The sequence below is a fragment of the Bradyrhizobium sp. BRP56 genome, assembly GCF_020194035.1.
Taxonomy (GTDB): domain Bacteria; phylum Pseudomonadota; class Alphaproteobacteria; order Rhizobiales; family Xanthobacteraceae; genus Bradyrhizobium; species Bradyrhizobium australafricanum.
The window spans coordinates 1-55,715 of record NZ_JADYVV010000020.1 but is presented as its reverse complement, the minus strand read 5'-3'; the positions used below and the strand labels follow the sequence as shown (position 1 = coordinate 55,715).

The 55,715-nt window shown below is 65.1% G+C and carries 54 protein-coding genes and 3 pseudogenes; 37 read left to right on the top strand and 20 right to left on the bottom strand.

Features of this window, described 5'->3' with window-relative positions:
• Positions 1-50: 50 nt before the first annotated feature.
• The 6 genes and pseudogenes from I6F38_RS16460 to I6F38_RS16435 form a co-directional block, all read left to right on the top strand.
• Positions 51-1,442: an amidase family protein gene (locus I6F38_RS16460; protein WP_225161067.1), complete on the top strand. Its 1,392-nt coding sequence runs from the start codon at positions 51-53 to the stop codon at positions 1,440-1,442.
• 1 nt (position 1,443) lies between these two features.
• A complete protein-coding gene (locus I6F38_RS16455; protein ID WP_168856944.1) occupies positions 1,444-1,920 on the top strand; it encodes a glutathione peroxidase in 477 nt (158 codons plus the stop codon).
• Entirely contained in the window at positions 1,917-2,183 is a 267-nt protein-coding gene (locus I6F38_RS16450) for a DUF3297 family protein (protein ID WP_225161066.1), read from the top strand. Before I6F38_RS16455 ends, I6F38_RS16450 begins: the two co-directional genes overlap by 4 nt.
• A 135-nt stretch (positions 2,184-2,318) precedes the next feature.
• A complete protein-coding gene (locus I6F38_RS16445) occupies positions 2,319-3,488 on the top strand; it encodes a mandelate racemase/muconate lactonizing enzyme family protein (protein ID WP_225161065.1) in 1,170 nt (389 codons plus the stop codon).
• A 183-nt stretch (positions 3,489-3,671) separates the two neighbouring features.
• Positions 3,672-4,733, top strand: a complete 1,062-nt coding sequence (locus tag I6F38_RS16440; RefSeq protein WP_225161064.1) for a hypothetical protein — start codon at positions 3,672-3,674, stop codon at positions 4,731-4,733.
• A 300-nt stretch (positions 4,734-5,033) separates the two neighbouring features.
• Positions 5,034-5,621, top strand: a pseudogene (locus tag I6F38_RS16435) (TonB-dependent receptor plug domain-containing protein); the annotation flags it as partial.
• 30 nt (positions 5,622-5,651) lie between these two features.
• Here the strand turns inward: I6F38_RS16435 and I6F38_RS16430 are convergent.
• Entirely contained in the window at positions 5,652-6,104 is a 453-nt protein-coding gene (locus I6F38_RS16430) for a hypothetical protein (protein WP_225161107.1), read from the bottom strand.
• Here I6F38_RS16430 and I6F38_RS16425 point away from each other — a divergent pair.
• Positions 5,986-7,398 carry a TonB-dependent receptor gene (locus I6F38_RS16425; protein ID WP_225161105.1) on the top strand — a complete coding sequence of 471 codons (1,413 nt, stop codon included), beginning with the start codon at positions 5,986-5,988 and terminating at the stop codon, positions 7,396-7,398. The genes I6F38_RS16430 and I6F38_RS16425 overlap by 119 nt on opposite strands.
• Before the next feature lie 140 nt (positions 7,399-7,538).
• On the opposite strand, the gene I6F38_RS16420 is transcribed toward I6F38_RS16425, so the two are convergent.
• On the bottom strand, positions 7,539-8,891 hold the full coding sequence (locus I6F38_RS16420) for a malonyl-CoA decarboxylase (protein ID WP_225161063.1): 1,353 nt from the start codon (positions 8,889-8,891) through the stop codon (positions 7,539-7,541).
• A gap of 158 nt (positions 8,892-9,049) precedes the next feature.
• On the bottom strand, positions 9,050-9,862 hold the full coding sequence (locus tag I6F38_RS16415) for a helix-turn-helix transcriptional regulator (protein WP_225161062.1): 813 nt from the start codon (positions 9,860-9,862) through the stop codon (positions 9,050-9,052).
• A gap of 74 nt (positions 9,863-9,936) precedes the next feature.
• Between I6F38_RS16415 and I6F38_RS16410 the strand changes: the two genes are divergently transcribed.
• The 6 genes from I6F38_RS16410 (at position 9,937) to I6F38_RS16385 (ending at position 17,290) form a co-directional block, all read left to right on the top strand.
• Positions 9,937-11,127, top strand: coding sequence for an MFS transporter (locus I6F38_RS16410; RefSeq protein ID WP_225161061.1), 1,191 nt, complete (start codon positions 9,937-9,939; stop codon positions 11,125-11,127).
• Positions 11,128-11,331: 204 nt separating this feature from the next.
• Positions 11,332-12,876: an SUMF1/EgtB/PvdO family nonheme iron enzyme gene (locus I6F38_RS16405; protein WP_225161060.1), complete on the top strand. Its 1,545-nt coding sequence runs from the start codon at positions 11,332-11,334 to the stop codon at positions 12,874-12,876.
• Positions 12,877-12,913: 37 nt separating this feature from the next.
• Positions 12,914-13,339, top strand: a complete 426-nt coding sequence (locus tag I6F38_RS16400; protein WP_225161059.1) for a DUF4399 domain-containing protein — start codon at positions 12,914-12,916, stop codon at positions 13,337-13,339.
• A gap of 157 nt (positions 13,340-13,496) precedes the next feature.
• Complete coding sequence (locus tag I6F38_RS16395) at positions 13,497-14,243, top strand: transporter substrate-binding domain-containing protein (RefSeq protein ID WP_225161058.1); 747 nt, start codon at positions 13,497-13,499, stop codon at positions 14,241-14,243.
• 431 nt (positions 14,244-14,674) lie between these two features.
• The gene (locus I6F38_RS16390) at positions 14,675-15,493 is read left to right on the top strand and encodes a formate/nitrite transporter family protein (RefSeq protein WP_137480433.1); all 819 of its coding nucleotides are present in this window, start codon (positions 14,675-14,677) and stop codon (positions 15,491-15,493) included.
• Between the two features lie 60 nt (positions 15,494-15,553).
• Entirely contained in the window at positions 15,554-17,290 is a 1,737-nt protein-coding gene (locus tag I6F38_RS16385) for a bifunctional protein-serine/threonine kinase/phosphatase (RefSeq protein ID WP_225161104.1), read from the top strand.
• Between the two features lie 179 nt (positions 17,291-17,469).
• Here I6F38_RS16385 and I6F38_RS16380 read toward each other — a convergent pair whose 3' ends face one another.
• Both I6F38_RS16380 and phaZ read right to left on the bottom strand, forming a co-directional pair.
• The gene (locus tag I6F38_RS16380; RefSeq protein ID WP_225161057.1) at positions 17,470-18,264 is read right to left on the bottom strand and encodes a substrate-binding domain-containing protein; all 795 of its coding nucleotides are present in this window, start codon (positions 18,262-18,264) and stop codon (positions 17,470-17,472) included.
• A 194-nt stretch (positions 18,265-18,458) separates the two neighbouring features.
• Positions 18,459-19,682, bottom strand: a complete 1,224-nt coding sequence (gene phaZ / locus I6F38_RS16375) for a polyhydroxyalkanoate depolymerase (protein WP_225161056.1) — start codon at positions 19,680-19,682, stop codon at positions 18,459-18,461.
• A gap of 171 nt (positions 19,683-19,853) precedes the next feature.
• Here phaZ and I6F38_RS16370 point away from each other — a divergent pair.
• The 3 genes and pseudogenes from I6F38_RS16370 (at position 19,854) to I6F38_RS16360 (ending at position 21,433) form a co-directional block, all read left to right on the top strand.
• Positions 19,854-20,510 (top strand): annotated as a pseudogene (locus tag I6F38_RS16370) (glutathione S-transferase).
• Between the two features lie 319 nt (positions 20,511-20,829).
• Complete coding sequence (locus I6F38_RS16365) at positions 20,830-21,264, top strand: cupin domain-containing protein (RefSeq protein ID WP_057014914.1); 435 nt, start codon at positions 20,830-20,832, stop codon at positions 21,262-21,264.
• 31 nt (positions 21,265-21,295) lie between these two features.
• Positions 21,296-21,433, top strand: coding sequence for a hypothetical protein (locus tag I6F38_RS16360; protein ID WP_016848367.1), 138 nt, complete (start codon positions 21,296-21,298; stop codon positions 21,431-21,433).
• Between the two features lie 90 nt (positions 21,434-21,523).
• On the opposite strand, the gene I6F38_RS16355 is transcribed toward I6F38_RS16360, so the two are convergent.
• Positions 21,524-21,748 (bottom strand): hypothetical protein, encoded by a 225-nt coding sequence (locus I6F38_RS16355; RefSeq protein WP_225161055.1) that lies wholly within the window; start codon positions 21,746-21,748, stop codon positions 21,524-21,526.
• 194 nt (positions 21,749-21,942) lie between these two features.
• Here I6F38_RS16355 and I6F38_RS16350 point away from each other — a divergent pair, with 194 nt between their 5' ends.
• Positions 21,943-22,314, top strand: coding sequence for a hypothetical protein (locus I6F38_RS16350; RefSeq protein WP_225161054.1), 372 nt, complete (start codon positions 21,943-21,945; stop codon positions 22,312-22,314).
• Between the two features lie 141 nt (positions 22,315-22,455).
• Here the strand turns inward: I6F38_RS16350 and I6F38_RS16345 are convergent, their stop codons facing one another.
• A complete protein-coding gene (locus I6F38_RS16345) occupies positions 22,456-23,559 on the bottom strand; it encodes a mandelate racemase/muconate lactonizing enzyme family protein (protein WP_092085751.1) in 1,104 nt (367 codons plus the stop codon).
• A 223-nt stretch (positions 23,560-23,782) separates the two neighbouring features.
• Positions 23,783-25,024, bottom strand: a complete 1,242-nt coding sequence (locus tag I6F38_RS16340) for an ABC transporter substrate-binding protein (RefSeq protein ID WP_225161053.1) — start codon at positions 25,022-25,024, stop codon at positions 23,783-23,785.
• A gap of 239 nt (positions 25,025-25,263) precedes the next feature.
• Between I6F38_RS16340 and I6F38_RS16335 the strand changes: the two genes are divergently transcribed.
• Positions 25,264-26,103 (top strand): AraC family transcriptional regulator, encoded by an 840-nt coding sequence (locus tag I6F38_RS16335; RefSeq protein ID WP_057014919.1) that lies wholly within the window; start codon positions 25,264-25,266, stop codon positions 26,101-26,103.
• 174 nt (positions 26,104-26,277) lie between these two features.
• Here I6F38_RS16335 and I6F38_RS16330 read toward each other — a convergent pair whose 3' ends face one another.
• Positions 26,278-27,288 (bottom strand): polyprenyl synthetase family protein, encoded by a 1,011-nt coding sequence (locus tag I6F38_RS16330; RefSeq protein WP_057015096.1) that lies wholly within the window; start codon positions 27,286-27,288, stop codon positions 26,278-26,280.
• Positions 27,289-27,423: 135 nt separating this feature from the next.
• Between I6F38_RS16330 and I6F38_RS16325 the strand changes: the two genes are divergently transcribed.
• From I6F38_RS16325 to I6F38_RS16285, 9 genes are all read left to right on the top strand, one after another.
• Positions 27,424-27,651, top strand: coding sequence for a DUF2007 domain-containing protein (locus I6F38_RS16325; RefSeq protein ID WP_026193157.1), 228 nt, complete (start codon positions 27,424-27,426; stop codon positions 27,649-27,651).
• A gap of 16 nt (positions 27,652-27,667) precedes the next feature.
• Complete coding sequence (locus I6F38_RS16320; protein WP_225161103.1) at positions 27,668-28,471, top strand: methyltransferase; 804 nt, start codon at positions 27,668-27,670, stop codon at positions 28,469-28,471.
• Positions 28,472-28,767: 296 nt separating this feature from the next.
• Entirely contained in the window at positions 28,768-29,679 is a 912-nt protein-coding gene (locus I6F38_RS16315) for a S49 family peptidase (protein WP_225161052.1), read from the top strand.
• A gap of 116 nt (positions 29,680-29,795) precedes the next feature.
• Positions 29,796-29,987, top strand: a complete 192-nt coding sequence (locus I6F38_RS16310; RefSeq protein WP_026193154.1) for a hypothetical protein — start codon at positions 29,796-29,798, stop codon at positions 29,985-29,987.
• A gap of 118 nt (positions 29,988-30,105) precedes the next feature.
• Positions 30,106-31,041 (top strand): glycine--tRNA ligase subunit alpha, encoded by a 936-nt coding sequence (locus I6F38_RS16305; protein ID WP_092085757.1) that lies wholly within the window; start codon positions 30,106-30,108, stop codon positions 31,039-31,041.
• Entirely contained in the window at positions 31,041-33,137 is a 2,097-nt protein-coding gene (gene glyS / locus I6F38_RS16300) for a glycine--tRNA ligase subunit beta (protein ID WP_225161051.1), read from the top strand. The genes I6F38_RS16305 and glyS overlap by 1 nt, the downstream gene beginning before the upstream one ends.
• A gap of 3 nt (positions 33,138-33,140) precedes the next feature.
• On the top strand, positions 33,141-33,737 hold the full coding sequence (locus I6F38_RS16295) for a class I SAM-dependent methyltransferase (protein ID WP_225161050.1): 597 nt from the start codon (positions 33,141-33,143) through the stop codon (positions 33,735-33,737).
• On the top strand, positions 33,734-34,108 hold the full coding sequence (locus tag I6F38_RS16290) for a GFA family protein (protein ID WP_346657113.1): 375 nt from the start codon (positions 33,734-33,736) through the stop codon (positions 34,106-34,108). The genes I6F38_RS16295 and I6F38_RS16290 overlap by 4 nt, the downstream gene beginning before the upstream one ends.
• A 138-nt stretch (positions 34,109-34,246) precedes the next feature.
• Positions 34,247-35,347 carry a hypothetical protein gene (locus I6F38_RS16285; protein ID WP_225161049.1) on the top strand — a complete coding sequence of 367 codons (1,101 nt, stop codon included), beginning with the start codon at positions 34,247-34,249 and terminating at the stop codon, positions 35,345-35,347.
• A 211-nt stretch (positions 35,348-35,558) separates the two neighbouring features.
• On the opposite strand, the gene I6F38_RS16280 is transcribed toward I6F38_RS16285, so the two are convergent.
• Entirely contained in the window at positions 35,559-35,918 is a 360-nt protein-coding gene (locus tag I6F38_RS16280; protein ID WP_225161048.1) for a DUF1236 domain-containing protein, read from the bottom strand.
• Between the two features lie 234 nt (positions 35,919-36,152).
• On the opposite strand from I6F38_RS16280, the gene I6F38_RS16275 reads away from it, so the two are divergent.
• From I6F38_RS16275 to I6F38_RS16240, 8 genes are all read left to right on the top strand, one after another.
• Positions 36,153-36,308, top strand: coding sequence for a DUF3096 domain-containing protein (locus tag I6F38_RS16275; protein ID WP_016844375.1), 156 nt, complete (start codon positions 36,153-36,155; stop codon positions 36,306-36,308).
• A 91-nt stretch (positions 36,309-36,399) separates the two neighbouring features.
• Positions 36,400-39,309: a pyruvate, phosphate dikinase gene (ppdK, locus tag I6F38_RS16270; protein WP_225161047.1), complete on the top strand. Its 2,910-nt coding sequence runs from the start codon at positions 36,400-36,402 to the stop codon at positions 39,307-39,309.
• A gap of 141 nt (positions 39,310-39,450) precedes the next feature.
• A complete protein-coding gene (locus tag I6F38_RS16265) occupies positions 39,451-39,663 on the top strand; it encodes a hypothetical protein (protein ID WP_225161046.1) in 213 nt (70 codons plus the stop codon).
• Positions 39,664-39,786: 123 nt separating this feature from the next.
• Complete coding sequence (locus I6F38_RS16260; RefSeq protein ID WP_225161045.1) at positions 39,787-41,265, top strand: cell wall hydrolase; 1,479 nt, start codon at positions 39,787-39,789, stop codon at positions 41,263-41,265.
• A gap of 396 nt (positions 41,266-41,661) precedes the next feature.
• Complete coding sequence (locus tag I6F38_RS16255) at positions 41,662-42,906, top strand: MFS transporter (RefSeq protein WP_225161044.1); 1,245 nt, start codon at positions 41,662-41,664, stop codon at positions 42,904-42,906.
• Between the two features lie 47 nt (positions 42,907-42,953).
• A complete protein-coding gene (locus I6F38_RS16250; RefSeq protein WP_026193152.1) occupies positions 42,954-43,940 on the top strand; it encodes an MDR family oxidoreductase in 987 nt (328 codons plus the stop codon).
• A 186-nt stretch (positions 43,941-44,126) separates the two neighbouring features.
• The gene (locus I6F38_RS16245) at positions 44,127-44,705 is read left to right on the top strand and encodes a hypothetical protein (protein ID WP_028332627.1); all 579 of its coding nucleotides are present in this window, start codon (positions 44,127-44,129) and stop codon (positions 44,703-44,705) included.
• A 139-nt stretch (positions 44,706-44,844) separates the two neighbouring features.
• Entirely contained in the window at positions 44,845-45,078 is a 234-nt protein-coding gene (locus tag I6F38_RS16240) for a hypothetical protein (protein ID WP_016844381.1), read from the top strand.
• 24 nt (positions 45,079-45,102) lie between these two features.
• Here the strand turns inward: I6F38_RS16240 and I6F38_RS16235 are convergent.
• The 5 genes and pseudogenes from I6F38_RS16235 to I6F38_RS16215 form a co-directional block, all read right to left on the bottom strand.
• A pseudogene (locus I6F38_RS16235) lies at positions 45,103-47,783 on the bottom strand (DUF2339 domain-containing protein).
• A gap of 108 nt (positions 47,784-47,891) precedes the next feature.
• Positions 47,892-48,398, bottom strand: coding sequence for a protein-tyrosine phosphatase family protein (locus I6F38_RS16230; RefSeq protein WP_028332625.1), 507 nt, complete (start codon positions 48,396-48,398; stop codon positions 47,892-47,894).
• A gap of 120 nt (positions 48,399-48,518) precedes the next feature.
• On the bottom strand, positions 48,519-49,130 hold the full coding sequence (locus I6F38_RS16225; protein ID WP_225161043.1) for an HD family hydrolase: 612 nt from the start codon (positions 49,128-49,130) through the stop codon (positions 48,519-48,521).
• Positions 49,127-49,753, bottom strand: a complete 627-nt coding sequence (locus I6F38_RS16220; protein WP_225161042.1) for a DNA-3-methyladenine glycosylase I — start codon at positions 49,751-49,753, stop codon at positions 49,127-49,129. The genes I6F38_RS16225 and I6F38_RS16220 overlap by 4 nt, the downstream gene beginning before the upstream one ends.
• The gene (locus I6F38_RS16215) at positions 49,750-50,631 is read right to left on the bottom strand and encodes a folate-binding protein (protein WP_225161041.1); all 882 of its coding nucleotides are present in this window, start codon (positions 50,629-50,631) and stop codon (positions 49,750-49,752) included. Before I6F38_RS16215 ends, I6F38_RS16220 begins: the two co-directional genes overlap by 4 nt.
• Positions 50,632-50,758: 127 nt before the next feature.
• Here I6F38_RS16215 and I6F38_RS16210 point away from each other — a divergent pair, with 127 nt between their 5' ends.
• A complete protein-coding gene (locus I6F38_RS16210) occupies positions 50,759-52,093 on the top strand; it encodes a dihydroorotase (protein ID WP_225161040.1) in 1,335 nt (444 codons plus the stop codon).
• Between the two features lie 65 nt (positions 52,094-52,158).
• Here the strand turns inward: I6F38_RS16210 and I6F38_RS16205 are convergent, their stop codons facing one another.
• The 5 genes from I6F38_RS16205 to I6F38_RS16185 all read right to left on the bottom strand — a co-directional run bounded on the left by I6F38_RS16205 (position 52,159) and on the right by I6F38_RS16185 (position 54,651).
• Positions 52,159-52,425: a hypothetical protein gene (locus I6F38_RS16205; RefSeq protein ID WP_028332620.1), complete on the bottom strand. Its 267-nt coding sequence runs from the start codon at positions 52,423-52,425 to the stop codon at positions 52,159-52,161.
• Positions 52,426-52,580: 155 nt separating this feature from the next.
• Positions 52,581-53,237 (bottom strand): HAD family hydrolase, encoded by a 657-nt coding sequence (locus I6F38_RS16200; protein WP_225161039.1) that lies wholly within the window; start codon positions 53,235-53,237, stop codon positions 52,581-52,583.
• Entirely contained in the window at positions 53,227-53,604 is a 378-nt protein-coding gene (locus I6F38_RS16195) for a TIGR02301 family protein (protein WP_076824032.1), read from the bottom strand. Before I6F38_RS16195 ends, I6F38_RS16200 begins: the two co-directional genes overlap by 11 nt.
• Positions 53,605-53,688: 84 nt before the next feature.
• On the bottom strand, positions 53,689-54,108 hold the full coding sequence (locus I6F38_RS16190; RefSeq protein ID WP_057014939.1) for an NUDIX hydrolase: 420 nt from the start codon (positions 54,106-54,108) through the stop codon (positions 53,689-53,691).
• Between the two features lie 42 nt (positions 54,109-54,150).
• The gene (locus I6F38_RS16185; RefSeq protein WP_092087731.1) at positions 54,151-54,651 is read right to left on the bottom strand and encodes a hypothetical protein; all 501 of its coding nucleotides are present in this window, start codon (positions 54,649-54,651) and stop codon (positions 54,151-54,153) included.
• 62 nt (positions 54,652-54,713) lie between these two features.
• Here I6F38_RS16185 and I6F38_RS16180 point away from each other — a divergent pair, with 62 nt between their 5' ends.
• Complete coding sequence (locus I6F38_RS16180; protein ID WP_225161038.1) at positions 54,714-55,475, top strand: SOS response-associated peptidase; 762 nt, start codon at positions 54,714-54,716, stop codon at positions 55,473-55,475.
• Positions 55,476-55,715: the final 240 nt, after the last annotated feature.

Sequence of the window (55,715 nt, the reverse complement as noted above, 5' to 3'; positions counted from 1 at the left end):
GGCCATGTTCTCCGCGCGGCGCTAAAACGCAGCGTCACACGGAGTTGCACATGCAGGATATTTGGCGTCTGTCGGCGGCCGAGCTCGCCAGCCTCATCAAATCGAAGAAGGTGTCGGCGAAGGAGGCGGCGGAGGCGGGGCTCGCCCGGCTCGACGCGGTCAACCCGAAGCTCAACGCGGTGGTCGATCACCGGCCGGACGACGTGCTGGCGCAGGCCGCCAAGGTCGATGCGGCCATTGCGCGCGGCGAGGCGGTCGGGCCGCTCGCCGGCGTGCCAATCACCATCAAGGTCAATGTCGACCAGGAGGGCTACGCCACCACCAACGGGCTGAAGGCGCAGCGCGACGTCATCGCCAGGGTCGACAACCCGGTGGTCGCCAATCTGCGCAAGGCCGGCGCGGTGCTGCTCGGCCGCACCAATTGTCCGGCGGTCTCCTATCGCTGGTTCACCACCAACCTCATTCACGGCGACACCAAGAACCCGCGCGATCCCGGCATCACCCCGGGCGGCTCGTCCGGCGGCGCGGGTTCGGCGGTCGCGGCCGGCATCGGCCACATCGCTCACGGCACCGATATCGCCGGCTCGGTGCGCTATCCGGCCTATGCCTGCGGCGTGCACGGCCTGCGGCCGAGCATGGGCCGCATCCCGGCCTTCAATTCGGCCTTGCCGGAGCGGCCGATCGGCCCGCAGATCAGCGCGGTGTCGGGCCCGCTGGCGCGCACCGTCAACGATCTGCGCATCTCGCTCGCGGCGATGTCGGCGCCGGACTATCGCGACCCCTGGTACGCGCCGGTGCCGCTCGAGGGGCCGCCGCGCGAGAAGCGCGTTGCGATGTGCCTCAATCCGGATGGTCTCGATCCGGTGCCCGAAGTGATCGCCGCGGTGGCCGATGCCGGCAAGCGCTTGCAGAAGGCCGGCTGGATCGTCGAGGAAATTGCAAACACGCCGTCCTTGCGCGAGGCGGCCGAGATCCAGACCCGGCTCTGGCTCGGCGACGGCTACGAGGCCCAGCTCGCCTTCGCCGAGCGCGAGGGCGATCCCGGCGCACTGGCCTGCCTGCGCGGCGTCCGCGCCCGGGTGCATCCGTTCGACCTGTCGCAGGCGCTGACCCGCCGCGCGACCCTGACGCGCGAATGGTTCGCCTTCTTCGAGAAATATCCGGTGCTGCTTATGCCGGTGTCCGGCGAGCTACCGTTCCCCGACCATCTCGACCGCAAGGACGAGGCGTCGTTCGCGCGGGTGTGGCACGCGCAGCTGCCGCAGATTGCGATCCCGTTCATGGGGCTTCCCGGGCTCGTGGTCTCCACCGGTCTCGTGGGACGGATCCCGGTCGGCGTGCAACTGGTGGCCGGACGCTACCGCGAGGATCTCTGTCTTGCCGCTGGTGAAGCGGTCGAGGCCGGCGGCACGCCGTCGTCTCCGATCGATCCGGTCAGTTGAGATGGCGACCGTTTACGATTTCACCGCCAAGTCGCTCGCCGGCGACGACGTGCCGCTGCAGCGGTTCGAGGGCCAGGTGCTCTTGATCGTGAACACGGCGAGCGCCTGCGGGTTCACGCCGCAATACAAGGGCCTGCAGGAGCTGCACGCCGGCCTCTCGGCGCGCGGCTTTGCCGTGCTCGGCTTCCCCTGCAACCAGTTCGGCGCGCAGGAGCCGGGCGATGCGAAGCAGATCGCCGCGTTCTGCGAGACCAACTACGCCGTGACGTTTCCGATGTTCGCCAAGATCGACGTCAATGGCTCAGGTGCGCATCCATTGTACGAACACCTGAAACGTGAGAAGTCGGGCCTGCTCGGGCCCGCGATCAAATGGAACTTCACCAAGTTCCTGGTCGATCGCGCCGGCAAGGTCGTGGCGCGGCATGCGCCGACCGCCCGGCCCGAAGGATTGAGGAAGGATATCGAGGCGCTGCTATGAGCGACGACAACGACACCAACGACCAATTCCCCGACCGCCTCTCGGTCGATCCGAACAGCCCGTACTACAATGCGGATATTCTCGCCCGCGATGTCGGCATCCGATTCAAGGGTGTCGAGAAGACCAATGTCGAGGAGTACTGCATCAGCGAAGGCTGGGTCCGCGTCACCGCCGGTAATGCCAAGGACCGTTACGGCAATCCGCTGACCATCAAGGTGCACGGGCCGGTCGAGCCGTATTTCCGGGATAAGACGAAGTCCTGAAGCCACTTCCTCTGCCGTCATTGCGAGCGAAGCGAAGCAATCCACGTCTCCGCTCGTTGAGAAATGAATTGCTTCGTCGCTTCGCTCCTCGCAATGACGATGAGAGGACGGCAAACCTAACTTAGAAAGCTCCCCATGTCCGTCCGTATCGTCGACGTCCGCGAGGTGACCAAGCCGATCTCCTCGCCGATCCGCAACGCCTATATCGACTTCACCAAGATGACCTCGAGCCTGGTGGCCGTGGTCACCGACGTGGTGCGCGACGGCAAGCGGGTGGTCGGTTACGGCTTCAATTCCAACGGCCGTTACGGGCAGGGCGGTCTGATCCGCGAGCGCTTTGCGCCGCGCCTCAAGGAAGCCGATCCGAAATCGCTGCTCGATGCCGATGGCGGCAATCTCGATCCGGACAAGGTCTGGTCGACGCTGATGTCGAACGAGAAGCCGGGCGGCCATGGCGAGCGCTCGGTCGCGGTCGGCACCATCGACATGGCGGTGTGGGATGCGGTGGCGAAGATCGCGGGCAAGCCGCTGTTCCGGCTGCTCGCCGAGCGCCACGGGCTATCAGCCAATCCGCGCGTCTTCGTCTACGCCGCCGGCGGCTATTACTATCCTGGCAAGGACCTCGGCGCGCTGCGCAAGGAGATGCGTGGCTATCTCGACCGCGGCTACAACGTCGTGAAGATGAAGATCGGCGGTGCGCCGCTTGCCGAGGACCGCGAGCGCATCGAGGCGGTGCTGAAGGAGATCGGCAGCGCGGCGCGGCTTGCGGTCGACGCCAACGGTCGCTTCGATCTGGAGACCGCGATCGCCTACGCCAAGATGCTGCGTGAGTATCCGCTGTTCTGGTACGAGGAGGCCGGCGACCCGCTCGACTACGCGCTGCAGGCCGCGCTGGCCGAGTTCTATCCGGGGGCGATGGCGACCGGCGAGAACCTGTTCAGCCACCAGGATGCGCGGAACCTGATCCGCTACGGCGGCATGCGGCCGGACCGCGACTGGCTGCAATTCGATTGCGCGCTGTCCTACGGGCTCTGCGAGTATCAGCGCACGCTCGAGGTGCTGAAGACCCACGGCTGGTCGCCGAACCGCTGCATCCCGCATGGCGGCCACCAGATGTCGCTCAACATCGCTGCCGGCCTCGGCCTGGGCGGCAATGAGAGCTACCCCGACCTGTTCCAGCCCTATGGCGGGTTCCCGGACGGCGTGCGCGTAGAGGGTGGCCACATCGTGATGCCCGACCTTCCCGGCATCGGCTTCGAGGGCAAATCCGATCTCTACAGGGAGATGAAGGCACTGGCGGACTAAGTCCGGCCAGCGACTGCCGATCTGCCGGGCGCGGGGTGGGCACGAGCTTGCTCGCAAAACATTATGAGCGATGCTCAAAAAATTATTGAACGTTGCTCATTTCCGGATATACTCATGAGAACAGGGCGTCTTTGTCCGGGATGATCGGGAGCAGGCGCGAAAATCGGCCGTGAGGATAGCTGCATGCCATATTCAGCCAAGGATCTCCGAGACGCTGCAAATGCCGGAGTGATCAGCCCGGCCGATCTGGAACGGTTGCTCGCTTTCCTGGCGAGCAGCGCCGGGCAGGGTTCGGCGGGCGATGCAAGTCCCGCCGCCAAATTCGATGCCGCGCATGTGCTCTGGTACGCCGGCGCGCTCATCGTGATCGGTGCCATGGGCCTGTTCTCGACCCTGGCCTTCACCCAGATGGGCGGCCGGGCGCTCACGGCCTGCGCGATCGCCTACGCGGTCGGGTTCAGCGTGGCGGGTCACCACCTCTGGCACGACAAGAATCTGCGGGTTCCCGGCGGCCTGCTGATCGCGATCGCGGTCTCGATGGCGCCGCTCGCGGCCTACGGCATCCAGGACGAGCTTGGCTGGTGGGGCAAGTTCGGCAAGCCGGGAACCGTGCAGGACTTCTACGTCTGGGTGAAGGGCAGCTGGATCTTCATGGAGATCGCGACCGTCGCCGCCGGCATCGTCGCGCTGCGCTACTACCGCTTCGCTTTCATCGTCGCGATCATCTCGGTCGCGCTGTGGTTCATGTCGATGGACCTGGCGCCGTGGTTCAGCGGCATGGCTCACGCCGATTTCGAGATGCGCCGCAGGGTATCGATCTGGTTCGGGCTTGCCGTGCTCGCGGTCGCCTGGATCGTGGACTATCGCAGCCGCAACGGCGACTTTGCGTTCTGGCTGCATCTGTTCGGCCTGATGGCGTTCTGGGGCGGAATTAGCGCGTCCGAAGGCTCAACCGAATTGAGCAAGGCGGTGTACTGCCTGCTCAATGTCGGCCTGATCGTGATCGCCGTGATCCTGATGCGGCGCGCCTATGCGGTGTTCGGCGCGTTCGGCATCTGCCTCTATCTCGGCCATCTCGCCGACGTCGTCTTCAAGGACTCGCTGTGGTTTCCGTTCTCGCTGTCGCTGATCGGCATTGCCGTGATCGCCGCAGGCCTGCTCTACCATCGCAACGAGCGTGCGATCACCGGCTGGATCGATGCGCATCTGCCGGCGGGGTTGCGGCCGCGGTCCGCAAACGCATGACCGCGACGTCCTGATCGTTTTAGAACCGCTACAATCTGGAATCGCTACAAGAAGTGCGGCGCGCAAGCGCCGCTCTTCGTTTCCGGGCGCAAATCCGGAAGCCGACAGAAACCATTCGCATCCTTGACTTTTCCAACCCTGCGCTCGCCGCGAGGTGTATCCGCGTCCATTCGTCGCGATTTTATTCCGTCGTCACGCAAAAATTTTCTCGCGCCCGTCGTCTGGACGCACAGCGCCTCACCTCTCTAGAGGACGGCGCATCGCCTTCAGCGAAGGCGAGAGTTGCTTGGGGACGACGTCATGACATCAAGAACACAAGCCCATCGTCGCACTGTCTTGCTTGCGCTGCTCACGGCGAGCTATCTCGCGCTGAGCGTTCCGCTCGCAACGTCTGCCGTACAGGCGCAATCGGCGCCGTCGCAGGCCGGCGCCTCGTCGCTGCCGCCGGTGACGGTCACCGCGCCGGCCACGCAACGCCGCCGCAACGCACCGTCGACATCGCGTAACACCGCCGCAGCACGAGGCCGCCGCACCCAGACGGCACGGCGGATCGCGCCCGCGCCCGTGGCAAAACCCTTCGCGGAATCGCAGGACGCCCGCACCGGCACGTCAGGCTATTTCACCAACAGCACGTCGGTTGCGACCAGGACCAACACCGCGATCGTCAACATCCCGCAATCGCTCAACGTGATCACGCGGGAGCAGATTCGCGACCAGAACTATCAGGGCCTCACCGATGTCACCCGCTATGTCCCCGGCGTTGCCGTGCACCAGGGCGAGGGCAATCGCGACGAGCTCGTGATCCGCGGCGTCGATTCCAGCGCCAACTTCTTCGTCAACGGCTTTCGGGACGACGTGCAGTATTTCCGCGACATGTACAACGCCCAGAGCATCGAGGTGCTGAAGGGACCGAGCGCACTAACCTTCGGCCGCGGCGCCGGCGGCGGCTTGCTCAACCGCACGCTGAAGGAGGCCGACGGCAACCGCGTCTACGAGGCGACGGCGCAGACCGGCTCGTGGGGCGATCGCCGCGTCAGCCTCGATGCCGGACAGGCGATCAACGACAACGTCGCGGCAAGGCTCAACGTGTTCTACGAGGGCGCCGACGCCTTCCGTGATTTCAATCATCTCGAGCGCTACGGCATCAATCCAACGGTAACCCTGAAGCCCGACGACAACACCAAAATCAAACTGAGCTACGAGTACTTTCAACGACGAGCGCACCGCCGATCGCGGCAATCCCTCGCAGGGGCTGCCGGGCGGCGCGACCCGCTTCAACCCGACCACGCCGTTCGCGCCGAACGGCGACTTCTCGACCTTCTTCGGCAGCCCAAGCCTGAACACCGCGCAGGCGACGGTGCAGACCGGCATGGCCATTATCGAGCACGATTTCGAGAACGGGCTGACGGTGCGCAACGGCACCATCGCCGCCGACTACCAGAAGTTCTATCAGAACGTCTATCCGACCGGCGGCCCGCTCGCCGGCGCGGTCAATCCCGCCGACACGGCGGTGAACCTCGGCGCCTACCAGCACACGACGAACCGCGACAATGTCTTCAACCAGACCGATTTCACCTACAAGGCCTGGACCGGGCCGCTGTTCCACACGGTCGGCTTCGGCACCGAGTTCGGCCGGCAGACCGGCGTCGATATCCGCAACACCGGCGTGTTCCCGCACGGCACCAACACCATCATGCAGAACCCGTTCGCGCCGACCTATTTCGGCCCGGTGACGTTTCTTCACCATTTCACCGGCACCAACAGCGACGGCGTCACCGCGCCCGATTCGAACAGCCGCTATGCGCTGAACATTCAGTCCGGCTATCTCAGGGACACCATCGAGATTTCGCGCGCCGTGCAGATCATCGCCGGCGCGCGGTTCGATCGCTACGACATGTCGGCCACCGACATGAACACCAACATCAAGCGCAATCGCGTCGACAATCTGGTGTCGCCGCAGGGCGCCCTGATCATCAAGCCGATCGATTCGATGTCGGTCTACACCGCCTACAGCATCTCCTTCCTGCCGGCCTCGGGCGACCAGTTCAGCGCGCTGAATGACGGCACCCTGATCCTGCAGCCGCAGCGCTTCGAGAATGTCGAGCTCGGCATGAAGTGGAACATCAATCCGAAGCTGCTGTTCTCGACCGCGGTCTACAATCTGAACCGCACCAACCAGCCGATCGCCGACGGCAACAATCCCGGCTTCTTCTTCCCCTCCGGCAGCACGCTCACGCGAGGCGTCGAGGCCAGCCTGACCGGCTATGTCACCGCGCAATGGCAGTCGTCGCTGGCCTATGCCTACACCGACGCGAAGATCACCGGAGCGACCTCGGCGACCGTCGTGCCCGGCAACCGCGTCCAGCTGGTGCCGTACAATCAGTTTGCCTGGTGGAACAAGTATCAGTTCACGCCGATGTGGGCCGCCGCGCTCGGCGTGATCTATTTCGGCGATTCCTTCGCCTCGTCCGACGATACGGTGCGGCTGCCGGGCTTCGTGCGGTTCGATGCGGCGATCTATGCCAAGATCGACGAGACCTGGAGCGCCCAGCTCAACGTCGAGAACATCTTCGACAAGGGCTATTGGGCGTCGGCTGACGGCAACAACAATATCTCGCCGGGACAGGGGCGGACGGTAAGGCTGATGGCGCGGGCGAGGTTTTAGCTTTCACCGTCATGCCCGGGCTTGTCCCGGGCATCCACGTCTTTGCCGCGGTCTACAAGAAAGACGTGGATGGCCGGGACAAGCCCGGCCATGACAACGGTAGAGAGGTGTGCTCGCAATGACGTGGATAGAGCGGCGTCCTACCCCAGCCGCATGTCCAGCAGCCGCCGGCCTTCGCCCTTCAGCAGCTTCTTCACCGCGCTCGAGGCGATTACGTCGCCATTGTTGGCGTAGGCCTCGTGGTTCTTCTCGATGTCGTCGAGGCGGTAGAGGTAGTTGACCATGATGCCGGCGGATTCGCGCAGGCCCTTGGGTGAGAGATCGCCGAGCCAGTTGATCCGCTCCAAGCGTGCGCCGTTGCCGAGATGGAAGCGCGCGACCGAATCGATCAGTCGTCCCTTCGGGGTGCGCGCCTTCAGGAAATAGTAGGCGGCAAGCGGCTCCAGCACGGCGCGCAGCTGGGTCGCGAGCTCGGCGTTCTCGAACCAGTCGGGCTTCCCGAGGCTTTCCAGCAGCTGGCGGTCCTCCTCCGTGAGCGGCACGTCGTCGGCCTGCTTGACCCACTGCATGAAGCCCGGCACCGGCGACAGCGTCACGAAGTTGTCGAGCTTCGGCAATTCGCGGCGCAGCTCCTCGACCACCTGCTTGATCAGGAAACTGCCGAAGGAGATGCCGCCAAGGCCGCGCTGGGTGTTGGAGATCGAATAGAACACCGCGGTGCGGGCGCGCTCGACCGGCACCGGCTCGCGCTCTTCCGCAAGCAGCGGCGCGATCGCGCCCGGGATGGTTTCCGTGAGCGCGACCTCGACGAAGATCAGCGGCTCGTCGGCCAGCGCCGGATGGAAGAAGGCGTAACAGCGGCGATCGATCGGATCGATGCGGCGGCGCAGATCGTCCCAATCGCGGATCTCGTGCACGGCCTCATAACGGATGATCTTCTCCAGAATATTGGCCGGCGACGACCAGTCTATCCTGCGCAGCACGAGGAATCCCCTGTTGAACCAGGACGAGAGCAGATGCACCACGTCGCGATCGAGCGCGGCGAGGTCCTTGTTGCCCTTCATCAATGAAAGCAGATCCGAGCGGATCGACACCAGCTCGCCGGTGCCGCCCGGCGCGCGATTGAGCCGGCGGATCAATTCCTGGCGGCGCGGCTCGGAGGCGAAATGCAGGTCGCTGGCGTCATCGCCATTGGCCTTGGCGCGCCAGCTTTCGATCGCCTGCGCCAGCTTGGCGTGATCGGGGCCGAAATCGCGGGCCAGCGTCTGGAAGAACGACAGCCGCCCGGCGGCATCGAGATGGTGGTAGCGGTCGAGCACTTCGCGCGCCATCGCGGTGCCGGAGGCTTCGCCGCGGCCGGATAGCAGCGCCTCGCACAATTCCAGCAGTTCGGACGCATCCTGCTTGTCGTTGGCCGGGCTGGCGCGGCCGAGCAGGACGCGGCCGCGTTCGGAAATCGTCGAGAGCAGGTCGGAGAAGAAGGCATTGGCCATGAGCAGGTCGTATCCAGCAGGTCGTATCCAGTGAAGCCGGACCTTACACGGGATTTAAGGTCGGGAGCACTGCAATCAAGCGCAGGGATCGTACGGAAATATGTCGCAGAGCGACAGCGGTATAATTCGTCGTCGTTGCGCCCGGTGACAAACCCGGTTCACGTTTTCTCGCACGTTTTCTCCGCGAACGCGGTCGGTGTCTTGCCGGTAACCTGCCGGAACGCGTGGGAAAATGCCGGCACGCTGGCATAGCCGAGGTCGGAGGCGACCTGCTTGACCGAAACGTTCGCGCTGCTCGACAGGCGCTCGATCGCGGCCGCGATGCGGGCGCGCTGGCACCAGCTCTTGAACGAGAGCTGCGTCTCAGCCGAGAACAGCCGCGACAGCGTCCGCGCCGAGGTGCCGACCGTGCGCGCCAGCGCGTCGATGTCGTGGTCCCGCGTCGGATCGGCCAGCACGAGGTCGGCGGCGCGGCGGCAGCGCGGCTCCTGCGGCAGCGGGATGAAGGTCGCGGAATTCTCGGCCTGGTGCAGCTCCAGCATCACGAGGCGGATCAACAGATCGGTGCGCTCGCGTCCGCATGAGGCGTCGAACAGCGCGAGGATCGCCTGGTGCACCAGCGGCGAGACCCGCACCACGAATTCGTGGTCGAGGCTGTCGCTGCGCTTTTCGCGCGCGAGCCAGGCCTGGTCGAAATACAGCGTGCGCATCTCGATGTCGGCAAGCACGTCGATCGCGTGCGGGAGCAGGGCAGGGACCCACACCGCGCGGTCCGGCGGCACCAGCCAGCGGCCCTTCGGCGTCGTCACCTGCATGGTGCCGCTGGCGGCATAGACCAGCTGTGCCTCGCGGTGCATGTGCGGGTCGAGCCGGACGCCCTTGCGGTAGCTGCGCGCCACCAGATGCACGCCGTCCCCGGTGACGCGCCGGTCCTGGTGGAGGGCTCTTATTGGCGGCTCAGCGATAGTCATTGGCGACATCCCGTCAGGACAAGTACCTATAACCTATTTTCGAGCAATTGAAGAATCGCGTGAGAGACGTGCCGATGAACAGTCCTTGCAACAGTCCAAGCCGGGTGATCACCTTCGTCAACGCCGCCCATTTCATCGATCACTACGCGATGCTGATTTTCGCCGCCGCCGTCATCATCATGGGTCCGGCGCTCGGCATGGCCTATTCGGAACTGCTGCCTTATGCGACCCCGGGCTTCATCGCCTTCGGCGCCGGCTCGCTGATTACGGGCTGGCTCGGCGACCGCTGGAGCCGCCGCCACATGATGGTGATCTTCTTCGTCGGCATCGGCCTGTCGATGATCTCGGTCGGCTTCGTGCAGACGCCGCTGCAGCTCGGCGCCGCGCTGCTGGCGATCGGCGTCTTCGCCTCGATCTACCATCCGGTCGGCACCGCGATGATCGTGTCCTATGCCGAGAAGCTCGGCGCCCAGATGGGGATCAACGGCGTCTGGGGCAATCTCGGCGTCGCCTCGTCGGCGCTGGTGACCGGCGTGATCGGCCAGTATCTCGGCTGGCGCTGGGCCTTCATCGTGCCCGGCACGGTCACCGTGCTGATCGGCATCGCCTTTGCGATGACGGTGGTGCATGAGGACCGCAAGGGCTCCAGGCAGGCGGCAGCGCAGGTGCGGGTCGCCAAGGAGGACATGTGGCGCGTGGTGCTGTCGCTGCTGATCGTGGTGATCGCGATCTCCACCACCTTCAACGCGGTGACGGTGGCGCTGCCGAAGCTGTTCGCCGAACGGCTCGCCGACCTGACCAAGAGCCCGGCGCTGCTCGGCGTGATCGCGGCCGGGGTCTATGTGTTCGGCGCGATGACGCAGTACACCATCGGCAAGCTGCTCGACAGATATTCGCTGAAGACGGTGGCGCTGCCGCTGTCGTTCCTGCTGGCGCCGTTCCTTTATCTGGCGGCGAGCCTAAACAACCTGCCGCTGATCGTGGTCTCGATCGGCATCGTGATGGGCGCGTTCGGGCAGGTCACGGTGAACGATGCCATGGTCGGCAAGTACACCACCGAGGAATGGCGCTCGCGCGCCTATGCGGTGCGCTATTTCGTCGGCTTCACCGCGGCCGGCGCTTCCGTCGGCCTGGTCGCCTGGCTGCACGACCAGGGCGGCTTCTCGATGATGCTGCGCGCGTTCGCGGCGCTGTGCCTGCTGGCGATTGCGGCCGCGATCATCCTTCCGCGCGAGATCCGCACCCCGGCCACGCAGGCGGGCTGACGCAGGGGCGGTTTTGCCGCTCGTTTGCCGTTGCGACGAGGCGTGCCCGACCGGCGGGCGGCTCGGCCGACGGCGGACAACCGTGACATGGTCACGCTTCGCGAACTTTGTTCCGACCCGCAGGTGTGGTAGGTTGAAACGGGCCTCGGGGACGAAGGCGCCGGTTGCGCCTTGAACACGTCTTTGCGGAGCAGCCGGAGCGCTATGGGAGAAATTCGCGACTTCAAGTCAGGCCGGTCACAGCCCGACAATACCCAGCCTCCCGGCGATTCAATGCCGCGGCGCCTGGCCGCGATCGTAGCGGGCGATATCGCCGGCTACAGCCGGTTGATGCAGCTCGATGAGGAAGGCACGCATACGCGCGTCAAGCGGACCCTGCGCGATCTGATCGAGCCCACCATTGCCGAGCACCACGGCAAGCTGGTCAAGACCACCGGCGACGGCTTTATCGCGATGTTCGACAGTCCGGTCGAGGCCGTCCGCTGCAGCATCGTGATCCAGCAGAACATGATCGGCCGCAACGCGGCGATCGCGAGAGATCACTGGATCGAATACCGGATCGGCGTCAACCTCGGCGACGTCATCATCGAGCCCGACGATATCTATGGCGACGGCGTCAACGTGGCCTCGCGCCTGGAAGGGATCGCGGCGCCAGGTGATGTCTTCATCTCCGGCGGCATCTACGAGCAGATCAAGCACAAGATGGTCTGCGGATACGAATCGCTTGGCGACCGCAAGGTCAAGAACATCACCGATCCGGTCCGGGTTTATCGTGTGCTGCCGGATGCCGCCGCGTACCAACGGACGCGCAGGCGCCGCGAGTCCGTCCTGCTCACGCTGCTCGGATTGGCGGTCGCGATCATCGCCGGCGGCGTGCTGTGGTATCTGCTCGCCCAACCGCGCGGCAAGCCGGCCGACGTGGCGCAGGCGCCTCCGGCACCGACGGCATCGCCCGCCGTCCAGCCACCGGCACCAAGCCCGGCTCCGACCCAAACCGCAAGTCCGATCCCGGCGGCACCGACGCAGCAAGCGTCGCCTCAACCCGCGCCCTCCGCGAGCCCCACCCCGGACCTGCCGGAACCCGAACTGGTCTCGCTTCAAGCCGGCAGCTTCTCGATGGGAAGCAACGACGATCCTTCCGAGCGGCCGATCCGCCGGGTGACGGTCAAGCCCTTTGCCATGGGCAAATATCCGGTCACGGTCCGCGAATGGAACGCCTGCGCGGCGGCCAAGGCTTGCGGCTTCACGGCCAGCGGCAAGGACGACGTTCCGGTCACCAATGTGAGCTGGAGCGACGCGAAGCAATATGTGACCTGGCTCGCCGAGCGCACCAAGAAGCCCTACCGGCTTCCGAGCGAAGCCGAGTGGGAATATGCGGCGCGTGGCGGAACGCAATCGAAGTACTGGTGGGGCGACCAGGTGCAATCGGGCCACGCCGGATGCAAGGATTGCGGCGGCGACAGTTCGGCCGAGCAGCCGGTCAAGGTCGGCAGCTACAAGCCGAATCCGTTTGGCCTCTACGATATGGGCGGCGGGGTCGATCAATGGGTCGAGGATTGCTGGCACAGGAATTACCAGGGCGCGCCGACCGACGGTGCGGTCTGGCCCGGCGGCGACTGCGCCTCGCATGTCATCCGCTCCGGCTCCTGGAAGAATGACGCACGCTATGTGCGTCCGGCCAATCGCGACAATTACGACACCAATGTCCGTTATCCGACCCACGGTTTCCGGGTCGCGCTGTCTCCCTGAGCGATCATCCCTGATCGCCAGGCTTCATGGAGGGGCTATGAAAAGTGCAAGCTTGATCATGCTCGCCGCGGCACTGACGCTGTTCGCGGCTCCGGCCGACGCGCAGAACAAGCCGGCCGGCAAGGACACCAAGCTGTATTTCATCTGGCCGCGCGACGGCGCCAAGCTCAAAAGCCCGTTCTGGTGCCGCTTTGGGCTGCGCAACATGGGCGTCACCCATGCCGGCGACGACTACCCGAACAGCGGCCATCACCATCTTCTGATCGACGTGAATGAGCCGTTGAATCCGAATGAGCCGATTCCGTCGGACAAGTCTCATCTGCACTTCGGTGCGGGCCAGACCGAGACGCAGCTCGACCTGGCGCCCGGCAAGCACACCCTGCAGTTGGTGCTGGGCGACGCCAAGCACTATCCATTCAGCCCGCCGGTCGTCTCCGAAAAAATCACCATCCGGGTCAGATAGGCCGATACGGATAGCTCCCTTGCGGGAACCGGCGCTTGCACAAGGCCGCGCCGTGCGGTTTGTTGCGCGCCTGCCGGACAGCAAGATTCGGCGTGGAGGACGTCTGATGTCGTCTCGACTGCTGCGTCTGGCCGGCCTCGTTCTGGGAGTGATTGTCATGGCCACATCAGCGGATGCCGACGCCTTGAAGGATCAGATCGCGCCGACCGGAAAGCTCCGGGTCGCGATCGCGATCAGCCCGGCCGGCGGCGCGTTCTGGTCGACCAAGACCGAGAACGGCTATGCGGGCGTTCCCGTCGATCTCGGCCGCGAGATGGCGACGCAACTCGGCATCCCGGTCGAATATGTCGTGCATCAGAATTCCGGCCAGATCACCGACGCGGCGGCTAAGAGCACCTGGGACATCACCTTCCTGCCCAAGGATCCCGAGCGTGAGACCAAGATGACGTTCGGGCCGATCTATGAGGTTGCCGACGCTACCTATATCGTCAAGCCCGGCTCGACGATCACGAATTTCGCCACGCTCGACCAGGACGGCGTCAAGGTCGCCGCCGTCAATGCCACCACCACGATGCGCGGCGCGATCGCCCATCTCAAGCACGCCAAGGTCACGGGCTATCAGACCTACGACGAGATCTTCAATCTGCTGAAGAGCGGCGAGATCGACGCCTTCGCATTGTCGCGCGATCAGCTCAACGCGATGGCGAAGAAGATCCCGGGCACGCGCGTGCTGGACGAGACCTTCAAGCAGACCGTCACCGCGGTCGCGGTGCCGCTCAACCATCCGCTCGCCGCGGCCTTCGCCACCAGGTTCATGACGGAGGCGATCGCCAACGGCACGCTGCGCAAGGCCTACGACAACAACGGGCTGAAGGACGCACCGGTCCGCACCGAGGTGAAGTGAACTAGCGGTGCGTATCGACTCTTTCCCCGTCACCCCAGCGACAAAGGCGAAGCCTTTGCGCGGGGATGACGGTGATGGAGGGGCGCGCATCCTCTGGGCGACATCTGGGCATGCTGCATAATTCCGCGCCATCGCGCCGTGCGGTTCCTGCGCCACGAGCCTAACTCATTGTATTGACGGGGATTTAAAGCCAGCCGCCAGCGTCGCGGCTTGGCACATCCATTGCTTTTGATTGCACCAGTCAATGACGACTGCCGTCCTCCGGATTGCCGAGGCCAATGCTGGCCGAGGCGAGGGGATCAAGGCGCCCGGCCCGGGCGTCTCGAGCAATCGTTGACCCCCCATCTCCCGGACGAACGAGCATTTCAACCAACCCGCGTCGCTTCCGGCAGGCAACCGGCGCGGCCGAATTGCGTAAGGGGAATTTACAAATGGCCTATCTCGCTCCGTCCGAATTCGTCACCAAGATGGTGGATGCCGGCGAATCCAAGATCTTCATGTCGACCCGCGACACCGTGATCCGCGCCTATATGGCCGGCGCGATCCTGGCGCTGGCAGCATGGTTCGCCGTGACGATCAACGTCAATACGGGTCAGCCGCTTGTCGGAGCATTGTTGTTTCCGGTCGGCTTCGTCATGCTCTATCTGCTGGGTTTCGATCTATTGACCGGCGTGTTCGTGCTCTCGCCGCTCGCGCTGCTCGACAAGCGCCCCGGCGTCACGCTCGGCGGCGTGCTGCGCAACTGGGCTCTCGTCTTCATCGGCAATTTCGGAGGCGCGCTCACGGTGGCGTTCATGATGGCGTTCGTGACGACGTTCGGCTTCACGCAGGAGCCCGACAAGGTCGGCATGACCATCGGCAATATCGGCGAGGGCCGAACGCTGGGCTACGCGGCGCACGGCGCGGCGGGCATGGCCACGCTGTTCATCCGCGGCATGCTCTGCAACTGGATGGTCTCGACCGGCGTCGTCGGCGCGATGATTTCCACCACGGTGCCCGGCAAGGTGATCGCGATGTGGATGCCGATCCTGGTGTTCTTCTACATGGTGTTCGAGCATTCGGTGGTGAACATGTTCCTGTTCCCGTCGGGACTGATGCTGCATGCGAAGTTCTCGATCATGGACTACCTGATCTGGAACGAGATCCCGACCGTGCTCGGCAACCTCGCCGGCGGCCTCGCCTTCACCGGGCTCACGCTCTACACCACGCATGTGAAGACGGCGCCGAAGCGCCAGCGCCTCGCGGCTTGATCCTCGACGACTTATGGGGCTCTCCTGTCACGGAGGGCCCCATTGGCTTTGGGACGGTCGATGCCGCGCGCGCTGACAATATCGGTCGGGCAATTCTCTGATCAGGGCCGCAAGGACGCCGATCAGGACTTCCACGGCGCCTTGATCCCCGAGGAGCCGCTGCTCGGCCTGAAGGGCATCACGGTGGTGCTTGCCGACGGCATCTCCTCGAGCAGCGTCGGCCGCATCGCCGCCGAGTCCGCGGTCAAGGGCTTCCTGACCGACTACTACTGCACCTCGGAATCCTGGTCGGTGAAGACCTCGGTGCAGCGGGTGCTGGAGGCGACCAATTCCTGGCTGCACGCGCAGACCAGGCGCAGCCAGAATCCCTACGACAAGGACAAGGGTTACGTCTGCACGCTGAGCGCCCTGGTCATCCGGTCGACCACGGCGCATCTGTTCCACGTCGGCGACTCCAGGATCTACCGCGTCGCCGGCAACAGCCTCGAGCAACTGACCAACGACCACCGCGTCGTGATCTCCTCGCAGCAGAGCTATCTCGGCCGCGCGCTCGGTGTGAACCCGCAGCTCGAGATCGACTACCAGGCTCTCCCGCTGGAGCGCGGCGACATCTTCCTCTTGGTAACCGACGGGATCTACGAGCATGTCCCGGCGCGGCAGCTCGCGAAGACCATCAAAGACGGTGCCGCGTCTCTCGATGCTGCGGCGAAATCGATCGTCGAGCAGGCCTATGAGAACGGCAGCCCGGACAATCTCACCGTGCAGATCGTCCGGATCGACGAATTGCCCGACGGCGATGCCGGCGAGGTGTTCGGCCAGCCGACCGAACTGCCGCTGCCGCCGCTGCTCGACGCACGGATGCTGTTCGACGGCTATCGCATCGTGCGCGAACTCCATGCATCGCACCGCAGCCACATCTATCTCGCGGTCGACGAGGACAGCGCCACCACGGTCACGATCAAAATCCCCTCGATCGACCTGCGCGACGATCCGGCCTATCTGAAGCGTTTCATGATGGAGGAATGGGTCGCCCGGCGGATCGACAGCCCGCATGTGCTGAAGTCGTGGCTGCCGCAGCGCAAGCGCAATTTCCTTTACGTCACGATGGAATATATCGACGGCCAGACCTTGACGCAGTGGATCACGGACAATCCAGCGCCGGCGCTGGAGACGGTACGCGGCATCACCGAGCAAATTGCAAAAGGGCTGCGCGCCTTCCACCGCAAGGAGATGCTGCACCAGGACGTCAGGCCCGACAACATCATGATCGACAGGACCGGCACGGTGAAGATCATCGATTTCGGCTCAACGCGGATTGCAGGTGTCGCAGACGCGGCGCCGGCGGGCGTCGAGGATATCCTGGGCACCCAGCAATACACCGCGCCGGAATATTTCCTCGGCGAGGGCGGCACCGCGCGCTCCGATCTGTTCTCGCTCGGCGTCGTCACCTACCAGATGCTGACGGGACGCTTGCCCTATGGCGCGCAGATCGCGCGGGCCCGGACACGATCCGACTTCAACCGGCTGGTCTACCGTCCGGCCGCGCATCGCGGGCGCGAGATCCCGGGCTGGGTCGACGGCGCGCTGGAGCGCGCCGTGCATGCCAATCCGCTCAAGCGCTATGAGAGCTTTTCCGAGTTCCTGTTCGACCTGCGCAATCCCAACGCAAAATATCTGACGACGTCGTCGACCCCGCTGATCGAGCGCAACCCGGTGCTGTTCTGGAAGTCGACCACGCTGCTGCTAGCGCTGGTCGTGGTGCTGCTGCTCGCCTACGGCGCGCATCATTGGCGGTAGGGATAGCTGGCCCTCTTCCCGTCATCCTGAGGAGCGCGGAGCGCGTCTCGAAGGATGAACGGCCCCGCTGGTGGCCGATTCATCCTTCGAGGCTCGCCCAGCGGCGCAAGTGCGCCGCAAGGCTCGCGCCTCAGGATGACGGGGAGGGAATGAGGATGACGGAGAGAGGGAAGGCGACTTCAGTGCGTCCCACCCGCCGCGATCGGATCCAGCCCGCTCTTCACCAGCGCGTCATGCGCATCCGGCGAGGCGAGGAAGCTGATCAGCGCCTTGCCGGCCTCACGCTCCTTTGCAACCGTCGCGATCCCGGCAGAAAACACCGTGATCTTCTGCAACGGCTCCGGCAGCGGACCGACGATGTCGATGCCGGCGACCGGCTTCAGCTCGGAGATCTGCTGCAGGCCGATCTCGGCCTCGCCTTTGGCCACGATCTCGCCGACCGGCGTCGCCGGGATCATCCGCGCCTTGTCCTTCATCTGATCGGCGATGCCGAGCTTTGCGAACATCTCGGTCGAGACATAGACGCCGCTGGCGCTGTCGGAATAGGCGACCGATTTTGCCGAAAGCAGCGCCTGCTTGACGGCGTCGGCCGAGCCGATGTCCGGCCTCGGTGCGCCGGCCTTCACCGCGATGCCGATCGGCGACTTCACGAGGTCGACGCGGCTGTCGGCCAGCACCTTGCCCTGCTTGATGAGATCGCCGAGCGCATAGCCGACCATGATCAGCACGTCGGCCGGCTCGCCGCGCTCCAGCCGCACCGGAATGGCGTTGGTCGTGGTGCCCATCGACGGCCCGAAGGCGGTCACCACCTTGTGCCCGGTCTTGCGTTCGAACTCCGGCACCAGCGCCTTGTAGGCCGCCGTCAGTCCGCCCGAGATCATGACATGGACTTCGGCGGCGGATGCGGCTGAGGTGAAGGCGAGGGCGCCGATGACGGCGAGCGTGAGGGCACGGAAGGCAGTGGGCGCGCGCATGGAGTTTCTCCCTGGACGATTCTTCGGAAGCGGGTCGTCGTGGCCGGGAGACTATAGCGCGAGTCGATGCGTGGCTAGCCGCCACCCGTCATTGCGAGGAGCATAGCGACGAAGCAATCCACCTTTCCGCCCATGTGGAACGATGGATTGCTTCGCTTCGCTCGCAATGACGGGGAAAGATCGTTGCCGATCCGTCACGAATTCACATGCACGAAGTCGCGCAGCAGCGGGTAGATCTCGTTGTTCCAGCGCTTGCCGGAAAACACGCCGTAATGGCCGACGCCAGCCTGCATGTGATGCACCTTGCGATAGGTGCGGACCCCGGTGCAGAGGTCTTGCGCGGCGAGCGTTTGGCCGATCGAGCAGATGTCGTCCTTCTCGCCTTCCACCGTCATCAACCCCATGCGCCGGATCGCCGCCGGATTCACCGGGCGGCCGCGATGCATCAGCATGCCCTGTGGCAACAGATGGTCCTGGAATACGTCGCGCACCGTCTCGATGTAAAACTCCGCCGGCAGGTCCATGACCGCGAAATATTCGTCGTAGAAGGTCTTGATCACCTCGGCCTTGGCGGTCTCGCCCTTGGCGAGATGGTGGGCCAGATCGATATGCTGCTTGATGTGCCGCTCCAGATTCATCGACACGAACGCCGTGAGCTGCACGAAGCCGGGATACACCTGGCGCAACGCGCCCTTGCACTGCATGGGCACGTAGTTGATCAGATTATCCTCGAACCATTTGATCGGCTTGCTCTTGGCGAATTCGTTCACCTTGGTCGGCTGGATCCTTGTGTCGATCGGCCCGGCCATCAGGGTGAGCGAGGCCGGCCGCGCCGGGTGATTGTCCTCCGACATGATCGTGGCGGCCGCCAGCGCCGACACCGAAGGCTGGCAGATCGCCACCATATGCGCGCGCGGGCCGAGCTGGCCGAGGAAGTCGATCAGATGGTCGGTGTAGTCCTCGAGCCCGAAGCGGCCCTCGCTGCGCGGGATGTCGCGCGGATTGTGCCAGTCGGTGATGTAGACGTCGTGGTCCTGCAGCAGCGTCTTGACGGTGCCGCGCAGCAGCGTGGCGAAATGCCCGGACATCGGCGCCACCAAGAGCAGCCGCGGCTGCTCCGGGCCGTCGACCTTCCTGAAATGCAGCAGCGAGCCGAACGGCGTGGCATAGGCGACCTCCTCGGTCACCTCTAACTCCCTGTTGCCGACCGTCACGCTGCCGATGCCATAAGGGGGCCGCGCGTAGGTCAGGCTGGAGCGCGAGATCAGCTCGAGCGCGGCCGCGAGCCGGCCATACATCCGGTCAGCGGCGCCCTGCGGCACCAGATTGAGGTATTTCAGCGCCGCTGCAGCCCCGGTCCGCCATGGCGCCGTGAGGTCCATGTGGTTCTGATAGGCTTGGTACATCATTGACATCATACGCATCCACCCGTGGCTTGGCTTGCCATGCAATATCGACGCCAGAGGCGGGCCGGCCGCCCGGCAAATTGGCACGTGGCTTGCTGCAAAAGCTGATAGCTCCGGGTGCGCGGCGGCTGAACCGGCGCGATATCCGGGAGCTGAGGACGCGTTCAGGCGTGAGGGACAGATATGGCGAAAGCGACACTCACCATCAGCAGCAAGAATTACTCCTCCTGGTCGCTGCGCGGCTGACTGCTGGCGAAATTCGCCGGGCTCGACTTCGAGGAGGTGGTCACCGCGCCCGACGACCCGTCGGCCCGCGCCGAGCTGCTGCTGCTGTCGTCCTCGATCCTGGTGCCCTGCCTGCGCCACGACGGCGCGACGGTCTGGGATACGCTCGCGATCGGCGAGTATCTCAACGAGATCATGCCGCATGCAGGGCTGTTGCCGGAAGACCGGATCCAGCGCGCGCATTGCCGCTCGATCTCGGGCGAAATCCATTCCGGCTTCACCACGCTGCGCTCTTCGCTGCCGGTCAATCTCAAGGGCCATTTCCCCGGCTTCAAGATCTGGTCGCGGGCGCAGGCCGACATCGACCGCGTCTGCACCATCTGGCGTGATTGTCTCGCCGCGTCGGGCGGGCCGTTCCTGTTCGGCGAACGCCGCACCATGGCGGACGCGATGTATGCGCCGGTCGTGACCCGCTTCATGACCTATGACGTCAAGCTCGAGCCTGCGCTTGCGGTGTATGCCAGCACCATCATGACGATGCCCGAGATGCAGGAATGGATCGAGGCCGCGAAGGCGGAGCCGGCCGACGTCGAGGAGCTCGAGGTCGAATATTAGGCAGCGCTCGCCTGGCCTGCCTGCATCGGCGGCTCAAGCACGAGGCAAGCCTTGCTCAATGGACGTGCCGTCGGCGTCGGGCACCGGCCATGCGCGACGGACGCGCGCGACAGCCACTGAGGCGCAAATTCGCGCCTCGCTCCAAATGCTTCCGCGGCGATATCAGCGCATGGCGAGACGGTTCGCCGCAGCCCAATCCGGCTGGCAAGGATTTCGCATGGCATGACCGAGCTGTGACCGCGACGATGCGACGCTGCCGAAAATTTGGACGCCGAGCCGCGCCGCGATCTCGCGAACACGAGAACCGTGGAGGCTTGAAATGAACCAGCACGCCGTCGTCAGCAAATTTTCCCACGTCAAACCCGGTGACACCGAGTTCAAGGGCGGAGGTCTGCGCGACTTCTTCCTGTATCGCGATCTCGGCATCGCCGACGCCACCAGCGGGCAGGTGATCTGCCATCTGGTCAAGGCCAATCCCGACATGCCGCCGGAGCAGGGCACCGGCTGGCACAAGCATCTGTGCGATTTTCAGATCGTCATCATGACCAAGGGCTGGGCGCGCTTCATGTACGAGGACAAGGAGACGCTGGTCGAGGCCGGCGACGTCATCCATCAGCGTCCCGGCATCACCCACTACCTGTTCGATTACTCGAAGGACATGGAATACCTCGAAATCGTCAGCCCCGCCGATTTCAAGACCGTGGACGTGCCGCCGGCGACCGAAGCGGTGCCGCCGATCACGCCGTGGAAATGATCGCCAAGCAGGACAGAGAGGAGGGATCGCAATGTCGTCTGCGGAGGAGTTAACCTTTGTTATCGGCCGCTGGCTGCGGCCGATCGTCATGCTTCTGTATGTGGTGCGCAGCCTCGGGCTGATGACCACATCTAGCCGTGAACAACGCAGTACGCTGCTCGATCAGTGATTCGGACGCGGTTCGTTCCACCCGCGTTCCAAATCTTAAGGCACGGTGCGCGCGCGTCGCGTTTTGAAACAGCGCGCGCCGATGCCGGCCTCAGGCCATGCCCGCCTGCTTCTCGCGCGGCTTCCGCCAGGCGATGACGTTGGCTTCCAGCGCGCCGCCGGTGGTGTCGTTGCGCCACTGGCCGTTGACGAAGCGGCAGGCGAACGGCAGCTGATACGTTCCGCTATGATCCTCACAAAGTACTTCCACGCGCTGTTCCGGCGCAGGTTCGCCATTGCCGTCGAATTGCGCCAACCGTTTTTCGCGCGTTGCCATGCGATCTGTCTCCACTGCCCAAGGTCGAGCCAAAAGGGATCGAACCAAACAAGTTCCGAAGGCCCCCGTCCCCACGAGTAGTCCCGTAATGGGTGAAGCACACCGCTTGAATGCGGTTTCAGTGTGGTATGTCTGCCTCGCTTTCAGCGTCGCGAGCACAAAACTGTGAATGACGCATTTGCCTGGAGACGCCGATGACTGCTCGTTTTGTTCTCGCCTTGCTGGCACCGCTCGCACTCGGCCTCGCCGGAACTGCGCATGCGCAGGACGTTCCCGGCATCGAGATCTGCACCGTCGAGAAAACCATGGAGCGGCGCACCAGCTGTCTGCAGAGCAATGTCGATTTCCTGCAGAAGACGATCAACAAGCTCACATCGGATCATCAGCAGAAGCTCGATGCCACCAACCGGCAGATCGTGAGCTTGCAGAGTTCGGTCGCGAACTTGCAGAAGCTCGTCACCGATCTGCAAACAGCGCAGGTCAAGCTGACCGAGGACCTGAAGAAGAAAGCCGACGCGCCGCCGGCGAAGGATGCCGCGCCCGCCGCGAAGGACGGGACGAAGTAGGAAATCGTCATTGCGAGCGAAGCGAAGCAATCCATTCCACGGCGCATGCGGAGAGATGGATTGCTTCGTCGCTTCAGCGCAAAATTGCTTTGCAATTTTGTCGCGAGCTCCTCGCAATGACGATGGAACGAGCCGGGCTCCTCACGCCACCCGATACTGCTCCATCACGTCGCGGTCCGGCTCGTAGCCGAGGCCGGGGCCCTGCGGCACGGCGACATGGCCGTTGGCGTCGACGTCGATGCGGTCGCCCCACAGGCAGGCGGGACGCTTCATGAAGAACACCTCGATCAGCCCCGCGTCGCGGATCGCCATCAGATGCAGCGTGGCGAGGAAGCCCGGCCCGAAATAGGGCGAGTGCGGAATCACCTGGACGCCGAACTCGTCGGCGAGGACGGCCACCCTCAGAAATTCGGTGATGCCGCCGACCTTGATCACGGAGGGCTGCGCGTGACTGACCGCGCCCGCGGTCATCATCTGGCGGAATTGATGCACGGTGCAGGCGTTCTCGCCGGCCGCGATATCGAGCCGGCCTTCTCTGCGCACCTCGGCGAGCGTCGCAAAATCCTCCGGCGGCCAGACCGGCTCCTCCAGGAACAGCGGCGCGGCCTGCTTGCAGTCGCGCGCGAACTGGATCGCCGCGGGTCCGTCCAGCGGGCAGTTCATGTCGACCATCAGCGGCACGCCGGGGCCGATCGCCTCGCGCGCGGCGGTGACCGCAGGCACGGTGGTCTCGTGCAGCTTGATCGCGGAATAGCCCAGCTTGATCGCCTTCTTGCATTCGGCGGCGATATGCGCGGGATTGCCGATCCGCATCAGGCTCGCATAGGCCGGGATCGTGCTGCGCTTCGCGCCGCCGATCAGTTGATGCAGCGGCACGCCCTTCACCTTGCCGGCGAGATCCCATAGCGCGATGTCGAGCGCCGAGATCGCAAACATCGTGATGCCGTAGCGGCCGAACAGATGCAGGTTGCGCTGGATCTGCTCCATCGCGGCGGGGATGCTGGCGGCGTCGGGCACCTCGAGGCCGCGGGCCTGCGGCGCGATCATCTCGGCCACCGCCGTGCAGCTCGTCTTCGGGCAGACATAGGCGAAGGCATCGCCCCAGCCGGTGAGGCCGGCGTCGGTCGAAACCTCGACCAGCACCATGTCGAGCGCCGAGATCGCGGAAGCTCCCTGGCGGAAGCTCGCGGGCCCGGCGTCATAGGGAATGCGGATATGGTGGGCGCGGACGTCGGTGATTTTCATTGTTGTTGTCCTTCCGATCGCAGGATGTGCCTGGAATTCGTGGTGGCCGGACACTTGAGCCTGAAGAACGGCGTCGCTTCGGCTGGTCTGGGTTCCGGCCATCGCAAATCTTGCTCGTAACGAGTCTTGCTTGCGACAAGTCTTGCTCGTGAATCATGTCGAAGACGTGGATGCCCGGCGCACGGCCGGGCATCACGAACCGCAAAGTTGTGGAGGAAAGCCCTCAACTGCTCTTCTCGCCGCTCATGATGGGGCCGAACCGCTCCCAGCTCTCGCCCTTGAAGCGCATCATCTGCAGCTGCTCGATCGGCGCATAGTCGTCCGGCCCGGTCCTGATCTTGGTGCCGGGCAGATAGATGCCGATCTCGAGGTTGAGGCTGGCCGCCTGCTTCATCAGATTCTCGCGGGTAAGATTGTCGCCGCACTGTCGCAACACCTGCTCGAGCCCCTTGGCGACACCATAGCCGAATACGGTCGCGGCGTCGTCGAGGTCGCCTTCGGGATACCACTTGGTCATGAAGGCGCGCCACTCGGTCATCGCCGGATCGTTCTTCCACTCGGTATCCTTGGGGTCCTTGAGATACGCCGTGGACAGCACGCCCTGGCTCGCTTCATAGCCAGCGGGCTTCATCACGCCGCCGATCGAGCCGGAGACGTTGGTCAGGAACTGCACCGGATGCCAGTCGAGCTCGGCGGCTTTCTTGATCGCCTGCGCCGCGAATTTCGGCGTTGCAATGTTGACGAAGATGTCGGGGTTGGCGCCCTTGATCTGCACGATCTGCGAATCCACCGTCGGTGACGAAGTCTCGTAGGAGGATTCGACGACGATCAGCTTCTTGGCCTGGTCGCCGAGCCCGTCATGCAGGCCGATCAGATAGTCCTTGCCGAAATCGTCGTTCTGATAGAGCACGCCGATGGTCTTGCCCGGATAGTTCTGCAGAATGTACTTGGCATAGATGCGCGCTTCGACCTGGTAGCTCGGCTGCCAGCCCATGGTCCACGGGAAGTTCTTCGGATCATTCCACTTGGCCGCGCCGGTGGAGACGAACAGCTGCGGCACCTTCTTGGCGTTCATGTATTTCTGGATCGCGGTGTTGCCCGGCGTGCCCAGCGGATTGAAGATCAGGAGCACCTCGTCGCTCTCGACCAGCTTGCGGGCCTGCTCGACCATTTTCGGCGGCGAGTAGGCGTCATCGTAGGAGATGAAGTTGACCTTGCGGCCGTTGATGCCGCCTTCGCTGTTGAGCTTGCTGAAATAGGCTGCTTCGGTCTTGCCGATCGTGGCGTAGGCGGACGCCGGACCGGAATAGGGCATGATGTTGCCGACCTTGATCTCGGTGTCGGTCGCGCCCGGATCGTATTTCTTCTGCGCGTTGGCGGCGCTGGCGACGGCGATCGTCAAAAGCCCCGCAAGCGCCGCTGATTTGACGCAGTTGGCATAGCTCAAGCGTTGGTGGTGCATCATTGTCCTCCCTGACATGCTGGCCGCGGCTCTTGCAGTCTTGATTATCGGGCAGCTTGATGAGCCGTCGGATCGATGCGTCGGCGAGTATGCACGATTGCAACATTGTTGCCAGCGACGGCTTTGCGGGTAAATTTCCGTGGAGCGGAACCACGGTTTCGCCGCCCGGGTAGCAAGGACTGTCAAATGCCGCGCGCGGCAGCCGTGCATGATGCCCAAGCTTTGCAGGAAAGCCGTCATCTATGAATCCAGCCCAGAAGGCGCTCTGGTACATCGAAAGCCATCTCGGCGCGCCGCTGACGCTCGACGAGATTGCCGCCGTTGCCGGCGTCTCGCGCTTCCATCTGGTGCGGGCGTTCGCGGAGGCGACCGGGTTCTCGGTGATGCGTTATGTGCGGGCCCGGCGGCTCAGCGAAGCCGCGCGCCAACTCGCGGCCGGTGCGCCCGATATTCTCAGCCTCGCGCTGGATGCGGATTACGGCTCCCACGAAGCATTCACCCGCGCGTTTCGCGACCATTTCGGCGTCACGCCCGAGACGGTGCGCGCGACAACGTGCCTGACGACACTCAATCTCCAGGAGCCGATCACCATGATCTCGACAGCTCTCGACCACATCGATCCGCCGCGCATCGCCACCGGGAAGGCGTTCCTCGTCGCCGGCATCGGCGAGCGTTACAACCACGGCAATGGCAGCGATGCCGGCATTCCGAACCAGTGGCAGGGCTTCCACCAGCAATGCGCGCATATCCCCCGTCAGGTCGGCAATGTCGCCTATGGCGTCTGCTGCAACGGCGATGATGCCGGCAATTTCGATTACATCGCCGGCGTCGAGGTTGCCGATTTCTCCGACCTGCCGCGCGAGTTCGCGCGCGTCCGGATTCCCGAGCAGAAATACGTCGTGTTCACCCACGCCGACCACATCTCGACCATCCGCCGCACCGTCAACACGATCTGGAATCGCTGGCTGCCGCAATCCGGCATGAAGGTCGCGGACGCGCCGAACTTCGAGCGCTACGACGAGAAGTTCGATGCGAGTACCGGCAATGGCGGGCTGGAGATCTGGGTGCCGGTGAAGGAGTAACGGGCACCAGTGCAGCAAACCCTGTCGTCCCTGCGAAAGCAGGGACCCATAACCACCGATGCTTGTTATTTGCGTGACGCTGGAATGACGAGTCCCGCCTAAAACTCTCGCCGCGGAGTATGGGTCCCTGCTTTCGCAGGGACGACACCGTCTTGTTGTTCGCGAGTGCCTAGATCAATGAGAGCGCGCCAGGCAGAACGCGACGACCTCTTCCAGCGCCGTCTTCATCGGCGAGGGCGGGAACAGCGCCAGCGCGTCGACCGCCATCGCGCCGTAGTGCTGGGCGCGGCTGATGGTGTCTTCGAGGGCGCGGTGCTTGGTCATCAGCCCGATCGCGTGATCGAGGTCGGCCGATCCGATCTCGCCACGCTCCAGCGCGCGGATCCAGAACTTGCGTTCGGTATCATTGCCGCGGCGGAAGGCGAGCACCACCGGGAGCGTGATCTTGCCCTCGCGGAAATCGTCGCCGACATTCTTGCCGAGTTTTGCGGATTTGCCGCCATAGTCGAGCACGTCGTCGACGAGCTGGAAGGCGATGCCGAGATTCATGCCGACCGAGCGGCACGCGGTCTGCTCGGCCTTCGGACGGTTGGCGATCACGGGGCCGACCTCGCAGGCGGCGGCGAACAGCTCCGCGGTCTTGCCGCGGATCACGGCGAGATATTCGTCCTCGGTGGTCGCGGTGTTCTTGGCGGCGGCAAGCTGCATCACCTCGCCCTCGGCGATGGTGGCGGCGGCGGCGGAGAGGATGTCGAGTGCGCGGAGCGAGCCGACCTCGACCATCATCCGGAACGCCTGGCCGAGCAGGAAGTCGCCGACCAGCACGCTGGCCTCGTTGCCCCACAGCATCCGCGCGGACAATTTGCCGCGGCGCAGCTCGCTCTCGTCGACCACGTCGTCATGCAGCAGGGTCGCGGTGTGCATGAACTCGACCGCGGCGGCGAGCTTGATATGGCCGTCGCCGGAATAGTCCGCGAGCTGGGCCATTGCCAGCGTCAGCATCGGGCGCAACCGCTTGCCCCCGGAGGAGATCAGGTGATTGGCGACCTCGGGGATCATGGTGACCTCGGAGCCGGTCCGCGAAAGGATCGTCGCGTTGACGCGCTCCATGTCGGCGGCGAGAAGTCCCACCAGCCCGTCGATCGAAGCATTGGACGGGCTTTCGAAGGGTACAATAACCGCCACGCTGGTCTCCAATTTTGCCGAATACGCACTATGCTCAGCTATAACAATAGAAACTGAGCGGTGCAGCGGCAAGGCCATCAAGTTATTGACATGTGGCGCAAGTGCCGCACTGCCGGGGCGACAGGAGAGCGTATTTTGCGGGAATTGGTACGGACCAATGACATGGTGCTGGTCTCCGCCATCGGCGCGCTGCTCGACAGCGCTAACATCCATCATCTGGTGCTGGACCAGAACATGAGCATCATCGAGGGCTCGCTCGGCGTCTTGCCGCGGCGGATCCTGGTGCATGAGGACGACAACCACGAGGCCCGTCAGCTCCTGACCGATGCCGGCCTCGGCCACGAATTGCGGGCCGATGACTAGAGCGTTTTCGAGCAAAGTGGGCCCCGGTTCGCGTGAAGAAAACGCGTCAAAAAGCGAGTCTGCGGCCGCCGGGATCACCGAAGACGGATTTCTCGGTGGCCAATTGCGCCTGCGGCAACCCCGCAGCGGCCACCGCGCCGGCCATGACGCGATCCTGCTCGCCGCGGCGACGCCGGCTCGATCAGGCGACCGCGTCGTCGATCTCGGCTCCGGCGTCGGCGCGGCCGGGCTGGCGGTGGCGCGGCGGGTGAGGGGGATCGATCTCGTCCTGGTCGAAATCGACCCGGCCCTGGCCGAGCTTGCGCGGAATAATGCCGCCACCAACGCGATCATGGCGAAGGTGATCGTGCTTGATGTCGAAGCCGGCGCCGCAGCCTTCGATGATGCCGGCCTCGGGCCGGATAGCGCCGACGTCGTGCTGATGAACCCGCCGTTCAACGATCCGTCGCGGCACCGCGCCTCGCCGGACGGTGTGCGCGAGCGCGCCCATGTCGCGACCGCGACCACGCTGGCCGGCTGGGTTCACGCGGCGCGGCGAATTCTCAAGTCGAACGGGCAGCTTGCGCTGATCTGGCGGGCCGACGGCATTGCCGAGGTGCTGGCCGCGCTGGACCGCGGTTTTGGCAGCCTCGAGATCCTGCCGGTTCACGGCGACGGGACGTCGCCGGCGATCCGAATCCTGGTGCGGGCGACCAAGGGCGGCCGGGCGCCGACGCGGCTGCATGCCGCACTGCTGCTCAATGAAGAGTCAGGCGTGCCCAACAAATGGGTGCAGGAGATTCTGGCCGGGAAGGGGGATTTGCCGCTGGCGCGGCGCTAAAAAGATCATGCTCGAACAAGAAGCCAAGGCGCGATGGCATTGCGCTTTAGCGGGCAGGCATGCTGCCCACATCGTCGGAGGCACTAAATCACTGCGAAGCCGTTTCCGACTGGCGGTCCGGCGTGGACGTGAAGTGGATCGCCGCCAGGAGTGTACCGATCAGCAAAATCAGCAGATAGATTTTCATGAGTCCCTCTCCGCCCGCGCATTGCAGCCCCAATGACAAAATGCAAAACGCGTTCCACGGATTCCAATGACAGTGGCGTGATAAAAAGTGGTTAATTCGAGGTAACGGCATGAGTGAACAAATAAGTGATCACGCTGGACGTTCGGGACTGCTCGAACGCGTGCAGGCAGTGTTGCCGGCGCGCTTCAGGCGCGGCGCGGCCGTCGTGCCGGTGGTGCGGCTGGCAGGCGTGATCGGCGCGGTGACGCCGTTGCGGCCCGGCATGACACTCTCCGGCGTCGCCAAGATGCTGGAGCGCGCCTTTGGCACGCGGAATGCCAAGGCGGTGGCGCTGGTGATCAATTCGCCGGGCGGCTCGCCGGTGCAGTCACGGCAGATCTATCTGCGCATCCGGCAACTCTCCGCCGAGAAGAAGCTGCCGGTGCTGGTGTTCGTGGAGGACGTCGCGGCCTCCGGCGGCTACATGATCGCCTGCGCGGGCGACGAGATCTATTGCGACCCGTCCTCGATCCTGGGCTCGATCGGCGTGGTCGGCGGCAGCTTTGGCCTGGAGGGGCTGATCAAGAAGATCGGGGTCGAGCGCCGGCTCTATACGGCGGGTAGCCACAAGGCGATGCTCGATCCGTTCCTTCCCGAGAACCCCGACGACGTCGCCCGGCTGAAGGCGATCCAGCGCGAGATCCATGCGATCTTCATCACGCTGGTGAAGCAGAGCCGCGGCAGCCGCCTCAAGGGCGCCGACGACATGCTGTTCACCGGTGAATACTGGGCCGGCGATACCGCGATCGGTCTCGGGCTCGCCGACGGCATCGGCGACATCCGCTCCACGCTGCGGGCCCGCTATGGCGACAAGGTGCTGACCCCGGTGATTGCGCCGGCCAGCGGCTTGCTGTCCGGCCTGCTCGGCCGGCGGGCGCCGGGGGCAGGGTCGCTGGCGGCGCTGGACGGGCTGGCCGCGCTGCCGGACGAGGTGATCTCGGCGCTGGAAACCCGGGCGATTTGGGCCAGATTCGGGCTGTGAACACAGGGATGTGAGCGCGCCATTTAGCCCCAAAACCGCGATTGCGGCGCAGGCCGCCTTGCGCGAGAATGCCTGTCATTGGGGGCCTGACAGACGTGAACGACAAGGATCGACCGATGCCGCCGCTGATTGCATTCGCAGGCGTCTTGGGAAGCCTGGCCGTGGTCCGCTGGGCGTACAAGACGGCCGTCCGGATCAACCAGGAACTCGAAGAGGCGCGATTGTCCCGCGTGGCCGAGGCCACCCGCGCGGGCGAAATCAAGACCCTGCGCCGCGACCCCGTGACCGGGGCCTATCGCCCGGGCTAACCAGCTCTAAAATCCGCAAAATGGCGGTGCCGGATTTTCCGGCATCGCCTTGATTCCATTGGCTGCCGCCGATACGGTCCCGCGCGCCTCACACCCCCTCGCGAGATCGATTCCAACGATGGACGCCCTGCCTGACCACATGCGCCCGGAACGTTCGTTCCAGGGCTTCATCCTGGCCCTCCAGCGGTTCTGGGCGGAGCAGGGTTGCGTCATCCTGCAGCCCTACGACATGGAAATGGGCGCCGGCACCTTCCATCCCGCGACCACGTTGCGCGCGCTGGGGCCCAAGCCCTGGAACGCAGCCTATGTGCAGCCCTCGCGGCGGCCCAAGGACGGCCGCTACGGCGAAAACCCCAACCGCCTCCAGCACTACTACCAGTTCCAGGTGATCATGAAGCCGTCGCCGCCGAACCTTCAGGACCTGTACCTGAAGTCGCTGGCCGCGATCGGGATCGACGCCGCCGTCCATGACATCCGCTTCGTCGAGGACGACTGGGAAAGCCCGACGCTCGGCGCCTGGGGCCTCGGCTGGGAATGCTGGTGCGACGGCATGGAGGTGTCGCAGTTCACCTACTTCCAGCAGGTCGCCGGCGTCGAATGCGCGCCGGTCGCGGGCGAGCTTACTTACGGACTCGAGCGGCTCGCGATGTATGTGCAGGGCGTCGACCGCGTCTACGACCTCAACTTCAACGGCCGCGAGGGCGCCGAGAAGGTGACCTATGGCGATGTTTTCCTGCAGGCCGAGCAGGAATATTCGCGACACAATTTCGAGCACGCCGACACCGCGATGCTGTTCGAGCAGTTCAGGATGGCCGAGGACGCCTGCCGCAAATATCTCGCCGCCGGCTGGCGTGAGGGTGGGAATCAAAAGGAACATCTGATGGCCTTGCCGGCCTACGACCAGTGCATCAAGGCGAGCCACGTGTTCAACCTGCTCGACGCCCGCGGCGTCATCTCGGTGACGGAGCGGCAGAGCTACATCGCCCGCGTGCGCGACCTGGCGAAGGCCTGCGGCGAGGCATGGATCCACACTGAAACGGGCAGGGCGGTCTGATGCCCGATCTTCTCCTCGAACTGTTCTCCGAAGAAATTCCCGCGCGCATGCAGGCGAAAGCGGCCGACGATCTGCGCCGCATGGTGACCGACAAGCTGGTCGCTGAAGGCCTGGTGTATGAGGGCGCCAAGGCGTTCGCGACCCCGCGCCGTCTTGCGCTCACCGTGCACGGCATCCCCGCGCGCCAGCCCGACCTGAAGACCGAACGTCGCGGCCCGAAGATCGGCGCCCCCGATGCGGCGGTGCAGGGCTTTCTGAAAGCGACCGGTCTCACGTCGCTGGAAGAGGCAAAGATCCAGAAAGACGCGAAGGGCGACTTCTACATCGCGCTGATCGAAAAGCCCGGCCGCACCGCGATCGACGTGATCGCGGAAATGCTGCCGGTGATCATCCGGACCTTCCCCTGGCCGAAATCGATGCGCTGGGGTGCGCGCTCGGCGAAATCAGGCTCGCTCACCTGGGTGCGCCCGCTGCACGCCATCACCGCGACCTTCGGTCTGGAGACCGAGGAGCCCGACATCGTCAAGTTCTCCGTCGACGGCATCGAGGCCGGGCAGACCACCTATGGCCATCGCTTCATGGCGCCGGGTGCGATCTCCGTGCGCCGCTTCGAGGATTACGAGGCCAAGCTGAAGGCCGCGAAGGTGATCCTCGATCCGCAGGCGCGCAAGGACATCATCCTCGAGGACGCCAAGGAGCTGGCGTTCGCGCAGGGCCTCGAACTGGTCGAGGATCAGGTACTGGTTGACGAGGTTTCGGGCCTCGTCGAATGGCCGGTCGTGATGATGGGATCGTTCGAGGAGCAATACCTGTCGATCCCCGACGAAGTGATCCGCGCCACCATCCGCAACAACCAGAAGTGCTTCGTGGTCAGGGATCCCAAGACGGGCAAGCTGACCAACAAGTTCGTGCTGACCGCCAATATCGAGGCGCCCGACGGCGGCAAGACCATCGTCGCCGGCAACGAGCGCGTGATCCGTCCGCGGCTGTCCGACGCAAAATTCTTCTACGAGACCGATCTGAAGACCAAGCTGGAAGACCGGCTGCCGAAGTTCGAGCAGATCGTGTTCCACGAGAAGCTCGGCACCCAGGCGGAGCGCATCAAGCGGATCGAGCGGCTCGCCGCCGAGATCGCGCCGCTGGTCGGCGCCGACGTCGCGAAGACCAGGCGCGCCGCGCGCCTCGCGAAGGCCGATTTGCTGACCGAAGTGGTCGGCGAATTCCCGGAGTTGCAGGGCCTGATGGGCAAGTACTACGCGCTGGCGCAGGGCGAGGATGCGTCGGTCGCCGCCGCGAGCGAGGACCACTGGAAGCCGCAGGGGCCGACCGATCGCGTGCCGACCGATCCGGTCAGCGTAGCGGTCGCGCTGGCGGACAAGCTGGACACGCTCGCCGGATTCTGGGCGATCGATGAGAAGCCGACGGGTTCGAAGGACCCGTTCGCGCTGCGCCGGGCAGCGCTCGGCGCGATCAGGCTGATCGTCGAGAATACGCTGCGCCTGCCGATCCTGAAGACGGCCAAATCCGCGTTGCTCGGATTGTCGCTCAAGGCCGATGCCGAAACGCTGCCGAACGATCTGCTAGCCTTCTTTGCCGACCGCCTGAAGGTCCAGCTGCGCGATCAGGGCGCGCGCCACGATCTCGTCGATGCCGTGTTCTCGCTTGGTGGCCAGGACGATCTGCTGCTCGTCGTCCGGCGCGTCGAGGCGCTCGGCAAATTCCTCGACAGCGACGACGGCAAAAACCTGCTCGCTGGCACGAAACGCGCCAGCAACATTCTCGCGATCGAGGAGAAGAGGGACAAGCGGACCTTCGACGGCGCGCCTGACGCCGCGCTCTACACGCTCGACGAAGAGAAGACGCTCGCCAAGGCGATCGACCAGGTGAAGGCCGAGGCCTCCGCCGCCGTCGCCAAGGAAGACTTCGCCGGCGCGATGAGCGCGATGGCCAAGCTGCGTCCGGCGGTCGATGCGTTCTTCGACAAGGTCAAGGTCAACGACGACGATCCGAAGGTGCGCGAAAACCGCCTGAAACTGCTCAACGAGATCCGCGCGGCGACGCGTGCGGTGGCGGATTTCTCCAGGATCGAGGGCTGATCGATGGACCGCGCGACGCTCGCCGCTTACGACAAGGATGCGGCGGCGTTTGCGCAGGACTGGCACGACCAGCCGGCCCCGGTCGATCTGCACGACATCGTCACGCGTTTCTTCATCAAGGGCGGCGCGACGGCCGATATCGGCTGCGGCAGCGGCCGCGAGGTGGCTTGGCTCAATGCCAACGGCTTTCCGGCCGAAGGCTTCGACGCCTCCCGGGGCCTGCTCGCGGAAGCCCGCGCCCGCTATCCGGCGCTGCGCTTTGCCCGCGCCGAACTGCCCGATTTGTCGGGCATCGCGGCCGGCAGCTTCGACAATGTGCTGTGCGAGACTGTGATCATGCATCTCGATCACGCGCTGATCGCGCCGTCGGTCCGTCGCATGTTCGAGCTCGTGAAGCCCGGCGGCATCTTCCATGTGAGCTGGCGCGTCACTGCAGGTGATGATGCGCGCGATGCGCATGGCCGGCTCTACGCGGCGTTCGATACCGCGCTGGTGCGGTCCGAGCTGGCGGCGGCCGAGCTGCTGCTCGACGCGGAGGTCGTCAGTGCCTCGTCCGGCAAGGTCATTCACCGGCTGGTCGCCGGCAAGGGCAGGCGATGATGGCGCGGCTCGCGACATGCGCCTGCGGACAGCTCCGCGTCACCTGTCAGGGCGAGCCCCTCAAAGTATCGCTGTGTCATTGCCTGGAGTGTCAGAAGCGAACCGGCAGCACCTATGGCGTCGCGGCGTTCTTTCCGCGCGCTGACGTCGAGCCGCAGGGCGAGGCGCGCGAATACAGCCGCATCGGCGGCAGTGGATCTGCCGTGGTGTTTCATTTCTGCCCGAATTGCGGATCGTCGGTCTATTGGGAGCCCGGTCGCGCGCCGGACCTGATCGGCGTTGCGGTCGGCGCCTTCGCGGACCCGGATTTTCCCGCACCGTCGCAATCGGTCTTCACGCAGCGCCGCCACGCCTGGGTCGTCGACAAATAGACCACCGCCGCAGCGATCTGCGTCGCGCTGGAAATATTTCGACACAATTTGCAATTTGTTAACCATGCCCTGCGAAGGTCCTGACGAAGCAACGATTTCTTAAGACATCGCCCCTCGCGCCAATGCAGGGACCGCCCGATGACCTCGATCGGCACCACGCCCAATCCCTACGCCCAATATGGTTCGGCCTATGCGCGGGCAGCAGCGACGCCCTCGCTGGCGGCGACCTTGTCGGGCGATGGCACCGCCGGCGATCCGTCGGCGTCCTCGACATCAAACGCTGCGACCAACCTCACGCTGTCGGACGCCGCCCGCGCGCAGCTCGCCAAGGCGCCGCTGCCGGATTTTGCCGCCGTCACCAGCGATGCGCGGATCACGCTCGACCGGCTCTACACGGTCGCCGGCGTCAAGGCACCGATCGTCGACGGCAAGACCACCATCGATCTCTCGACGCTGGACCGTCGCTCGCTGTTTGCGATCTCGACCAACAACGGCGGCAAGTTCACCCCGGACGAGCAGGCGGTTGCGGCCACCGAGCTGAAGCAGCGCTTCGACAAGGCGATGGAGCCGTCGCTGGCGACCACGCGCCTGACCGGCGACTACAGCGTCAGCTACAAGGCCGCGCTCGATTATCTCGATGGTGCGAGCGATGAGGAGAAGGCCACCGCAACCTGGGCCAGCCAGCGCGCCGCGGTGCTGAAGGGCTATCAGGCGACGCAGCAGGATCCCAACACGGCGCCATCTGGAATTTCCAGCGATCCGATCGCGGCCGCACTGGCGGGGACGGCGCCTCCCACGAAGAGCACGACGCGCGACTTCAGCAGCATCGCCAGCGACGTGCGCGCCTTCCTCGATCGGCAGAAGAGCGAGGCGACAAAGAGCGGCAAGGAACTGGTCTACGATTCCCGCCGCAAGACCGGACAACTCGCCGACCTGTCCTCGCTCGACAACCGCTCGCTCTCGGCGATCTCGCTGAACCAGGACAAGAAGTTCTCCACCGAGGAGATCTTCGCGGCCAAGCAGGAACTCAACACGCGGACGCGTCTCGCCGTGCTCGACGCGCTGAAGCAGAGCCAGACCGCCGGCGATCCGCGCCAGTTCAGCCTCGGCATCCTCAAGCAATACTCCTCGATGAGCGCCGAGGAGCGCCAGGCAGCCAACTGGACGCAGGATTTCCAGGACGCCGCGATCAAGAGCTACAAGTCGACCTCGACGTTGCTCTCGATCCTCAAATCGTAACCCACTCGACACTGAAGCGAAGCGCGCAGCGGGTTGCGTGAAGAACGTGAAGAAGGCGCGTCAAGACTAGGCGCTGGAATTCCTCACAACACGACGGAAGAGCCCCGCCCGGAGGGGAGACCGGACGGGGCTTTCTGGTCCGGTCGATCCTCGCGCACATCCGCTTGCGCGGCGCCCGGACTGTCGTTCAGGCGATCGTGCTGACGTTGATCTAGTCGACCACCTGAACGATCCGTCGCGAACGCGGCTCGACCAGAACGGTCTCACCGTTCACGACGGTGTAACGATAGGGCGTCGCGCCGAACCGCTGCGGCACGTCGTAAGTGGTCACGCCGGCGTCCGGCAGCACGGTGCCGACCACGATGCGATCCGGAACCGTGTAGTTCGGCACGCGCTCGCGCACGATGTACTCGCGGAAGGCCGGACGCTGCTCGACAGTAATGCCTTCGTCATCATCGACTGCAACCGGCGGGCCACCGCGGACGACGCCAACGGTCTGGGCCTGTGCGGCAACAGCCGGCACCGTGATCGCAGCAGCAACCGCTGCAACGGCAAATATTCTGTTTCGCATGGCTCGCTCCATTCTTTTTCGATGCGCGCCGGCCTTCGCCGATGCGCACGGCGAGCCAATGCATCGGCTGCGGTGATGTTCCGGAAAACCGCCGCCATATACGCGGCAATTTGGAGCAATTTTCGTGAGTTGCGGGAACTCGCAGGCCGCGCGGGCGTCTTGATGTGGGACCCCCCCTCAGCGGATAAACTGCCGCTCGATTCGCTCTTCCAAGAACCCCCGGAGAAAACTTCAATGACCATCACCGCTGGGCATCTGCCTGCTATCGTGGCTCTGATCGCAGGCGTCCTGATCCTGATCATGCCGCGGCTCCTCAATTACATCGTCGCGATCTATCTGATCTTCGTCGGGCTCGTGGGGATGGGTCTGCTGCGCTGGCTGCACCTCTGACGGGAAAGCGGGGTTTCGCGGCTTGCGCGGAACCCCTCAAAATGGTGTAAGGCGCGCATCTTCGACCCCTCTTTTCGGATTGTTGTCTGACATGGCCAAAGCCGTCGCGAAGTCCAAGAAAACTGCCGAGAAAACAGCAGCGAAATCAAAGCCCTCCGCCGCAGCCCGCAAGGCCGCCCCGGCGCGCAAGGCGCTGAAGAAGAGCGCCCCGAAGGCGGCGCCGAAAGCCGCTCCCAAATCGGCTGCAAAGCCGGCCGCAAAGCCCGCCGGCAGGGCGCCGGCGAAGGCCGTTGCGAAGAAGGCGGCCCCGGCTGCGATCAAGGCCGGCAAGTGGGTCTATACGTTCGGCGACGGCAAGGCCGAGGGCCAGGCGACCTTGCGCAATCTGCTCGGCGGCAAGGGCGCCAACCTCGCGGAAATGGCCAATCTCGGCCTGCCGGTGCCGCCCGGCTTCACCATTCCGACGTCGGTCTGCACCTATTTCTACGAACACGACAAGACGTATCCGAAGGAATTGAAAGCACAGGTTGAGAAGGCGCTCGACTATGTCGGCAAGCTGACCGGCAAGACGTTCGGCGACGCCAAGAACCCGCTGCTGGTCTCGGTCCGCTCGGGGGCGCGCGCCTCGATGCCGGGCATGATGGACACCGTCCTCAACCTCGGCCTCAACGACCGCACCGTCGAGGCGCTCGCCGAACTCTCCGGCGACCGCCGCTTCGCCTATGACAGCTATCGCCGCTTCATCACGATGTATTCGGACGTCGTGCTCGGCTTCGAGCATCATCACTTCGAGGACATCCTCGACACCTTCAAGGACGGCCAGGGCTATTCGCTCGACACCGACCTCACCGGCGACGACTGGGTCGAGCTGGTCGGCAAGTACAAGGAGGCGGTCGCCAAGGAGACCGGCCACGACTTCCCGCAGGATCCGCACGATCAGCTGTGGGGCGCGATCGGCGCGGTGTTCTCATCCTGGATGAACGCGCGCGCGGTGACCTATCGCAAGCTGCACGACATTCCGGAATCCTGGGGCACCGCCGTCAACGTGCAGGCGATGGTGTTCGGCAACATGGGCGAGACCTCGGCCACCGGCGTCGCGTTCACCCGCAACCCCTCGACCGGCGAAAGCAAGCTCTACGGCGAGTTCCTCATCAACGCGCAGGGCGAGGACGTCGTCGCCGGCATCCGCACGCCGCAGGACATCACCGAGGAAGCGCGCCAGGAATCCGGCTCAGACAAGCTGTCGATGGAAGCCGCGATGCCGGCCGCGTTCAAGGAGCTGACGCGGATCTACACGCTGCTCGAGAAGCATTACCGCGACATGCAGGACATGGAGTTCACGGTCGAGCAGGGCAAGCTGTGGATGCTGCAGACCCGCGGCGGCAAGCGCACCGCGAAGGCGGCGCTGCGCATCGCGGTCGAACTCGCCAATGAAGGGCTGATCTCGCGCAAGGACGCGGTGACGCGGATCGATCCGGCCTCGCTCGACCAACTGCTGCACCCGACCATCGATCCGGCCGCCAAGCGCGACGTGATCGCGACCGGCCTGCCGGCGTCGCCTGGTGCTGCCTCGGGCGAGATCGTGTTCTCGTCGGACGAAGCGGCTAAGCTGCAGGCCGACGGACGCAAGGTCATCCTGGTCCGCATCGAGACCAGCCCGGAAGACATCCACGGCATGCACGCCGCGGAAGGCATCCTCACCACCCGCGGCGGCATGACCTCGCACGCGGCGGTGGTCGCGCGCGGCATGGGCAAGCCCTGCGTCTCCGGCTGCGGCACCATCCGCGTCGATTACGGCCGCGGCACCATGAGCGTGGGCTCGCGCACCTTCAAGACCGGCGACGTCATCACCATCGACGGCTCGGTCGGCCAGGTGCTGGCCGGCCGCATGCCGATGATCGAGCCGGAGCTGTCCGGCGAGTTCGGCACGCTGATGGGCTGGGCCGACGAGGTCCGCAAGCTCGGCGTCCGCGTCAACGGCGATACGCCCGATGACGCGCGCACCGCGGTGAAGTTCGGCGCCGAAGGCATCGGCCTCTGCCGCACCGAGCACATGTTCTTCGAGGAGACCCGCATCCGCACGGTGCGCGAGATGATCCTCTCCGAGGACGAGCAGTCGCGCCGCGCCGCGCTGTCGAAGCTGTTGCCGATGCAGCGCGCCGACTTCGTCGAGCTGTTCGAGATCATGCAGGGCCTGCCCGTCACGATCCGCTTGCTCGATCCGCCGCTGCACGAGTTCCTGCCGCACACCCAGGCCGAGATCGAGGAAGTGGCGCGCGCCATGAACACCGATCCGCGCAAGCTCGCCGACCGCGCCCGCGAACTCTCCGAGTTCAACCCGATGCTCGGTTTCCGCGGCTGTCGTCTCGCTATCGCCTACCCGGAGATCGCCGAGATGCAGGCGCGTGCGATCTTCGAGGCTGCCGTCGAAGCCGGCAAGCGCACCGGCAAGCCGGTCGGTCTCGAGGTGATGGTGCCGCTGATCGCGACCAAGGCCGAGTTCGATCTGGTCAAGGCGCGGATCGATGCGACAGCCAACGCGGTGATGAAGGAAACCGGCGTCAAGCTGAGCTACCAGGTCGGCACCATGATCGAGCTGCCGCGCGCCTGCCTGATGGCGGGCGAGGTGGCCGAGACCGCGGAGTTCTTCTCCTTCGGCACCAATGATCTGACGCAGACCACCTACGGCATCAGCCGCGACGACGCCGCGAGCTTCCTCGGCACCTATGTCGCCAAGGGCATCCTCGAGATCGATCCGTTCATCTCGGTCGATCGCGACGGCGTCGGCGAACTCGTCAGGATCGGCGTCACCCGCGGCCGCAAGACGCGTCCGAACCTCAAGGTCGGCATCTGCGGCGAGCACGGCGGCGATCCCGCGTCGGTCGCGTTCTGCCACGAGGTCGGGCTCGATTACGTCTCGTGCTCGCCCTATCGCGTGCCGATCGCGCGTCTCGCCGCAGCGCAGGCCGCGCTCGGCAAGGAGATCGCCAGCCAGGCTTGAGCGATCTTACAGTTTAGAGAGTGCGATGGCCGGGACCAAGTCCCGGCCATTTTTGTTTGCTGACGCAGCCCGCAAATAGCGTCATTGCGAGCCAACGGGTCGGCGAACGCGCGCCCGATGACAGGCTCCGCGAAGCAATCCATGTTTCCACTTGCCGAGCCATGGATTGCTTCCGCCTTCGCCAAGGCTTCGGCGGACAAGTCGTCGCTGTCGCTCCTCGCAATGACGGCGGGTGGCTACCGTGCCTGCAGCACTTTGTTCACCATCTCCGTTGACCTGTTGTTTACGACTTTCATGCGCCGCGCGTTTACCAAGGCGCGCAATGCAACATGCGAAACGTGCGCGATCGCTTGAGTGTAGCGCGCGAGCAACGCCGATTAACTCCACAGCAACCTAAACGGTTTAGCAACGAGAAAGGTCGAATTGCGCGGATGTACCGCGTTCGATTGCACTCAGTAAGCGTTGCGTGAGCGTACGATGTTTGTGTCGCGTAACCAGCCGAGGGGCGCACGTCTTGCGCTCTTCGGCCTCGGTCTTGGCATCTTCGCACTGATGCCGACCGAGATCGGATATCAGGATATTGCCTCGCTCCTGGCCCGGCAGCCCGGCGTCGCCGAGCGCTGGCAGAAGCGCGTCTTCGCCTCCGCCGTCGGCTCCATCCAGGTCGCGACCTACAGCTTCGGCCGTCCGATCGGCACGTCCGCGCCGCAAGCGCCGCAAATCCTGCTCGCGAGACTGGACAGTTCGAACCTCGATATCACCGGAACGGTGACGCGCAATCCGATCACGGCCCCGCCGCCGCGCTATCAAGCATCCGATTTTCCCAAGGTCGATCGCACCATGAAGGGCGATCGCCTCGTCGTCCGGCGGCCCGATCAGGTCGAACCTGCGGAGCCTGCAAATACGGCGCCGGCGAACGAGGATCCGGCGACATCGAATTCGTCGGTCAAGGGCATGAAGACCGCGACCGCACCGGCCGATGGCGCGCCGCTCGATCCTGAATTGCAGGAGGCGCTGCGCGCGCCGCCCTTGCCGCAATATGCCAAGCCGTCGCCGCAGCAGAACGACGTGTCGCTCTCGCTCGAGGCCAGCCCGCTCGACGATCTGAAGCCCGCGCCCGCGAAGCCGGTAGCTGCGCCCGCCGATGCGGCGCGCGAGCGTGACCCGTTCGCATTCCAGACCGCCAGCCTGTTCTTCGGCTCGTCGCTCGGCACGCCGGAGAACCTCGAGCGCTGGCAGCCCGGCGAGGCGCCGGTTGTTGTGATGCCGGTAGCAACGCCCGATCCCGACATGAAGGTGATGGCGTCATTGCCGGTCGATGCCGACGGTCCGGTCAAGGCCGGCGAGATGGGCGAGAGCATCGCGCCGAAGGGCGAGGTCAATGCCGACGATCAGCACACCAAGACGCCGGCGGAGCGGCTCGGCCTGTTCGACGAGAAGTCGCGCGCCAAGTCGGAGAAGTGCCTCGCCGAGGCGGTCTATTTCGAAGCCCGCGGCGAAGCGGTGCGTGGCCAGATCGCGGTCGCCCAGGTGGTGCTGAACCGCGCCTTCTCCGGCAAATATCCGGAGACGGTGTGCGGCGTGGTCTACCAGAACAAGAATCGCCATTACGCCTGTCAGTTCACGTTCGCCTGCGACAACGTCCCCGACGTCGTCCGCGAGCCCGACATGTGGGATCGCGCCAGGAAGATCGCGAAGGCGATGCTCGACGGCGAATTGTGGCTGCCGGAAGTCGACCGCTCGACCCACTACCACGCCTATTGGGTGCGGCCGTCCTGGGTCAGCGAGATGAAGAAGATGTACAAGTTCGGCGTCCATACCTTCTATCGCCCGCGCGCCTGGGGCGACGGCAGCGACGCGCCGAGCTGGGGCAACCCGGCCGAGACCGCCAAGATCTCGGCGCAACTTGCCGAGGCCGCCCAGAGCTCGGCCGAGCAGGCCAGCGCCAGGCGCTAGCTGTCAACCTAACCTCCCCTTGAAAAGGGGAGGTCGCTTTGCTCGTCAGAGCAAAGCGGGTGGGGATCTGGTCCCTCCACGCGCAGCGATGCTTGTGGCTGACCCCCATCCCGACCTTCCCCCTTTGAGGGGGAAGGAGAAGACAACGTTCCCCGCCATTCGGCCTGAGCCGTCGCGATATTCGGGGCAGACGCGTCGCAACCTCACGACGTCGTTCCGGGATGGCCCGCAGAGCGTGCCCCGGAATGACGGTCATCATCCTCTCCGATTCTGCAGAGCAGCCCTGCAGGCGAATATTTTTCTCCGGCCCCTCTTGGGGTTTTCATGCACCTGCATTAACTCCCCGTAACGTTCGGCGGGGCGGCCCCCCGCGCAGCAGTTGCGGGGGAAGACAAGATGGCTGTTACCACAGGGGATCTTCGACCGACGTCGGGCACGTGGCGCACGCCGCTTGTCGTCATCGTCTGTGGCTGCGCGATTGCGCTGCTGAGCTTCGGCCCGCGCTCCAGCCTCGGCTTCTTCGTGCAGCCGATGAGCCATGAATTCACCTGGGGCCGCGACGTGTTCGGCCTCGCGCTGGCGCTGCAGAACCTGCTGTGGGGGCTCGGCCAGCCGATCGCCGGCGCAATTGCCGACCGCTTCGGGCTGCTGCGTGTGATGGTCGTCGGCGCACTGCTTTATGCCGTGGGCCTGCTCCTGATGCGTTACTCGGCGACGCCGCTCTCGCTCAACCTTGGCGCCGGCGTCTTGATCGGCTTCGGCCTGTCGGGCTCCTCGTTCAACCTGGTGCTGTCGGCGTTCAGCAAGCTGCTGCCGCCCGCGCAGCGCGGCATTGCGCTCGGCGCCGGCACCGCCGCGGGCTCGTTCGGCCAATTCCTGTTCGCGCCGTTCGGCGTCGCGATGATCGACAATTTCGGCTGGCAGACCGCGCTGCTGGTGTTCGGCGCGCTGATGCTGCTGATCCTGCCGCTGTCGCTGGCGCTCTCGACGCCGCCGGCGGAGACGAATGACGCTGCGCCCGCCGATCAGCAGTCGTTCAAGACCGCGCTGGCGGAGGCGTTCGGCCATCGCTCCTACGTGCTGCTGGTGCTCGGCTTCTTCACCTGCGGCTTCCAGCTCGCTTTCATCACCGTGCATTTGCCGGCCTATCTCGCCGACCGCGGCATTCCGGCATCGACCGGCGGCTGGGTGATTGCGGCGATCGGCCTGTTCAACATCGTGGGCTCGCTCAGCGTCGGCTGGCTGCAGAACGTCTTCCCGAAGCGCTACATCCTGTCGGTGATCTACTTCACCCGCGCGCTGTCCATCATCGCCTTCATCTCGTTCCCGATCACGACCTTCTCGGCGATCGCGTTCGGCGCGATCTCCGGCCTGACCTGGCTCTCCACGGTGCCGCCGACCTCGGCGCTGGTGGCGCTGATGTTCGGCACGCGCTGGTTTGCGACGCTGTACGGCTTCGCCTTCGTCAGCCATCAGGTCGGCGGCTTCCTCGGAGTCTGGCTCGGCGGCATCGTGTTCGAGCAGTACGGTTCCTACACCCCGATCTGGTGGCTGTCGGTGCTGTTTGGCGTGCTGTCCGCGCTGATCAACCTGCCGATCGTCGAAAAGCCCGTCGTCCGCCCGGTTGCGCAGCCTGCCTGATGGGGTAAACCATTTCCCCGAAACCAAGATTACGGGGAGTGCACATCGTGGCAACGTTCAAGGCAATCAGGATCGACAAGGCGGACAAGGGTACCACCGCCGCACTCACCCAATTCGACGAAGCCGAGCTGATGGACGGCGACGTCACCGTCCGCGTCGAGTGGTCGACGCTGAACTACAAGGACGGCCTCGCACTGACCGGCAAGGCACCGGTGGTGCGCCGGTTCCCGATGATCGCCGGCATCGATTTCGCGGGCACGGTCGAGCAATCCAGCCATCCGGACTGGAAGGCGGGCGACAAGGTCGTCTGCAACGGCTGGGGCATGGGCGAGACCCATCTCGGCGCCTATGCCGAAAAGGCCCGGGTCAAGGGCGACTGGCTGGTGCGGCTGCCCGACGGCATCTCGGCCCGCGATGCGATGGCGGTCGGTACCGCCGGCTATACCGCGATGCTCTCGGTGCTGGCGCTGGAGAAGCATGGTCTGACCCCGAAGAGCGGCCCGGTGGTGGTCACGGGTGCCGCCGGCGGCGTCGGCTCGGTGGCGATCGCCGTGCTGTCGAAGCTCGGCTACCACGTCATCGCGTCGACCGGGCGGATGTCGGAGACCGACTATCTCAAGGGTCTCGGCGCCACCGAGGTGATCGACCGCGCCGAACTGTCAGGTGCGCCCAAGGCGCTGGCGAAGGAGCGCTGGGCCGGCGGCGTCGACAGCGTCGGGTCGACCACGCTCGCCAACCTGCTGTCGATGACCAAGTATGGCGGAGCCATCGCGGCCTGCGGCCTGGCGGCCGGTATGGATCTGCCGTCGTCGGTCGCGCCCTTCATTTTGCGGGGTGTGTGCCTTCTCGGTATCGATTCGGTGATGTGTCCGATCGAACTGCGGAGGACCGCCTGGCGCCGCCTTGCCAGCGATCTGGATAAGGCAAAACTGGCTGATATCACTCACGAAATCGCCCTGGACGAAGTCATGGGCTTTGGCGCGAAAATCCTCGGTGGCCAAGTCCGCGGCCGCATCGTGGTAAAAATAGTCTGAGGACGTTCAGACTTTACCAACCAAGCTGCTCCAATGTTGCCACTGTTGGTATGGTAAGCAGCGGGTAAAGAGACTTGCGGCATGATCCCGGGGGGCCGGGTTTCCTCGCGCAGACGTCGAAAAGCGTTGGTGCGGGGGTCATGCGCAACAAGGAGCGAGTGCCCGCGCTCGTCAGTGGAGTAGCTCATGCTTGCGCGTTTGGTGTTGGGGGCCGTCACGGCCGGAGCAATGGTCGTGCCGGCATTCGCGGGCATGATGAACGCCGATGAGGCCCGCAGGTTCGTCGCCGGCAAGGTGTTCGCGTTCACCTGTTTCGATGGCACCCGCGGCGCCGGTCGCATCCTCGACGATCTGGGTGCGGCAGGCTCGGTCCAGTTCTCCGGCTCGGGGCCGATCCGTCACCTGCGCCTGCCCGGCAACACGCTGCAGATCCGCGGTCAGAGCGTTTGCGCGTCGCTGAAGGGCATTCCGTTCGAACCGTGCTTCAATCTCGACAAGCAGGACGACCGCTCGTTCCGCGGCTCGGTCTCCGGCATGGGCTTTGCCTATTGCGATTTCCATCACCAGGGCGGCCAGCAGATGCTGATGGCGCGCGCGGCGGCGCGTCCGCGCTCGCTGCATCCGCGCACCCGATCCGCGGATGCCTCGCAGACCGAAGTGTCGCGCGTTGAGACGCCGCAGGTCGGAAGCGCGAAGCTCGAGCCGGTCAAGGCCGAGCCCGCCAAGGTCGAGAGCGCACCGGAATTGCGCCGCTCCACTGACTAACCTTTCATCTGCGCGCTAGCGGGAATAGCGCCGCCAAGCCGTAGTCATACGGATGGCGGTCGCCACGCCTTGCTCGCTACTCAATACCTGGCGTTCGCCGCGAGGCGGGACATTGGGGACTCTGATTTTGAGTAGTCATATGGCGCAATATTTTTTTCGAATTAGTGATGGCGATTACGCTGGTGCATCCGACCACGCGACGGAGTTTGAAAGCCGCGACGTGGCCTGGGCCGAGATGACCAAGGTCTGCGGAAATTTCCTCGGCAGCATTTCGCGCAATCTGAAACAGAACAGCGAATGGCACATGGAGCTGCTCGACGAGGGCAGAAAACCCGTGTTCAGGATTCGACTGGTCGCCGAGTCCGTCGACTGAAGCTGTCCTTCAAGACGGCAAGTCCTAACCCTCAGCTTGCGCGAGCGGCGGAGCGGTTCGCCTGCGAAACAGGATCCGCTGATACAGCCAGCCGATCGCGACCAGCACGATGCCAAGGCACATGAACGACAGCGCGCGGTAGACACCAGTGAGCGTCGACATGTCGATCAGGAACGCCTTCAGGATCGTCAGCCCGATCACCGCAGCAGACGCAAGCCGCGCCCGCTGTGAGTTGACCATGATGCCGACGCCGAGCAGCGCGACGCCGAACATCAGCCAGGCGATCGAATAGGTGTATTGCTCCGCGCCCGTGGTCTCGCCACGCGTCAGCACCGGTCCATGGTAGAGCCTACGGATTTCGAACGTGACATAGGCGAGCGCAAGCACCAGCGCGCCGGCGGCGATCGTGTTGGCGTAGCCGGCAGGACGATGGCCCGCCACCGCATGGGACAGCAGCAGCGCCAGCACCGCCGGCAGCGCGTAGCCGAGCAGCAGCAGGTTGATGAAGCTGCCGCCGACGTCCTGCCACCACAGCATCGGATTCTCCAGCGCCAGCAGCCCGAACAGGCTGGCAAGCCCTGCGAACGCGGTCAGCAGGATCGCGCCGATATTGTGCACGATGCTGCCGCTGCGCAGGCGCAGCCGCTCCAGTCCGATCGCCATCGCAAGCGTCACGCCGACCTGCAGCGCGACCTCGGTCAGCCCGGCGCTGGCATAATAGACATCGCCGCTATTGACCGCGTGGCGGATCTCCATGAAGGCAAGCAGCACCGTGAACAGGATCGCGGCGGATTCGACGATGCGCAGCGGGACGTCGTCGCCGCTGCGGCGCAGGAAATGGCTTGCCGCCCAGAATGACAGCGCCGGCACGCCATAGCCCCACAGCAGCCAGTTGAAGATCGGCGTGGTGCCGACGGCGTCGCCCGCGATCCGGGGCTCATAGCCGATGCGCAGCACGACGATGCCGGCCAGGATCGCGGCAAGCCAGCGCAGGAACGGAATCGGCCGCTGCACCGACAGCCACGCCGTGCCCATCGACACCAGCGCGAGCGTGATGGTGAGCCAGCCCTTGTCGAGCGCGAAGGTCAGCGCCAGCGCCAGCGAGGCGAGGGCGCCGGTGGCGGACAACGCAATCGAAGGCGACAGCTCCGGCCGTTCGCCGCGCCGGGTCAGCGCCTCGGTCGCGGCTGCGTAGGCCGCCGCCAGCAGCACGGCGAGGATCGCGAATGGGATCGAGCGGTCGAGATGCGCGATGCGTGCATAGAGCGCGACCAGCAGCGCGACCGGTGTGAACACCGCCGCCGCGGCCCAGGTCACCGTGACCTGCGTGGTGGCAAAACGCAGTTGCGCGAGGAAGCCGGCGATGCCGAAGGCGGCTGCGAACAGCGCGGCGGTGACGAGATGCAGCGAGACCGAGCCGTCGGTCGCGGACGGGCCGATGCCCGGAATCGCGCCGCCCGGCAGCACCAGCATGTCGACGTTGCGGCGGACGGCCCATTCGCCGAACACAATGAACACGAAGATCGACGCGGCGCCGATCGCACGGGTAGCAGCAGGCGCGCGCCAGGCGACAAAAAGGCTGCCCGCTGTCAGCAAGGCAAAGCCGATCATCGCGACGTCGGCGTGGGCGCTGTTGAGCACGATCAGCATCGCGCCGAGCAGATAGGCGGCGAGCGAGCTAGATGAAATCGGCTCGATCTCCTCGCCGTCGCCGTCGGGACCGAACATGAAGCCGCAGGCCACGAGCAGCGCCGCCAGCACGAAGCCCGCGATGACGTGGAAGACGTGCGGCGCGATCATCTCGGGCCCGCATGCCAGGCATGGGAAGGTCCACAGCAGCGCGAAGGCGATCGTCGTGACCGCGAGCCAGCGCCACAGCCGGATGCGGGCAAGCGCGAAGGCTGCCGCCGTGACGATGGCGAGGTAGACGTAGAGCGACCAGAAGTCGGGCTTGTCTGACGACACCAGGAGCGGCGTGACGAAGGCGCCGACGATCCCGAGCCCGGCCAGCGCGGCGTGCCGAGCGCGACCATGCCGAGCAGGATGAAGGCGGTTGCCGGGGCGAGGAAGTCATACAGCGCGTAGGCGGCGTAGACGGTAGCGAATGCCACCGCGGTGCCCGCCGCGGTGAGGATCGCCGGGATGTTGGCGATCGGCAGCGCCGCGATGTTGGAGATGCTTTCCTGGCGCCTGGTCCATTCACCGGCGCCGAGCAGCGCCAGCGCAAACAATCCGCCGAGCATCGTGCGAACGCCGGGGCCGAGCAAACCGGCCTCGATCGAATAGCGCACCATGAAGAAGCCGCCGAGCGCGAGCGTCAGGCCGCCGATCCACACCACCCAGCGCGTGCCGAGCGTCTCCTCGAAGCCGGGCGCCGGCTGCGGCGGAGCTGGCGGCTCCGGCAGGGGCGGCGGTGCGGCGCCTGCAGCGTCCGCGGCTGGCTCGCTCTGCGCGGCCGGCTCGCCGGGAGCCGCCTCCGGGAGCGGTGGCGGCACGGCGGAAGGCGCCGTCGGCGGCGTCTGCTCGAACTCCTGCAGCGGGGCCAGCGGTGGTGGCATGGCCGTCCGCGCGGCGGCGCCGCCCGCGGCCTCGATCGCATCCAGGCGGCGCTGCAGCAGGTCGATCCGGCCCAGCGCCTTGCGCGCGAAAATGATCGCGACGATGGCGAGGACGAGCGTCAGGAAGTCGAACGGCGAATCGAACATTGGGCCTCCGGCAGGACGCGCCGGACTTGGCCAGCCGGCGGCCCGTCGCAACCTAGTAGTGCCGTGAGGAGGACCGGAAGTTCAAGCGATCGGGCGTGACCGGCCGCGCTAGTCCAGATCGATGCGGAAGGGGCGGCCTTCGACGCTCATGCTGCCGGGACCCATCGCGTCGAGTGCACGCAGCATCCGGCCCTCGCGTCCCAGCGCCTTGTCGGCGAGGCTGACGATCAGCCGGTTGGGGGCCGCGATCGGCGAGGCCTCGCGGATCATCCGGGCGATGGACATTTCGTCGCGGTGCGGGTTGAGGGCGCAGACCGTGGCGAATGCGCTCGCGGTCGAGCGGCTGATGCCGGCGTAGCAATGCACCACCATCGGTGCTTGGCGATCCCAGCCGCGCACGAAGCTCAGCACCTTCTCGATATGCGACTCGTTGGGCGCAACGAATCCGTCCATCTGTTCGATGATGTCGTCCATCGACACTTTCAGGTGGTTGGCCGGCAGCACGGAAGGCGGTCGCTGCACTTGGTCGACATTGGCCATCACGGTCAGCACATGGCTGGCGCCGGTGGCGCGAACCGTGTCGGAGAGTGCGGCAAGCGAGCAGACGTGAAGCATGATGGTCCTTCTATCGGGGGTGCCGGATTATAACGGCTGCTCCCGAACGGGCAAAGGCGGGGGTGCCATGCCGATTTGTCGTTTTGCGGCGCAACCGGCGGCACGTTTTGCGGTGCCGCCCTACGAAGCGTGCAATGCCTTGAAGCGCTCAAGAAACTGCTTTTCGGCCCGCGCGGCGGTCCATGGCGTCAGATAGTCGCGCTCGGTCGCTTCGGGCAGTTCCGGATCGCGGCCGAACAGCCGCTTGGCCTCGGCTTGCGAAAATCCCGCCAGATGCGTCGCCTCGAGATAGGCGGCGCCACGATCGGCGGCCTTGATCTGCTGGGTGATCTCGTCCGCCAGCACGGCCGGCAAGCCGAAGCGAATATGGATCGCGCTGAGCAGCCGCTTTTCCACCGCCTTGTATTCGCCTGACAGCACCGCCTTGAACGGTGAGATCATGTCGCCGATGACATATTCCGGTGCGTCGTGCAGCAGCGCGGCGAGACGATGGCGGATGTCGACGCGCGGCATCTGCTGGCGCATCACCGCCTCGACCAGCAGCGTGTGCTGGGCCACCGAGAAGATGTGCGCCCCGCTGGTCTGGCCGTTCCAGCGCGCGACCCGCGCCAGTCCATGCGCGATGTCGACGATTTCGATATCGAGCGGCGACGGGTCGAGCAGGTCCAGCCGGCGTCCCGACAACATCCGCTGCCAGGCGCGGGTTGTCTCCGTCGATTTGCGCGCCGTCATTTCTTCTTGAGTCGCGGTGTGCGGAGCTTGCCGCTGCAGCTCTCGTGGCAGAAGCAGGTCACGAGGTGATCGTTGACCATGCCGGTCGCCTGCATGAAGGCGTAGACGATGGTGGGACCGACGAACTTGAAGCCGCGCGCGCCGAGCTCCTTGGAGACCTTGATCGAGACCGGCGTCGAGGCCGGCACGCTCGCGGTGGTCTTGAATTGATTGACCTTCGGCTTGCCGTCGACGAAGTCCCACAGGAAATTCGAGAAGCCGGGCCCCTTCTCCATGATCTCCAGATAGCCCTTGGCACTCGCGACCGCGCCTTCGATCTTGGCGCGGTTGCGGACGATGCCGGCATCGTTCATCAGCGCGTGGACCTTCTTGGTGTTGTAGCGCGCGATCTTCTCGGGCTGGAAATCGTCGAAGGCTTTGCGGAAGTTCTCGCGCTTGCGCAGGATCGTGATCCAGGACAGGCCGGCCTGGAAGCCGTCGAGGATCAGCTTTTCATAGAGCGCGCGGTCGTCATATTCCGGCACGCCCCATTCATTGTCGTGATAGGCGATGTAGAACGCATCCTCGCCCGGCCAGGGGCAGCGCGTCTTGCCGTCGGGATGCAGCTGCGCGGTACGGCTCATGCGACGGTCTGCTTGGGTGTGATGCGGACGGCGTCAGGTTCGGCGAGGTGTAGCGACAGCCCACCCGCGGTCAGCGCCAGCCCAGCGTCGAGCGCGTCGGCGACGCGATCGATGCGGACCAGCGCGAGACCTTTCTCTCCGGCGGTTGAGCCGATGGTGCCGACCTGCTTGTCGCCAGCCAGGATGGTAGCGCCGGCTTCGGGGGCGGGGCCGTCGAGGACAATCTTCACCGTACGGGTGCGCGCCGTGCCGCGGTGCTGCATGCGCGACACCACCTCCTGGCCGACATAGCAGCCCTTGTCGAAATCGACGCCGTTGAGGCGATCCATGTTGGTCTCGTGCGGGAAGGCGTCGCCATACATGAAGTCGACCCCGCCGCGCGGCACGCCGGTGGCGATCCGATGCGCCTCGTAGGCGCTGGAGTCGACGAGATCGGCACCGATCAGCTCAGCGAGCTTCTGCTTCAAATCTTCCGGAATCAGGATGCGCCAGCCGAGCGCTGGGTTGCGCGGATCGGCGAACGCGAGATCCGGCGTCGCCGCCGGCTCGCCATCCCAGGCCGCCAGCACACCAAGGCCGTCGGACAGGTTCTCGACCACGACCTTGGCGCGCAGCTTGTAGAAGCCGAGCTTGTCGGCAAGGCCCTTGGCGAGCGCGTGCGGCGCATCGATCAGGAAGCCGCCGCCGTGGCCGGCGGGTATCTCGGTGATCAGGAAATCGACGATGATCTTGCCCTGCGGCGTCAGCAGCGCGCCGAACCGGGCCTGTCCCGCGCGCAACTCGGCGATGTCGGCGGTGATGAGGCCGTTGAGGAAGTTGCGGGCGTCCTCGCCAGAGACCTTGACCACGCCCCGATCTGGAAGAAACGCTGCTTTCATTCGCAAAATTGGCTCTTTTCCAAGTTCCTTGGGAAACGCGCAGGCCGCGATATCCCCTGCCAAGCTAAGGCGCTAGAGTGCGCCGAACAAGGCCCGCGCGACAGCCGAAAGCGGGCGTCGAGGACCGATGAATCAGCATTTTGACACCATTCTAAAATCCGGCACCGTGGTCAATCAGGACGGCGAGGGCGTGCGCGATATCGGTATCGCGGGCGGCCGTATCGCCGCGATCGGCTCGCTCAATCAGGCCTCGGCCGGCGAGGTGATCGACTGCAAGGGCCTGCACATCCTGCCCGGCGTGATGGACACCCAGGTGCATTTCCGCGAGCCCGGGTTGACCCAGAAGGAAGACCTCGAGACCGGCTCGCGCAGCGCGGTGATGGGCGGGGTCACCGCCGTGTTCGAGATGCCGAACACCAATCCGCTGACGGTCACCGAAGCGGCCTTCACCGACAAGATCAAGCGCGGCCGCCATCGCATGCATTGCGATTTCGCGTTCTTCATCGGCGGCACCCGCGAGAACGTGCAGGATCTGCCGGAGCTCGAGCGCGCCCCGGGCTGCGCCGGCGTCAAGGTGTTCATCGGCTCCTCCACCGGCGCGCTGCTGGTCGAGGACGACGCAAGCCTGCGGCGGATCTTCCAGGTGATCCGGCGCCGCGCTGCGTTCCACGCCGAGGACGAATACCGTCTCAACGAGCGCAAGCCGCTGCGGATCGAGGGCGATGCTCGCTCGCATCCGGTGTGGCGCGACGAGGCCGCGGCGCTGATGGCGACCGAGCGTCTGGTCAATCTCGCGCGCGAGACCGGCAAGCGCATCCACGTGCTGCACATCTCGACCAAGGAAGAGATTCTATACCTGCGTGACCACAAGGATGTCGCCTCCTGCGAAGCGACGCCGCACCACCTCACCATGGCCGCGCCGGAGTGCTACGAGCGGCTCGGCACACTGGCCCAGATGAACCCGCCGGTGCGCTCGGCCGATCACCGCGCCGGCATCTGGTACGGTATCGAGCAGGGCATCATCGACGTGCTCGGCTCGGATCACGCGCCGCATACGCTGGAGGAGAAGGCCAAGACCTATCCGGCCTCGCCGTCGGGCATGACCGGCGTGCAGACGCTGGTGCCGCTGATGCTCGATCACGTCAATGCCGGGCGGCTGTCGCTGGCTCGCTTCGTCGATCTCACCAGCGCGGGGCCTGCGCGCCTGTTCAACATCGCCTGCAAGGGCCGCATCGCGGCCGGTTACGATGCTGACTTCACAATCGTCGACCTGAAGCGCAGCGAGACCATCACCAACAAATGGATCGCCTCGCGCGCCGCCTGGACGCCTTATGACGGCGTGCGGGTGCATGGCTGGCCGGTCGGCACCTTCGTGCGCGGCCGGCGGGTGATGTGGCAGGGCGAAGTCACGACGCCGTCGACCGGCGAGCCGGTTCGGTTCCTCGAGACGCTGAAGCCGTAGGTTCGCGTTTGACGCGTTTTCTTGACGCGAACCGGCGGCCCACTTCGCTCGAAAACGCTATCGTTTTACTGTCGGGCCAATGCCAGCGAGAACTCGCCGTTGCGCACGCGCGCGGCGAGGCCCTCGGCGAATTTCGCCACCGCGTCCTCGCCATAGGTGCCGACCAGCTCGGCGAGCGCCGCAAACAGGCTCGCCTGCGCGAGGCAGTCGCCATCGACGCCGTCGTGACGCGCTTCAGCCCAGGCCTCGTTGAGGTAGCCCAGCGCGGCCTGCTTCTGCTCGTGGTCGGGTCGCGGGTCTTGGTGATGGGGGAAGGACGCTGGATGGCGCATGAAACTCTGCAAATTGACAGCGCGCGGTCCGAGGAGCGAACCACTGCGACGTGCGAGATGTATCACGCATGCAGGTACCGCCTAGCCCACATCTTTCGAAAAGGTTAACGGCGGCCTCGGCATTTAAAGGGGAATTCCGGATATCCGGGCCGCGATCAGCCGAATGAGCTGTGGATATGGTCCAGCACCGCGCGCGGCGTGGCGCACAGATGGCTGGCGCCGGCCTCGGTCAGCTCCTCGGGCGTGCCGTAGCCATAGGTGACGCCGACCGCCCGGATGCCGTTTCGATTCGCCCCGATCACGTCGTGGCTGCGATCGCCGATCATCAGGGATTTGGCCGGATCGGCCCCGGTCTGCGCCAGCGCATAGGTGAGCAGGTCGACCTTGTTGACCCGGGTTCCGTCGAACTCCGAGCCGAACACGTGGTCGAAATAGCCGCCGAGGCCGAAATGCGCGATGATCCGCGTCGCGAACACATGCGGCTTCGAGGTCGCGACGAACATCCGGCCCGGTGCCCGGCGCAGCTCGGCCAGAACCTCCGCGATGTCGGGATAGACCGCGTTCTCGAACAGCCCGACATCGCCGAATCTTTCGCGGTAGAGCGCGACCGCGCGGTCGGCGAGCTCCTCGCCGCCGAGCAGCATCGCAAAGCTCGCCCTGAGCGGCGGCCCGATGCACCAGATCAGTTCATCCTGCGAGGGAACCGGCCGGCCGAGCTTTTCCAGCGCGTACTGGATCGAGCCGGTGATACCGGGCTTCGGGTCGGTCAGGGTGCCGTCGAGGTCGAAGAAGATCGCCCGTTCAGTTGGCATAGCGGGCCGTCAGGTCGCGCGAGATTTTCGAGCCCTCCTCGATGTAGCGGCGGATCGCCACGGTGGCCGCGGGCGTGCAGGTCCGGTAGGTCTGCTGGAAGCCGTTATAGCCGCGGTTGAAGCCTGCGATCATGCGGGCGCGGCGGTCGCCGGAGGGGGTCTCGGCATCGATCAGCGCCTGCATCTCGTTGCGCCATTTGGCACCCTCGTTGGAGCCGCAGATGCCGCGCAGATAGTGCAGGGCGCCGAGGATCTCGGCCAGCCGTTGCAAATCGCCGTCGAACGGCGCAGCCGCGTCCTGCGCCCGGGCGGGCGTCGCAAGGCATGCCGACAACAGGATCACAACGGCGAGAAAGGCTTTGATCATCGGGGTTCCGGAATGGCCGTGGTATGCCCCCTCAATGCGCCCGAGGCAAGGCGGCCGAGCCCCCCAAAGCCGCTAAAACGGGCCTCAAACCAGCCGCCGGGCGGCCGCAATCACCTCATGCAGGCCGCCGGTGACCTTGAGGTCGCCGATCTCCTCCGGCGCCAGCCATTTGAAATCGTCGTGCTCGTCGTTCAGGTGAGGCTCGCGGGACGCCCAGCGCGCCGCAAAGGTCATGATCAGATAGTGTCCGGTGCCGGGGCCGGTCGGCAGCACCTCGCGCCAGCCGGCGAGGCCGACGATCTCGACCTTGAGGCCGGTCTCCTCGTCGATCTCCCGGTGCAGGGCGGTATGCAGCGATTCGCCGAACTCGACCCGGCCGCCGGGCAGCGAATAGAAGCCCTTGCCGGGCGAGCGGGCGCGGCGCACCAGCAGCACCTTGTCGTCGCGGAAAATCACGCCTGACACGGCGAGCTGCGGGCGGATCGGAGGTTCGGGAGAGGTCAAGGTGATTAGCAGCCGGTTGTGAAGACCATCATGCCCGATATCTCAGGCGCCCGCCATGATGCTGTCGACATCGGCCTCTGCGGCGCCATTGATGATGCCGGCGGTCTGCATCACCAGCGGCTTGACCCAGACGATCGCCTGCTCGGCGAGCGCGACCCGGCTCTTGTCCTGCTGCAATTGCCGCATCGCCGCCCCGACCTCGGTCAGGATCTTCGTCATGCTGTCGGTGAGCTGGTCGAATTCGGCTCGGATTGCGGCGTCCGCGGTCTCATAGGCCTCGATCGCGAGATCGCGCGCCCGAAAATTCGACGCGGTGAAATGCTCAGCATAGGACAGCGGCTGCCATTCGAGGAAATCGCTGGCGCATTCCGGCAGGTCCGGGACCATCTCCAGCAGCATGATGGCTTCGTTGAAGTGATTGAGGTAGTCCGTGGCAAGCCCGGTGCGGGGATTGATGTTGGCGGCGCGCAACAGCGCCGCCCGCGCCTCGTCGGGGTACGTCGGTCGCGGGGAAGAGCCCGCTATGGCGGCCGTTGAGGTCATTGATCGCAGTCTTTAACGTTCCAAGTTAAGGCAGAATAAACGGATACCACTCTGGACGGCAAATGTGCGGACGCTTTGTCATTACCTCGCCGCCGGCGGCCTTGCGCGAGATGTTCGGCTATATCGAGCAGCCGAATTTTCCGCCACGGTATAATGTTGCGCCGACCCAGCCGATCCCGGTGGTGCTGCTGCAGAATGGCGGCCGGCATTTTCAATTGATGCGCTGGGGCCTGATCCCGTCGTGGGTCAAGGACCCCAGGACCTTCTCGCTGCTGATCAACGCGCGCTCCGAGACGGTGCGTGAGAAGCCGGCCTTCAAGAACGCGATCAAGCGGCGTCGCGCGCTGATCCCGGCCGACGGCTATTACGAATGGCAGGATGCCGGCGGCCGCAAGCGGCCATTCTTCATTCATCGCCGCGACGGACACCCGCTTGCCTTTGCCGCGCTCGCCGAGACCTGGATGGGACCGAACGGCGAGGAGCAGGACACGGTCGCGATCGTCACCGCGCCCGCGAGCCCTGATCTTGCGCAGCTGCATCACCGCGTGCCGGTCACGATCAGGCCCGAGCAATTCGTGCGCTGGCTCGACTGCCTGCCGAACGATGTCGACGACGTGATGCCGATGCTGAAGGGCCCCGAGGTCGGCGAGTTCGCCTGGCACCAGGTGACGATGCGCGTCAACGCGGTCGCCAATGACGATGCGCAATTACTGCTGCCGATGACCGCGGAGGAAATCGCCGCGGAGGACGCGCCGCAGCCGAAGAAGGCCGCGCCGAGGAAGGCGGCGGTGCGGGAGGACGGCGGGCAGGGGTCGTTGTTTTGAGGGCTCACTGAACCGGCGTGATGCAGCGCGGATTTGCGTCAGCTCTCTCCACATCGTCGTCCTGGCGCAAGCCAGGACCCATATGTGGACGGCCCCCGTGGCACAAGAGCTGTTTGGTGAGATCGGATCGCTTGCATCCATATGTCCGGCCTGTTGGGTGCGATCGAATGGATCGCTGGCCAAGATGGTTTGCGCGATGCGAGTTCCAAACAACCACGCGGCCTGTTGGCGGCCGATGGG

What these genes read in the sequence shown, in the direction of transcription:
- I6F38_RS16185 (WP_092087731.1), bottom strand. Translation starts at nt 54,651, where the DNA reads ATGACCTCAACGGCCGCCATAGCGGGCTCTTCCCCGCGACCGACGTAC.
- I6F38_RS16210 (WP_225161040.1), top strand. Translation starts at nt 50,759, where the DNA reads ATGAATCAGCATTTTGACACCATTCTAAAATCCGGCACCGTGGTCAAT.
- I6F38_RS16280 (WP_225161048.1), bottom strand. Translation starts at nt 35,918, where the DNA reads ATGCGAAACAGAATATTTGCCGTTGCAGCGGTTGCTGCTGCGATCACG.
- I6F38_RS16430 (WP_225161107.1), bottom strand. Translation starts at nt 6,104, where the DNA reads ATGCCGGTCTGCACCGTCGCCTGCGCGGTGTTCAGGCTTGGGCTGCCG.
- I6F38_RS16420 (WP_225161063.1), bottom strand. Translation starts at nt 8,891, where the DNA reads ATGGCCAATGCCTTCTTCTCCGACCTGCTCTCGACGATTTCCGAACGC.
- I6F38_RS16355 (WP_225161055.1), bottom strand. Translation starts at nt 21,748, where the DNA reads ATGGCAACGCGCGAAAAACGGTTGGCGCAATTCGACGGCAATGGCGAA.
- I6F38_RS16245 (WP_028332627.1), top strand. Translation starts at nt 44,127, where the DNA reads ATGCTTGCGCGTTTGGTGTTGGGGGCCGTCACGGCCGGAGCAATGGTC.
- I6F38_RS16180 (WP_225161038.1), top strand. Translation starts at nt 54,714, where the DNA reads ATGTGCGGACGCTTTGTCATTACCTCGCCGCCGGCGGCCTTGCGCGAG.
- I6F38_RS16200 (WP_225161039.1), bottom strand. Translation starts at nt 53,237, where the DNA reads ATGCCAACTGAACGGGCGATCTTCTTCGACCTCGACGGCACCCTGACC.
- I6F38_RS16385 (WP_225161104.1), top strand. Translation starts at nt 15,554, where the DNA reads ATGCCGCGCGCGCTGACAATATCGGTCGGGCAATTCTCTGATCAGGGC.
- I6F38_RS16395 (WP_225161058.1), top strand. Translation starts at nt 13,497, where the DNA reads ATGGCCACATCAGCGGATGCCGACGCCTTGAAGGATCAGATCGCGCCG.
- I6F38_RS16255 (WP_225161044.1), top strand. Translation starts at nt 41,662, where the DNA reads ATGGCTGTTACCACAGGGGATCTTCGACCGACGTCGGGCACGTGGCGC.
- I6F38_RS16260 (WP_225161045.1), top strand. Translation starts at nt 39,787, where the DNA reads ATGTTTGTGTCGCGTAACCAGCCGAGGGGCGCACGTCTTGCGCTCTTC.
- I6F38_RS16240 (WP_016844381.1), top strand. Translation starts at nt 44,845, where the DNA reads ATGGCGCAATATTTTTTTCGAATTAGTGATGGCGATTACGCTGGTGCA.
- I6F38_RS16350 (WP_225161054.1), top strand. Translation starts at nt 21,943, where the DNA reads ATGACTGCTCGTTTTGTTCTCGCCTTGCTGGCACCGCTCGCACTCGGC.
- I6F38_RS16205 (WP_028332620.1), bottom strand. Translation starts at nt 52,425, where the DNA reads ATGCGCCATCCAGCGTCCTTCCCCCATCACCAAGACCCGCGACCCGAC.
- I6F38_RS16415 (WP_225161062.1), bottom strand. Translation starts at nt 9,862, where the DNA reads ATGACTATCGCTGAGCCGCCAATAAGAGCCCTCCACCAGGACCGGCGC.
- I6F38_RS16285 (WP_225161049.1), top strand. Translation starts at nt 34,247, where the DNA reads ATGACCTCGATCGGCACCACGCCCAATCCCTACGCCCAATATGGTTCG.
- I6F38_RS16220 (WP_225161042.1), bottom strand. Translation starts at nt 49,753, where the DNA reads ATGAGCCGTACCGCGCAGCTGCATCCCGACGGCAAGACGCGCTGCCCC.
- I6F38_RS16380 (WP_225161057.1), bottom strand. Translation starts at nt 18,264, where the DNA reads ATGCGCGCGCCCACTGCCTTCCGTGCCCTCACGCTCGCCGTCATCGGC.
- I6F38_RS16310 (WP_026193154.1), top strand. Translation starts at nt 29,796, where the DNA reads ATGCCGCCGCTGATTGCATTCGCAGGCGTCTTGGGAAGCCTGGCCGTG.
- I6F38_RS16365 (WP_057014914.1), top strand. Translation starts at nt 20,830, where the DNA reads ATGAACCAGCACGCCGTCGTCAGCAAATTTTCCCACGTCAAACCCGGT.
- I6F38_RS16195 (WP_076824032.1), bottom strand. Translation starts at nt 53,604, where the DNA reads ATGATCAAAGCCTTTCTCGCCGTTGTGATCCTGTTGTCGGCATGCCTT.
- I6F38_RS16400 (WP_225161059.1), top strand. Translation starts at nt 12,914, where the DNA reads ATGAAAAGTGCAAGCTTGATCATGCTCGCCGCGGCACTGACGCTGTTC.
- I6F38_RS16460 (WP_225161067.1), top strand. Translation starts at nt 51, where the DNA reads ATGCAGGATATTTGGCGTCTGTCGGCGGCCGAGCTCGCCAGCCTCATC.
- I6F38_RS16455 (WP_168856944.1), top strand. Translation starts at nt 1,444, where the DNA reads ATGGCGACCGTTTACGATTTCACCGCCAAGTCGCTCGCCGGCGACGAC.
- I6F38_RS16445 (WP_225161065.1), top strand. Translation starts at nt 2,319, where the DNA reads ATGTCCGTCCGTATCGTCGACGTCCGCGAGGTGACCAAGCCGATCTCC.
- I6F38_RS16390 (WP_137480433.1), top strand. Translation starts at nt 14,675, where the DNA reads ATGGCCTATCTCGCTCCGTCCGAATTCGTCACCAAGATGGTGGATGCC.
- I6F38_RS16340 (WP_225161053.1), bottom strand. Translation starts at nt 25,024, where the DNA reads ATGATGCACCACCAACGCTTGAGCTATGCCAACTGCGTCAAATCAGCG.
- I6F38_RS16290 (WP_346657113.1), top strand. Translation starts at nt 33,734, where the DNA reads ATGATGGCGCGGCTCGCGACATGCGCCTGCGGACAGCTCCGCGTCACC.
- I6F38_RS16295 (WP_225161050.1), top strand. Translation starts at nt 33,141, where the DNA reads ATGGACCGCGCGACGCTCGCCGCTTACGACAAGGATGCGGCGGCGTTT.
- I6F38_RS16440 (WP_225161064.1), top strand. Translation starts at nt 3,672, where the DNA reads ATGCCATATTCAGCCAAGGATCTCCGAGACGCTGCAAATGCCGGAGTG.
- glyS (WP_225161051.1), top strand. Translation starts at nt 31,041, where the DNA reads ATGCCCGATCTTCTCCTCGAACTGTTCTCCGAAGAAATTCCCGCGCGC.
- I6F38_RS16275 (WP_016844375.1), top strand. Translation starts at nt 36,153, where the DNA reads ATGACCATCACCGCTGGGCATCTGCCTGCTATCGTGGCTCTGATCGCA.
- I6F38_RS16225 (WP_225161043.1), bottom strand. Translation starts at nt 49,130, where the DNA reads ATGACGGCGCGCAAATCGACGGAGACAACCCGCGCCTGGCAGCGGATG.
- I6F38_RS16335 (WP_057014919.1), top strand. Translation starts at nt 25,264, where the DNA reads ATGAATCCAGCCCAGAAGGCGCTCTGGTACATCGAAAGCCATCTCGGC.
- I6F38_RS16315 (WP_225161052.1), top strand. Translation starts at nt 28,768, where the DNA reads ATGAGTGAACAAATAAGTGATCACGCTGGACGTTCGGGACTGCTCGAA.
- I6F38_RS16360 (WP_016848367.1), top strand. Translation starts at nt 21,296, where the DNA reads ATGTCGTCTGCGGAGGAGTTAACCTTTGTTATCGGCCGCTGGCTGCGG.
- ppdK (WP_225161047.1), top strand. Translation starts at nt 36,400, where the DNA reads ATGGCCAAAGCCGTCGCGAAGTCCAAGAAAACTGCCGAGAAAACAGCA.
- I6F38_RS16410 (WP_225161061.1), top strand. Translation starts at nt 9,937, where the DNA reads ATGAACAGTCCTTGCAACAGTCCAAGCCGGGTGATCACCTTCGTCAAC.
- I6F38_RS16230 (WP_028332625.1), bottom strand. Translation starts at nt 48,398, where the DNA reads ATGCTTCACGTCTGCTCGCTTGCCGCACTCTCCGACACGGTTCGCGCC.
- I6F38_RS16305 (WP_092085757.1), top strand. Translation starts at nt 30,106, where the DNA reads ATGGACGCCCTGCCTGACCACATGCGCCCGGAACGTTCGTTCCAGGGC.
- I6F38_RS16405 (WP_225161060.1), top strand. Translation starts at nt 11,332, where the DNA reads ATGGGAGAAATTCGCGACTTCAAGTCAGGCCGGTCACAGCCCGACAAT.
- phaZ (WP_225161056.1), bottom strand. Translation starts at nt 19,682, where the DNA reads ATGATGTCAATGATGTACCAAGCCTATCAGAACCACATGGACCTCACG.
- I6F38_RS16215 (WP_225161041.1), bottom strand. Translation starts at nt 50,631, where the DNA reads ATGAAAGCAGCGTTTCTTCCAGATCGGGGCGTGGTCAAGGTCTCTGGC.
- I6F38_RS16450 (WP_225161066.1), top strand. Translation starts at nt 1,917, where the DNA reads ATGAGCGACGACAACGACACCAACGACCAATTCCCCGACCGCCTCTCG.
- I6F38_RS16345 (WP_092085751.1), bottom strand. Translation starts at nt 23,559, where the DNA reads ATGAAAATCACCGACGTCCGCGCCCACCATATCCGCATTCCCTATGAC.
- I6F38_RS16265 (WP_225161046.1), top strand. Translation starts at nt 39,451, where the DNA reads ATGTTTCCACTTGCCGAGCCATGGATTGCTTCCGCCTTCGCCAAGGCT.